50 protein-coding genes and 5 tRNA genes (2 of these 55 only partly in view) are annotated in these 57671 nt (G+C 61.8%); 38 read left to right on the forward strand and 17 right to left on the reverse strand.

Annotation, left to right across the window (positions count from 1 at the left end):
- Nucleotides 1-1180, reverse strand: the 5' portion of a protein-coding gene (locus tag CAG18_RS16205; RefSeq protein WP_085721189.1) for a M91 family zinc metallopeptidase. It extends 101 nt beyond the left edge of the window; the window shows 1180 of its 1281 coding nt (coding positions 1-1180); it begins with the start codon at nucleotides 1178-1180; its stop codon lies beyond the left edge, outside the window.
- A gap of 265 nt (nucleotides 1181-1445) precedes the next feature.
- Here CAG18_RS16205 and alaS point away from each other — a divergent pair, with 265 nt between their 5' ends.
- The 8 genes from alaS to mgtE all read left to right on the forward strand — a co-directional run bounded on the left by alaS (nucleotide 1446) and on the right by mgtE (nucleotide 8522).
- Nucleotides 1446-4070, forward strand: a complete 2625-nt coding sequence (gene alaS / locus CAG18_RS16210; RefSeq protein ID WP_085721190.1) for an alanine--tRNA ligase — start codon at nucleotides 1446-1448, stop codon at nucleotides 4068-4070.
- Between the two features lie 245 nt (nucleotides 4071-4315).
- Nucleotides 4316-5551, forward strand: a complete 1236-nt coding sequence (locus tag CAG18_RS16215) for an aspartate kinase (protein WP_013973645.1) — start codon at nucleotides 4316-4318, stop codon at nucleotides 5549-5551.
- Between the two features lie 165 nt (nucleotides 5552-5716).
- Entirely contained in the window at nucleotides 5717-5905 is a 189-nt protein-coding gene (gene csrA, locus CAG18_RS16220) for a carbon storage regulator CsrA (protein ID WP_003254503.1), read from the forward strand.
- A 72-nt stretch (nucleotides 5906-5977) separates the two neighbouring features.
- Nucleotides 5978-6068, forward strand: a tRNA-Ser gene (locus CAG18_RS16225).
- 106 nt (nucleotides 6069-6174) lie between these two features.
- Nucleotides 6175-6251, forward strand: a tRNA-Arg gene (locus CAG18_RS16230).
- Nucleotides 6252-6322: 71 nt separating this feature from the next.
- Nucleotides 6323-6399: transfer RNA gene (locus tag CAG18_RS16235), tRNA-Arg, on the forward strand.
- Between the two features lie 72 nt (nucleotides 6400-6471).
- Nucleotides 6472-6548: transfer RNA gene (locus tag CAG18_RS16240), tRNA-Arg, on the forward strand.
- A 531-nt stretch (nucleotides 6549-7079) separates the two neighbouring features.
- Entirely contained in the window at nucleotides 7080-8522 is a 1443-nt protein-coding gene (mgtE, locus tag CAG18_RS16245) for a magnesium transporter (RefSeq protein ID WP_015271262.1), read from the forward strand.
- A gap of 81 nt (nucleotides 8523-8603) precedes the next feature.
- On the opposite strand, the gene CAG18_RS16250 is transcribed toward mgtE, so the two are convergent.
- Nucleotides 8604-8930: an Arc family DNA-binding protein gene (locus tag CAG18_RS16250; protein ID WP_015271261.1), complete on the reverse strand. Its 327-nt coding sequence runs from the start codon at nucleotides 8928-8930 to the stop codon at nucleotides 8604-8606.
- A gap of 345 nt (nucleotides 8931-9275) precedes the next feature.
- On the opposite strand from CAG18_RS16250, the gene phnN reads away from it, so the two are divergent.
- Nucleotides 9276-9869 (forward strand): phosphonate metabolism protein/1,5-bisphosphokinase (PRPP-forming) PhnN, encoded by a 594-nt coding sequence (gene phnN / locus CAG18_RS16260; protein WP_085721191.1) that lies wholly within the window; start codon nucleotides 9276-9278, stop codon nucleotides 9867-9869.
- A gap of 111 nt (nucleotides 9870-9980) precedes the next feature.
- Nucleotides 9981-10057, forward strand: a tRNA-Arg gene (locus CAG18_RS16265).
- Nucleotides 10058-10131: 74 nt separating this feature from the next.
- Here CAG18_RS16265 and CAG18_RS16270 read toward each other — a convergent pair.
- Complete coding sequence (locus tag CAG18_RS16270) at nucleotides 10132-10458, reverse strand: AzlD domain-containing protein (protein WP_015271259.1); 327 nt, start codon at nucleotides 10456-10458, stop codon at nucleotides 10132-10134.
- Complete coding sequence (locus tag CAG18_RS16275; RefSeq protein ID WP_015271258.1) at nucleotides 10455-11189, reverse strand: AzlC family ABC transporter permease; 735 nt, start codon at nucleotides 11187-11189, stop codon at nucleotides 10455-10457. Before CAG18_RS16275 ends, CAG18_RS16270 begins: the two co-directional genes overlap by 4 nt.
- Before the next feature lie 121 nt (nucleotides 11190-11310).
- Here CAG18_RS16275 and CAG18_RS16280 point away from each other — a divergent pair, with 121 nt between their 5' ends.
- Nucleotides 11311-12189 (forward strand): LysR family transcriptional regulator, encoded by an 879-nt coding sequence (locus CAG18_RS16280; protein ID WP_085721192.1) that lies wholly within the window; start codon nucleotides 11311-11313, stop codon nucleotides 12187-12189.
- A 93-nt stretch (nucleotides 12190-12282) separates the two neighbouring features.
- Entirely contained in the window at nucleotides 12283-13281 is a 999-nt protein-coding gene (locus CAG18_RS16285; protein ID WP_085721193.1) for a diguanylate cyclase, read from the forward strand.
- Nucleotides 13282-13460: 179 nt separating this feature from the next.
- Here the strand turns inward: CAG18_RS16285 and lpdA are convergent, their stop codons facing one another.
- Genes lpdA through CAG18_RS16305 form a run of 4 tightly spaced genes read right to left on the reverse strand, consistent with a single transcriptional unit; the run spans nucleotide 13461 to nucleotide 18422 of the window.
- Nucleotides 13461-14840, reverse strand: coding sequence for a dihydrolipoyl dehydrogenase (lpdA, locus tag CAG18_RS16290; protein WP_085721194.1), 1380 nt, complete (start codon nucleotides 14838-14840; stop codon nucleotides 13461-13463).
- Nucleotides 14841-14842: 2 nt separating this feature from the next.
- On the reverse strand, nucleotides 14843-16129 hold the full coding sequence (locus CAG18_RS16295; protein ID WP_015271254.1) for a dihydrolipoamide acetyltransferase family protein: 1287 nt from the start codon (nucleotides 16127-16129) through the stop codon (nucleotides 14843-14845).
- Entirely contained in the window at nucleotides 16130-17188 is a 1059-nt protein-coding gene (locus CAG18_RS16300; protein WP_015271253.1) for an alpha-ketoacid dehydrogenase subunit beta, read from the reverse strand.
- A 1-nt stretch (nucleotide 17189) separates the two neighbouring features.
- Nucleotides 17190-18422 (reverse strand): 3-methyl-2-oxobutanoate dehydrogenase (2-methylpropanoyl-transferring) subunit alpha, encoded by a 1233-nt coding sequence (locus CAG18_RS16305; RefSeq protein ID WP_013973636.1) that lies wholly within the window; start codon nucleotides 18420-18422, stop codon nucleotides 17190-17192.
- 198 nt (nucleotides 18423-18620) lie between these two features.
- Here CAG18_RS16305 and bkdR point away from each other — a divergent pair, with 198 nt between their 5' ends.
- The gene (gene bkdR / locus CAG18_RS16310) at nucleotides 18621-19106 is read left to right on the forward strand and encodes a Bkd operon transcriptional regulator BkdR (protein WP_012273540.1); all 486 of its coding nucleotides are present in this window, start codon (nucleotides 18621-18623) and stop codon (nucleotides 19104-19106) included.
- Nucleotides 19107-19130: 24 nt separating this feature from the next.
- On the opposite strand, the gene CAG18_RS16315 is transcribed toward bkdR, so the two are convergent.
- On the reverse strand, nucleotides 19131-19715 hold the full coding sequence (locus CAG18_RS16315) for a hypothetical protein (RefSeq protein ID WP_102085138.1): 585 nt from the start codon (nucleotides 19713-19715) through the stop codon (nucleotides 19131-19133).
- A gap of 250 nt (nucleotides 19716-19965) precedes the next feature.
- Between CAG18_RS16315 and CAG18_RS16320 the strand changes: the two genes are divergently transcribed.
- A complete protein-coding gene (locus CAG18_RS16320) occupies nucleotides 19966-21306 on the forward strand; it encodes an MFS transporter (protein WP_015271251.1) in 1341 nt (446 codons plus the stop codon).
- 56 nt (nucleotides 21307-21362) lie between these two features.
- Here CAG18_RS16320 and CAG18_RS16325 read toward each other — a convergent pair whose 3' ends face one another.
- From CAG18_RS16325 to flgA, 5 genes are all read right to left on the reverse strand, one after another.
- On the reverse strand, nucleotides 21363-21941 hold the full coding sequence (locus CAG18_RS16325) for a hypothetical protein (RefSeq protein WP_015271250.1): 579 nt from the start codon (nucleotides 21939-21941) through the stop codon (nucleotides 21363-21365).
- Between the two features lie 119 nt (nucleotides 21942-22060).
- Nucleotides 22061-22804 (reverse strand): flagellar brake protein, encoded by a 744-nt coding sequence (locus CAG18_RS16330; RefSeq protein WP_003257255.1) that lies wholly within the window; start codon nucleotides 22802-22804, stop codon nucleotides 22061-22063.
- A gap of 80 nt (nucleotides 22805-22884) precedes the next feature.
- A complete protein-coding gene (locus tag CAG18_RS16335) occupies nucleotides 22885-23352 on the reverse strand; it encodes a flagella synthesis protein FlgN (protein WP_015271248.1) in 468 nt (155 codons plus the stop codon).
- A 49-nt stretch (nucleotides 23353-23401) separates the two neighbouring features.
- The gene (gene flgM / locus CAG18_RS16340; protein WP_015271247.1) at nucleotides 23402-23716 is read right to left on the reverse strand and encodes a flagellar biosynthesis anti-sigma factor FlgM; all 315 of its coding nucleotides are present in this window, start codon (nucleotides 23714-23716) and stop codon (nucleotides 23402-23404) included.
- 164 nt (nucleotides 23717-23880) lie between these two features.
- Nucleotides 23881-24633 carry a flagellar basal body P-ring formation chaperone FlgA gene (gene flgA, locus CAG18_RS16345; RefSeq protein WP_015271246.1) on the reverse strand — a complete coding sequence of 251 codons (753 nt, stop codon included), beginning with the start codon at nucleotides 24631-24633 and terminating at the stop codon, nucleotides 23881-23883.
- Between the two features lie 77 nt (nucleotides 24634-24710).
- On the opposite strand from flgA, the gene CAG18_RS16350 reads away from it, so the two are divergent.
- Both CAG18_RS16350 and cheR read left to right on the forward strand, forming a co-directional pair.
- The gene (locus CAG18_RS16350; RefSeq protein ID WP_039612677.1) at nucleotides 24711-25640 is read left to right on the forward strand and encodes a chemotaxis protein CheV; all 930 of its coding nucleotides are present in this window, start codon (nucleotides 24711-24713) and stop codon (nucleotides 25638-25640) included.
- A 52-nt stretch (nucleotides 25641-25692) separates the two neighbouring features.
- Nucleotides 25693-26520 (forward strand): protein-glutamate O-methyltransferase CheR, encoded by an 828-nt coding sequence (cheR, locus tag CAG18_RS16355; RefSeq protein WP_085721195.1) that lies wholly within the window; start codon nucleotides 25693-25695, stop codon nucleotides 26518-26520.
- Between the two features lie 116 nt (nucleotides 26521-26636).
- On the opposite strand, the gene CAG18_RS16360 is transcribed toward cheR, so the two are convergent.
- The 3 genes from CAG18_RS16360 to CAG18_RS26640 form a co-directional block, all read right to left on the reverse strand.
- Entirely contained in the window at nucleotides 26637-27254 is a 618-nt protein-coding gene (locus CAG18_RS16360; RefSeq protein WP_085721196.1) for a GAD-like domain-containing protein, read from the reverse strand.
- Between the two features lie 10 nt (nucleotides 27255-27264).
- Entirely contained in the window at nucleotides 27265-28611 is a 1347-nt protein-coding gene (locus CAG18_RS16365) for a DUF6861 domain-containing protein (RefSeq protein ID WP_085721197.1), read from the reverse strand.
- A 67-nt stretch (nucleotides 28612-28678) separates the two neighbouring features.
- The gene (locus CAG18_RS26640) at nucleotides 28679-28882 is read right to left on the reverse strand and encodes a hypothetical protein (RefSeq protein WP_143492664.1); all 204 of its coding nucleotides are present in this window, start codon (nucleotides 28880-28882) and stop codon (nucleotides 28679-28681) included.
- A gap of 114 nt (nucleotides 28883-28996) precedes the next feature.
- On the opposite strand from CAG18_RS26640, the gene flgB reads away from it, so the two are divergent.
- From flgB to CAG18_RS16475, 22 genes are all read left to right on the forward strand, one after another.
- On the forward strand, nucleotides 28997-29407 hold the full coding sequence (gene flgB / locus CAG18_RS16370) for a flagellar basal body rod protein FlgB (protein WP_085721198.1): 411 nt from the start codon (nucleotides 28997-28999) through the stop codon (nucleotides 29405-29407).
- Nucleotides 29408-29409: 2 nt separating this feature from the next.
- Nucleotides 29410-29853 carry a flagellar basal body rod protein FlgC gene (gene flgC / locus CAG18_RS16375; RefSeq protein WP_003257260.1) on the forward strand — a complete coding sequence of 148 codons (444 nt, stop codon included), beginning with the start codon at nucleotides 29410-29412 and terminating at the stop codon, nucleotides 29851-29853.
- A gap of 15 nt (nucleotides 29854-29868) precedes the next feature.
- Nucleotides 29869-30573, forward strand: a complete 705-nt coding sequence (flgD, locus tag CAG18_RS16380; RefSeq protein ID WP_003257261.1) for a flagellar hook assembly protein FlgD — start codon at nucleotides 29869-29871, stop codon at nucleotides 30571-30573.
- Between the two features lie 31 nt (nucleotides 30574-30604).
- Nucleotides 30605-31960, forward strand: a complete 1356-nt coding sequence (gene flgE, locus CAG18_RS16385) for a flagellar hook protein FlgE (protein ID WP_015271242.1) — start codon at nucleotides 30605-30607, stop codon at nucleotides 31958-31960.
- Between the two features lie 72 nt (nucleotides 31961-32032).
- Complete coding sequence (locus CAG18_RS16390) at nucleotides 32033-32218, forward strand: hypothetical protein (RefSeq protein ID WP_015271241.1); 186 nt, start codon at nucleotides 32033-32035, stop codon at nucleotides 32216-32218.
- A 273-nt stretch (nucleotides 32219-32491) separates the two neighbouring features.
- On the forward strand, nucleotides 32492-33232 hold the full coding sequence (locus CAG18_RS16395; RefSeq protein WP_015271240.1) for a flagellar basal body rod protein FlgF: 741 nt from the start codon (nucleotides 32492-32494) through the stop codon (nucleotides 33230-33232).
- Between the two features lie 47 nt (nucleotides 33233-33279).
- A complete protein-coding gene (gene flgG / locus CAG18_RS16400; RefSeq protein WP_015271239.1) occupies nucleotides 33280-34065 on the forward strand; it encodes a flagellar basal-body rod protein FlgG in 786 nt (261 codons plus the stop codon).
- Between the two features lie 50 nt (nucleotides 34066-34115).
- Nucleotides 34116-34811 carry a flagellar basal body L-ring protein FlgH gene (gene flgH / locus CAG18_RS16405; protein WP_015271238.1) on the forward strand — a complete coding sequence of 232 codons (696 nt, stop codon included), beginning with the start codon at nucleotides 34116-34118 and terminating at the stop codon, nucleotides 34809-34811.
- A 12-nt stretch (nucleotides 34812-34823) separates the two neighbouring features.
- Nucleotides 34824-35933, forward strand: a complete 1110-nt coding sequence (locus CAG18_RS16410; RefSeq protein WP_015271237.1) for a flagellar basal body P-ring protein FlgI — start codon at nucleotides 34824-34826, stop codon at nucleotides 35931-35933.
- Between the two features lie 11 nt (nucleotides 35934-35944).
- Nucleotides 35945-37099: a flagellar assembly peptidoglycan hydrolase FlgJ gene (gene flgJ / locus CAG18_RS16415; RefSeq protein WP_039612680.1), complete on the forward strand. Its 1155-nt coding sequence runs from the start codon at nucleotides 35945-35947 to the stop codon at nucleotides 37097-37099.
- Nucleotides 37100-37111: 12 nt separating this feature from the next.
- Complete coding sequence (gene flgK, locus CAG18_RS16420) at nucleotides 37112-39145, forward strand: flagellar hook-associated protein FlgK (RefSeq protein WP_015271235.1); 2034 nt, start codon at nucleotides 37112-37114, stop codon at nucleotides 39143-39145.
- 13 nt (nucleotides 39146-39158) lie between these two features.
- On the forward strand, nucleotides 39159-40742 hold the full coding sequence (locus tag CAG18_RS16425; RefSeq protein ID WP_015271234.1) for a flagellar hook-associated protein 3: 1584 nt from the start codon (nucleotides 39159-39161) through the stop codon (nucleotides 40740-40742).
- A gap of 76 nt (nucleotides 40743-40818) precedes the next feature.
- Nucleotides 40819-44394 carry a glycosyltransferase gene (locus CAG18_RS16430; protein WP_085721199.1) on the forward strand — a complete coding sequence of 1192 codons (3576 nt, stop codon included), beginning with the start codon at nucleotides 40819-40821 and terminating at the stop codon, nucleotides 44392-44394.
- 54 nt (nucleotides 44395-44448) lie between these two features.
- Nucleotides 44449-47193 (forward strand): glycosyltransferase, encoded by a 2745-nt coding sequence (locus tag CAG18_RS16435; RefSeq protein ID WP_043935795.1) that lies wholly within the window; start codon nucleotides 44449-44451, stop codon nucleotides 47191-47193.
- 127 nt (nucleotides 47194-47320) lie between these two features.
- The gene (locus tag CAG18_RS16440) at nucleotides 47321-48001 is read left to right on the forward strand and encodes a WbqC family protein (RefSeq protein WP_223997984.1); all 681 of its coding nucleotides are present in this window, start codon (nucleotides 47321-47323) and stop codon (nucleotides 47999-48001) included.
- Nucleotides 47998-48633, forward strand: coding sequence for a class I SAM-dependent methyltransferase (locus CAG18_RS16445; protein ID WP_015271230.1), 636 nt, complete (start codon nucleotides 47998-48000; stop codon nucleotides 48631-48633). The genes CAG18_RS16440 and CAG18_RS16445 overlap by 4 nt, the downstream gene beginning before the upstream one ends.
- A gap of 36 nt (nucleotides 48634-48669) precedes the next feature.
- Nucleotides 48670-49437 (forward strand): hypothetical protein, encoded by a 768-nt coding sequence (locus CAG18_RS16450; protein WP_003257274.1) that lies wholly within the window; start codon nucleotides 48670-48672, stop codon nucleotides 49435-49437.
- A gap of 11 nt (nucleotides 49438-49448) precedes the next feature.
- Entirely contained in the window at nucleotides 49449-50828 is a 1380-nt protein-coding gene (locus CAG18_RS16455) for an FAD-binding oxidoreductase (protein ID WP_015271229.1), read from the forward strand.
- Nucleotides 50829-50850: 22 nt separating this feature from the next.
- On the forward strand, nucleotides 50851-52005 hold the full coding sequence (gene rffA, locus CAG18_RS16460) for a dTDP-4-amino-4,6-dideoxygalactose transaminase (RefSeq protein ID WP_015271228.1): 1155 nt from the start codon (nucleotides 50851-50853) through the stop codon (nucleotides 52003-52005).
- A 43-nt stretch (nucleotides 52006-52048) separates the two neighbouring features.
- Nucleotides 52049-55591 carry a glycosyltransferase gene (locus CAG18_RS16465; protein WP_085721200.1) on the forward strand — a complete coding sequence of 1181 codons (3543 nt, stop codon included), beginning with the start codon at nucleotides 52049-52051 and terminating at the stop codon, nucleotides 55589-55591.
- A 249-nt stretch (nucleotides 55592-55840) separates the two neighbouring features.
- On the forward strand, nucleotides 55841-56776 hold the full coding sequence (locus CAG18_RS16470) for a ketoacyl-ACP synthase III (RefSeq protein WP_015271226.1): 936 nt from the start codon (nucleotides 55841-55843) through the stop codon (nucleotides 56774-56776).
- Nucleotides 56777-57031: 255 nt separating this feature from the next.
- Nucleotides 57032-57671, forward strand: partial view of a flagellin domain-containing protein gene (locus CAG18_RS16475; protein ID WP_015271225.1) — the 5' portion only. The gene runs 209 nt beyond the window's last position; 640 of the gene's 849 nt are visible here — the first part of the coding sequence; its start codon is at nucleotides 57032-57034; its stop codon lies beyond the right edge, outside the window.

Raw genomic sequence — 57671 nt, forward strand, 5'->3', positions numbered from 1 at the left:
ACCTGCAATCGGTGGGCAAGCCGATGCTCTGTAGCAGCAGGTTGTCCACCGGATAGGCGCCGTTTTTGCCTTGAACCTCGGTCTGGCCCGGAAAGACGGTGCCTGACATCGAGTTCCAGCCTTGGCACAGGCAGCGGTACAGGTCGAGCAGTGGCAGTTGCGCAGCGGTCGACCAGCCTGGGTTGTATGCCAGTGTGCCGCCGCTGTATCCCCAGCTACTCTGGTTTTCGTCGATGATGAAGTGGCCTTCGTCTTCATCTTCTTCGTGGTCGCTGGGTGTATAGGTCGTGAATTGGTGTCTGGCTGCTTCGATCACGCTGATCGGGGCTCCGGACTGCCCGGCCTTTTTATCCAGGGCCGCCAGTAGCGCCTGGCCACAGGGTAGTTTGCGCAGCAGTTCCAGCGCATCCTCTGCCGCTTGGCTGAATTGGTCGCTACCCGTCACTCGCACGCCGATATTGCCCAGGGCCTGATGTTCGGCCATCACGGGCCGGGCCAGTCGTGCATCGTTTTCGGCATTGCGGTAGAACTCGACCCTGGATGACTCGCGGCCAAGCAGGCGGTGCCCCGTGGCGTTGACAACCGCGTCGCCCTTGTCGATGAGTACCGGGCCGCTACCGACCACAATCTGGTGCGTGCCGGTATGGGCGTCGATGTGGACGATACCTGCGCCGGTCTCGATCCTGTTGCCGGTCCCTATCATGTCGATCAGCACCGTCTTCTTCACCTCCGGGGCTATGACCACGTGGTGATTGCCATCGGTGAGGCGAATGGCAATGGCTTGGGCGGTATGCGCGGGGACCATGAATACCGCATCGTTGATGGTCACTTCCAGCAGGCATTCGCGCGGGGCGATACGTACGCGCTTTTGCTGTTCATTCGCGCGCAGCGCACGCGGGGCCACGTTGAAGACCAGCAACTCGCTGTTCGGGGTGCTGCGGCGATAGCGCCGCCCCAATGGATAGGCGCGTTCGAGGGTGATTCGCACATTTTCGTCGGCCTGGATGTACTTGACCTCGGTCTGCTGCCGAGGGTTGTCTTCGTTATTGTCGAAGGCGGTTTGCGAGTGGCCGGGTTCCCGGGCGTCGATGTAGTAGATCGGTCTCGGGTTGGCCTGCATGATGCCGTGGGGTAGCGGATGCGGGTCCGAGTGGAGTTTGGATATGTTCAGCTCAGGCATGGAGTGCTCCGGCAGCGAGGGTGGGCCGGCAGGATCCCGTTCCACTGCCCGGGTCAGGTGTTGCTTATGTACCGCATGGGTGGGCCCGCAGGTCTGCTTTTCCGCTCTGGTCGTGCTAATGAACGGCTTTTCATCCGCCGATTGCTGTTCTGGTGTACAAACACACTGTATCTCCCGTTCAGGCTGGATATAATGGCGCCCTTTGCCGTCGTTTCGTCGATTCGACGTATTAGCCCAAACGGCCGCCGTTTCCGTGGAAGAACCTATGAAAAGCGCAGAAATCCGTGAAGCCTTCCTTCGCTTCTTCGAAGAGCAGGGACATACCCGAGTCGCCTCCAGTTCGCTGATCCCGAACAACGACCCGACCCTGCTGTTCACCAATGCCGGCATGAACCAGTTCAAGGACTGCTTCCTCGGTGCGGAGAAGCGTGCCTACACGCGTGCCGTCAGTAGCCAGAAGTGCGTGCGCGCAGGTGGCAAGCACAACGACCTGGAAAACGTCGGTTACACCGCGCGTCACCACACCTTCTTCGAAATGCTGGGCAACTTCAGCTTCGGTGACTACTTCAAGCGCGACGCGATCACTTTCGCCTGGACCTTCCTGACTTCGGAAAAATGGCTGAACCTGCCCAAGGAAAAGCTCTGGGTCACCGTCTACGCCACTGACGACGAAGCCTACGATATCTGGACCAAGGAAGTCGGCGTGCCGGCCGAGCGCATGGTGCGCATCGGCGACAACAAGGGCGCCCCGTACGCTTCCGACAACTTCTGGACCATGGGCGACACCGGCCCATGCGGCCCGTGCACCGAGATCTTCTACGACCACGGCCCGGACATCTGGGGCGGCCCGCCCGGCTCCCCGGAAGAAGACGGCGATCGCTACATCGAGATCTGGAACAACGTCTTCATGCAGTTCAACCGCACCGCCGACGGCGTGCTGCACCCGCTGCCAGCGCCGTCTGTGGACACCGGCATGGGCCTGGAGCGCGTCAGCGCCGTGCTGCAGCACGTGCACTCGAACTACGAGATCGACCTGTTCCAGAACCTGCTGTCGGCCGCGGCCAAGGCCATCGGTTGCAGCAATGAGGGCCAGGCCTCGCTGAAAGTGGTCGCCGACCACATCCGTTCGTGCGGCTTCCTGATCGCCGACGGCGTGCTGCCGTCCAACGAAGGCCGTGGCTACGTGCTGCGCCGCATCATTCGCCGCGCCTGCCGCCACGGTAACAAGCTGGGCGCCAAAGGCAGCTTCTTCTACCAGATCGTTGCCGCGCTGGTCGCTGAAATGGGCGAGGCCTTCCCGGAACTGAACAGCCAGCAGGCGCACATCGAGCGCGTGCTCAAGGCTGAAGAAGAACAGTTCGCCAAGACCCTGGAGCAGGGCCTGCGCATCCTTGAGCAGGACCTGGCCCAGCTCGAGGGTGATGTGGTGCCGGGCGACGTGGTGTTCAAGCTGTACGACACCTACGGCTTCCCGGTGGACCTGACCGCCGACATCGCCCGTGAGCGCGAGCTGACCATCGACGAAGCCGGTTTCGAGCGCGAGATGGACGCCCAGCGTGAACGTGCCCGTTCCGCCAGCGCCTTCGGCATGGACTACAACAGCCTGGTCAAGGTCGACAGCGCCACCGAGTTCCTCGGCTACGAGGCCACCGAAGGCCAGGGCAAGATCATCGCCCTGTACAAGGACGGCCAGGCCGTCGACCAGCTGGGTGAAGGCGAGCAGGGCGTGGTCGTGCTCGACCGCACGCCGTTCTACGCCGAATCCGGTGGCCAGGTGGGCGACACCGGCTACCTGCAGGCTGGCGCTGCGCGCTTCGACGTGCGCGACACCACCAAGACCGGTGGTGCCTTCCTGCACCACGGCGTGGTTGCCAGCGGTGCGCTGGTGATCGGCTCCCCGGTCGAGGCCAAGGTCGATGCCGACGTGCAGCACGCCACCTCGCTGAACCACTCCGCCACCCACCTGCTGCACGAAGCGCTGCGCCAGGTACTGGGCGAACACGTACAGCAGAAAGGCTCGCTGGTCGACAGCCAGCGCCTGCGTTTTGACTTCAGCCACTTCGAGGCGGTGAAACCGGAGCAGATCAAGGCCCTGGAAGACATCGTCAACCGTGAAGTGCGCAAGAACACTGCGGTGGAAACCGAACTGACCGACATCGAAACCGCCAAGGCCAAGGGTGCCATGGCGCTGTTCGGCGAGAAGTACGGCGACACCGTGCGTGTGCTGAGCATGGGCGGCGATTTCTCGGTGGAGCTGTGCGGCGGTATCCACGCCAAGCGCACCGGTGACATCAGCCTGTTCAAGATCATCAGCGAAGGCGGCGTGGCCTCTGGCGTGCGCCGTATCGAAGCGGTCACCGGCGCTGCTGCGCTGGCCTACCTGAACGCTGCCGAAGAGCAGGTCAAGGAAGCCGCGCAGCTGGTGAAGGGTAACCGCGACAACCTGATCGACAAGCTGTCGGCTGTGCTCGAGCGCAACCGCCAGCTGGAGAAGCAGCTGGAACAGCTGCAGGCCAAGGCCGCCAGCGCCGCCGGGGATGATCTCTCCAACGCGGCCGTTGAGGTCAAGGGCGCCAAGGTGCTCGCCGCCCGCCTGGATGGACAGGACGGCAAGGCACTGCTGGCGCTGGTCGATCAGCTGAAGAACAAGCTCGGCCACGCAGTGATCCTGCTGGGCAGCGAGCATGAGGGCAAGGTTGTGCTGGTGGCCGGCGTGACCAAGGACCTCTCCAGCCAACTCAAGGCTGGCGATCTGATGAAACAAGCCGCTGCGGCGGTGGGTGGCAAGGGCGGTGGTCGTCCGGACATGGCTCAGGGTGGCGGCGTCGACGTCGCCGCACTGGACCAGGCCCTGGCGCTGGCCGTGCCATTCGCAGAGCAGGGACTTTGAGATGAGGGGGCCGGCGGTCTAGTGGCCTGTACGGCTAATTCTTGCGCTCAAATTCGAGTGCCAGGGTTTGCCGCGCAAGGCGCCGCGACGAGTCGTAGCCGGGCTACGGCGAGGAGTGGCAACGCAGCGAGGCGAATCCTGGTGCCGAATTTGGGTGCAAGAATTAGCCACACAGGCCACTCCCATCCGGCCTCTTCATGTTGGATTGTTTTTTGGGGCCCTGTATGGGCTGAGGCACCATTGAAATGGCGTTGATCGTACAGAAATTTGGCGGCACCTCTGTCGGTTCCATCGAGCGGATCGAGCAGGTAGCCGATAAGGTCAAGAAACACCGTGAAGCGGGCGACGACCTGGTGGTTGTGCTGTCGGCAATGAGCGGTGAAACCAATCGCCTGATCGACCTGGCCAAGCAGATCACCGATCAGCCGGTTCCGCGTGAGCTGGACGTGATCGTGTCGACCGGTGAGCAGGTCACCATTGCCTTGCTGACCATGGCCTTGATCAAGCGCGGTGTGCCAGCGGTGTCCTACACCGGCAACCAGGTGCGCATTCTCACCGACAGCGCACACAACAAGGCGCGCATCCTGCAGATCGACGACCAGAAGATTCGTGCCGACCTCAAGGAAGGCCGCGTGGTCGTGGTAGCAGGCTTCCAGGGCGTCGACGAGCACGGCAGCATCACCACGCTTGGCCGTGGCGGCTCCGACACCACGGGTGTGGCCCTGGCGGCTGCGCTGAAGGCTGACGAGTGCCAGATCTACACCGACGTCGATGGCGTCTACACCACCGACCCGCGTGTTGTGCCGCAGGCCCAGCGCCTGGAGAAGATCACCTTCGAAGAGATGCTGGAAATGGCCAGCCTCGGTTCCAAGGTGCTGCAGATCCGTTCGGTGGAGTTCGCCGGCAAGTACAACGTTCCGCTGCGCGTGCTGCACAGCTTCAAGGAGGGTCCGGGTACCCTCATTACCATTGATGAAGAGGAATCCATGGAACAGCCGATCATTTCCGGTATCGCCTTCAACCGTGATGAAGCCAAGCTGACCATTCGCGGCGTGCCGGACACCCCGGGCGTGGCCTTCAAGATCCTCGGCCCGATCAGTGCCTCGAACATCGAGGTCGACATGATCGTGCAGAACGTTGCCCACGATAACACCACCGACTTCACCTTCACCGTGCACCGCAACGAGTACGAGAAGGCGCAGAGCGTGCTGGAAAACACTGCCCGCGAAATCGGTGCCCGTGAAGTGATCGGCGACACCAAGATCGCCAAGGTCTCGATCGTCGGCGTCGGCATGCGTTCGCACGCCGGTGTTGCCAGCCGCATGTTCGAAGCCCTGGCCAAGGAGAGCATCAACATCCAGATGATCTCCACCTCCGAGATCAAGGTTTCGGTCGTGATCGAAGAGAAGTACCTGGAGCTGGCCGTACGCGCGCTGCACACCGCGTTCGAGCTCGATGCCCCGGCACGACAGAGCGAGTAATACGCTGCCTGGAAGGGCGCGGCTTGCCGCGCCCTTCGCGTTTCTGCTCGCCACGCAGGCCCGTCCTGCCCTGTGTGGCGATCAACCAGGCCCAGGTCGTCGTCCACGACCAGGCCGCGACACCCAAGACTGTTACCCCTGAATGTTTTGCGTAAGGAGAAAGCTATGTTGATTCTGACTCGTCGGTGCGCCGAGAGCCTGATCATTGGAGACGGCGAGATCACCGTGACGGTGCTCGGCGTAAAAGGCAACCAGGTGCGTATTGGCGTCAGCGCCCCGAAAGAAGTGGCTGTGCACCGCGAGGAAATCTACCTGCGGATCAAGAAAGAGAAGGACGAGGAGCCAAGCCTTTAATTTTTTTGAAGTTTTTTTCAAAAAAAGGGTTGCAAACGAGGAAGAGCCTGTTTAATATTCGCCTCGTGTTGCGGTGAGGTGGCCGAGTGGCCGAAGGCGCTCCCCTGCTAAGGGAGTATACCTCATAAGGGTATCGGGGGTTCGAATCCCCCCTTCACCGCCATTATTCGCTTAGGGCGCTGTAAACGGTAAGAACGCTAAGTAGTTGATTTTAAACGAAAAAGTTCTTGCAAAAATGTTTCAGCGACCTATAATGCGCGGCAAGACACGGACTCATAGCTCAGCTGGATAGAGTACTCGGCTACGAACCGAGCGGTCGGAGGTTCGAATCCTCCTGAGTCCGCCACTTTTGAAGTGGCTTTGCTTGCAAGGCTGCTTCAATCAACCAGTGGTAATCTGGTCTAAAACTACCATCGCGGACTCATAGCTCAGCTGGATAGAGTACTCGGCTACGAACCGAGCGGTCGCAGGTTCGAATCCTGCTGAGTCCGCCACTTTTTGAAGTGGCTCTGCTTGCAAAGGCACTTCAACCAACCAGTGGTAATCTGGTCTAAAAATACCACCACGGACTCATAGCTCAGCTGGATAGAGTACTCGGCTACGAACCGAGCGGTCGGAGGTTCGAATCCTCCTGAGTCCGCCACACCAAATCAAGAAGCCCGCTCAGTTGAGCGGGCTTTTTGTTTTTCTACGCCAATGAATTGTTGCTGATGTCGATCTACGCTCTTCTGTAATGATTGTGGTGTAGCTTGGGGTCGCCATGCGGCCCATCGCCGGCAAGCCAGCTCCCACAGGTATCGCGCTGCTCTCTGGACTGTGTTGTCCCTGTGGGAGCTGGCTTGCCGGCGAAAGGGCTGCAAAGCAGCCCCGAATTCGATCAGGTATCGCATACACATCCAGGCACACAACAAATGTGCTTTAACCGCCAGACCCACCGTCGCACTGATAGCTTCGAGCGTTGTCCCAGCTTTATCACGCAAACGATTGTTCTGGCCAAAAATTTTAAGCGATCTGACAGCTTTAGCAGTGTATGATTGCGCCCGTCAGCCCCGCCGGGGCTTGTGGAAAACCACCATGGACTTACCCAGTAGTTACTCGCTAACAAGATTCATACAGAAAGATCTGACCGATTGATTCTCCCGGCGTGCTCCGCTGCTGGGAGTGGAGTTCGCCTATGACTGAAGTAGAAGTAAAAAAAGCGCAGGAAAGCCTGCAGGACCGCCTGGCCCAGGTGGTCGAACTGCTGCAGCGCCAGCGCGTGGTAGAAGACCTGACCCACCGTCAGGAAGGCGCCCACCACGACCTGGTGGAAAACCTGGTCCACCGCCAGAACCTCGTCGAGCTGCAGCGCAAACTCGACGACCTGCACCCCGCCGACATCGCCTACATACTCGAAGCATTGCCCCTGGAAGACCGCCTGACGGTCTGGCAGCTGGTGCGCTCGGATCGCGATGGCGACATCCTGCTGGAAGTGTCCGACGCCGTGCGGCAATCGCTGATCGCCGACATGGACGATCACGAGCTGCTCGCCGCCGCCAAGGAAATGGACGCCGACGAGCTGGCCGACCTGGCTCCAGAGCTGCCGCGTGACGTTGTTCACGAGCTGATGGAAACCCTCGATGCACAGCAACGCGAGCGCGTGCGTTCGGCGCTTAGCTACGACGAGGAGCAGGTTGGTGCGCTGATGGACTTCGAGATGGTCACCATCCGCGAAGACGTCAGCCTGGAAGTGGTGTTGCGCTACCTTCGCCGCCTGAAAGAGCTGCCGAACCACACCGACAAACTCTTCGTGGTCGACTATGACGGCATTCTCAAGGGTGTATTGCCGATCAAGCGCCTGCTGGTCAACGACCCGGAGAAGAAGGTGGCGGAGGTCATGGCGACCGATCCGGTCTCCTTCCACCCCGAGGAAGATGCCTATGATGCGGCGCAGGCCTTCGAGCGTTACGACCTGGTATCTGCGCCAGTTGTGGACAAGAACGAACGCCTGATCGGCCGCTTGACCATCGACGAAATGGTCGACCTGATTCGTGAGGAAAGCGAAAGCGAAGTGCTGAACATGGCCGGTTTGCGCGAGGAAGAAGACATCTTCGCCTCGGTCTGGCGTTCGCTGCGCAACCGCTGGGCCTGGTTGGCCATCAACCTGATTACCGCTTTCGTTGCCTCGCGAGTGATCGGCCTGTTCGAAGGTTCGATCGAGAAACTGGTGGCCCTGGCCGCACTGATGCCGATCGTGGCAGGCATTGGCGGCAACTCCGGTAACCAGACCATCACCATGATCGTGCGTGCCATGGCGCTGGACCAGGTGTCGCCGGGCAACACCAGCCGCCTGATGCGCAAGGAGCTGGCGGTATCGCTGCTCAACGGCCTGATCTGGGGCGGGGTGATCGGTGCGGTGGCGTTCTGGTTGTATGGCAGCTGGTCGTTGGGCCTGGTGATGACTGCGGCGATGACCTTGAACCTGCTGTTGGCGGCCTTGATGGGGGTGTTGATCCCGATGACCCTGACACGCCTGGGGCGCGACCCGGCGATGGGCTCCAGCGTGATGATTACCGCGGTGACCGACAGTGGTGGGTTCTTCATCTTCCTCGGGCTGGCCACAGTGTTTCTGCTGTAACCTGCGGATCGCGTCTCTTGCAGGGACGCCACCTACAAAAAAGCCAGCTTACGCTGGCTTTTTTGTGTTCGGCTGCAAACCTCAGGAGGCGTCGGCAGCCATTTCCACATCGTGAGCGATGAGGGCCACCAGCGCGTTCTGCTGGCGGTGCGACAGTTGGCGGAAGCGTTGCAGCAATTCGCGTTCATGCAGGGACAGTTCGGGGCTGTCCAGGCGCATGCTCAAATCGTCACCCAGCGCACCTTCCTGGATAAGGCTCTGTTCCAGGCGCGCGATGATTTCGGAGTTCATGCTGCGGTGATGGTTGCGCGCTACCTCGGCAATGCGCTCACGCATCCCGTCGGGCAGGCGGACGACGAACTTGTCAGCGGTGCGGCTCGAATAAATAGCCTGTTTCATTGGGCGCATATAAATTGACCAGATTTTGGTTCAGGGGAAGCGGTTCTCAAATTGGCCGCACGGGGTGGTAGTACGACCGTGGCGACGACGAAATGTTCAACCGTCTGTGAAAAATGGATGCTCATCTTGCCTCATGGTCGCCGTTTCCTTGGCGTCAATTCTGTGACAAATAGTGAGCCGGATAAAGGCTTTGTGCCAGTACCAATTATCAGAAATGAGTACTGGTTTGAAAAGTTTTACATGCACCGGCTTGCCCAATCGTCAGACTCTTGCCGTCAAAAACTGGTAAAACGCAGCAAAAGGCTGGGAATATCCCTAGAATGTGCGGGTTTTCCTCCATAGAGCATAGTGGCTATGCAACATGATGCAAGCGACCGCCAATCAGGCACAGGCCGGTTGATATATCTGGTAGGACCGTCGGGTTCCGGGAAAGATTCCCTGATTGACGCTTCCCGTCAGCGGCTTTCAGCCGCCGGGGTGGAAATCGCTCGTCGCGTCATTACCCGTTCGGCTGAAGCCAAGGGCGAAGCCGCCCATGGCGTAACGGCCGAACAGTTCGAAGCAATGCGAGCACAGGGCGCGTTCGCCATGCATTGGCGCGCCAATGGCCTGGATTACGGCATTCCACTGCAGGTGGATCAGTGGCTGGCGGCGGGCAGGTCGGTGCTGGTGAATGGTTCGCGGGCTTATCTCGCCGAGGCGCGCCGGCGCTACCCGAACCTGTTGGCAGTGCTGGTGGAGGTCAGGCACGGAGTGCTGCGCGAGCGCCTGTTGGCCCGTGGCCGGGAAAGCGCAGAGGAAATCGAGCAGCGCCTGGCACGTAACGCACGCTTGCAGGCGCTGGCTGATCCGTCGCTGCATGTGCTGGACAACTCCACCACTCTGGAAACCGCAGTCGCGGCATTGTTCACGCTGCTGCATGGTGAAGGTGTGCTGGCGCAGGTGTAGCATTGGCAGAAAAGGATTACGCGAAAAAGCCCGCTTTAGGCATGACAAACGCCAGCATGCTGGTTAACATGCTGGCCGTCCTGCTGTGCAGCGTTCGCTGCCGGCACTTGCGTCTCAGTAGCTCAATTGGATAGAGCATCCCCCTCCTAAGGGGAAGGTTGCAGGTTCAATTCCTGCCTGGGACGCCATTTCCTTTCGTTCCCTTACCGCGTTCACCCGGTGTTGGTGACGCGAAATCGGGAAGCCTTGAAGCTGCGTATTCCTACATCCCCAGATGCTTCAAGGCCCACAGCACTCCCATGCCTACAATCAGCGTCAGCATCGTGCTGCGCGTACGCCACGCCACCAGCGCGGCAAGTATCGCCGCTGGTATCTGTGGGTTCATCCAGTCGAACCCCGCCTGCCGGTCCGGGAATACCACGGCCGGCAGTACCAATGCGGCCAACACGCTGGCTGGCACATACGCCAGGGCGCGGCGAAACAGTGGGGGGATGCGCAACACCGTGTGCAACTCGATGAACGACAGGCGGATGGCGAAGGTGCCCAGGCCGATCAGAATGAAGGTCATCCACTGGGTCGTTTCGCTCATGATGCTTCCTGCTCGGTATTGGCTTCTGCCGCAGTTTGCTGTTTTTGCCAGTTCTCGATGGCCAGCCCGGCGATGATGCCGCCCAGCGCGCCAGCCAGCAGGCCGAGGTTGTAGGGCAGGTCGACGGCCAGTACGGCGAGCACACCGCCGGTCAGCGCTGCGCCAAGCGTGGCTGCATTGCGAATGCCGGGTATCAACAGGGCCAGGAACGACAAGGGAATGGCAAAGCCGAGCGACCAGTCTTCAGGAATGCTCGCGCCCAGGTACATGCCCGCCAGCACCGAGAGGTTCCAGCCAAAGAACATGGTGATTGCCGTACCGGCATAGTAGGGGTACGCATACTGTCCCAGCCCGCCCGTGCCCATCTTCAGCATGCACAGGGCGAAGGACTGGTCCGACAGCATGTACGCCATCGGCCACTTGCGGCGGCGGGGCAACTGGCCCAGGTGCGGGGCCAGGCTGGCGCTGTACATCAGGAAGCGCAGGTTGATCACCAGCGCGGTGACTACCATGGTCACCGGCAGGGCGGCGCTTTGCATCAACTGCATCACCACCATCTGCGCCGAACCGGAGTAGAACAGCAAGGTCATGCCGATGGCATCGGTTGGCGACAGGCCCATGCCGATCGCCGTGACCCCGGTGATCAGGCCGAAGGGCACTATGCCGGAGGTCAATGGCAGGGCGCTGTGGGCACCTTGCCTGAACGCTTGGGGCGCGCTTGGATACGGCATTTGAAATCCTTGAAAGTGTGCAGGCGGTACAAGGGCGGCACGTCCACGTTAATGCGCGCGACAGTTGGCCACAACGTCAGATTTCTGAAATAGTAGGCCTAAAAAAAATAGGCCTGAAACCGTGTACCTCGACACCCCTACCCGGCACTCGCTGCAGCTCAATGCCTTGCGTGCCTTCGAAGCGTCAGCCCGCCTGGGCGGTTTTGCCCGTGCCGCACTCGAACTGAAGGTGACACCGCGGGCCATCGCCGCCCTGGTCAAGACCCTGGAGAACGAATACGGCGCGGCCTTGTTCGATCGCCATGCCAAAGGCGTACGGCTGACGCCCTTGGGCGAAAGCGTGAAAGGCCAGTTCACCGAGGCATTCGACGCCGTGGAAGCCGCTGCGCGCGCACTGCGCCGCCTGGCGGCACCGCAGCGGGTGCATATCGTCACATCGCCTGCTCTGGCGCAGTTGTGGATCGGGCCACGCCTGCCGGAACTGACCCGCTTGCTGGCACCCATCGAGATCTCGGTGACTGCGGTGGATGAGCCGCCCAACCTGAAGCGCAGCCCGTTCGACCTGTGCCTGTTCTACACCGAAAAGCCCGAGCGCTGGCAACGCAGGATAGCCACGGAAGAAATCCTGCCCGTGTGCGTGCCGGCCCTGGCCACCAGCATCACCAAGCCCGAGGACCTTGCCGACGCCCGTTGCATCGCTGACGTGGGCTGGAACGACTGGGCGGTGTGGACGGGGGCGGTGATGCCCGGGCACAAGTTCGTTGCCCGTGGGCCGGGTTTTTCCCTGTACTCGATCGCCCTGCAGCAAGCCTTGCTGGCCGCCGGGGTGCTGATAGGGCGCAAAAGCCTGGTGCAGCGCTACCTGGACAGCGGTGAACTGGTCGCCCCCATCGACCGCGCTGTGCCACTGGGTGTGACCATCGCCGCATGGCGGCTGCCGGGTGCCAAGGGCAACCAGGTGGTTGCCGCGGTGGAGGAGGCGCTGTTGCATCTGGCTTGAGCGTCCTCGATCCATGCCTGCTTTCAAAGCGCCGCAAAAACAGGGCGTCGGGGCTATTCTGTTCGGGTGCGCCAGCCGTCAGGGAGAGCGTCAATGAGTCAGGAAACCCGGCCGGTACCTGCCGGCTTCAGTGAGCAGCAGTTGCGTACGTTGTTCGATCTTATCAGCGATGGTATCTGGGACTGGAATGCCAATACCGGCTACGTCTATCGCAACCCGGGCTGGTACGCCATGCTTGGCTACCCCAGCCACTCCATGGCCAACTCGGTGCTCACCTGGGAAAGCGTGATCCACCCGGAGGACTACCCACGGGTGATGGCGCATTTCGAGGCGTACATCAACCAGCGTAACGAGCACTATCTGGTCGAATACCGCTGCCGTTGCCAGGATGGCAGCTATCTGTGGATAGAAGACAGCGGTTACATCATCGCCCATAACGAGGACGGCTCGGTGGCGCGCATGCTTGGTGCCCACCGCAACATTGACGCCAACAAGCGCCTGGTGGCGCAATTGCAGCAGAGGAACCAGTCGCTGGAAAGCCAGGTGGCCGAACGCACTCGCGAGCTGTCCTGGGTGAACCAGCAGTTGCAGCGGCAGCTGGACGAAAACCGCGAGCTGGCCGAGCGTGATGCGTTGACCCGCATTGCCAATCGCTATCGGCTGGAGAAGGCGTTACAACTGGAGTGCGAGCGTGCCCAGCGCTTTCGCCAGCCGTTGTCGCTGATAGCCATGGATCTGGATGACTTCAAACCGATCAATGACCGCTATGGCCATGCCCATGGCGATGCGGCGCTGTTGCGGGTGGTCGACGTCCTGCGTGCCTGCCTGCGGGAGCAGGACCTGCTGGCGCGCTGGGGTGGGGACGAGTTCGTCATCGTATTGCCGCAGGAGTCGCTGGGCGAGGCACTGGAGGTGGCTGCACGCTTGCGCCAGGCGATGGCGCAGATAGAGCCGGTGGGCGATTGCCGGCTGACCATGAGCTACGGTGTGGTGCAACGGGAGGAAGGGGAGGACCAGCATGCACTGCTGGCGCGTGCCGACAAGGCGCTGTACCGGGCCAAGGGGAGCGGCAAGAACGCCATTGCCGAGTAGTCAGTGCCGGCCTCTTCGCGGGTAAACCCGCTCCCACAGGTGCGCCACTGCTCTCACGGGCAGTGATGTCCCTGTGGGAGCGGGTTTACCCGCGAAGAGGCCGGCACTGACTCGCCCCTGAAAAAAGACCCGCAACGCCAGGGGCGCTGCGGGCCAAATCGGCCTCGACCGCTTCAGTGTCAGATATGCAGGGCGTGGCCCAGCGCGCGCAGCGCCGCTTCCTGTACCGCCTCACCCAGTGTCGGGTGGGCATGAATGGTGCCGGCCACATCCTCCAGGCACGCGCCCATTTCCAGCGACTGGGCAAACGCCGTCGACAACTCGGAAACCGCCACGCCAACCGCCTGCCAACCCAGGATCAGGTGGTTGTCACGGCGCGCCACCACCCGCACGAAACCGCTTTTCGATTCCAGGCTCATGGCCCGGCCATTGGCGGCGAACGGGAACTGCGCGACGATGCAGTCCAGCCCTTGCTGGCTGGCTTGCTCCGGGGTCTTGCCGACCACCACCACTTCCGGGTCGGTGAAACACACCGCGGCGATCGCGCTGGGTTCGAAACGGCGCGCCTTGCCGGCGATGATCTCGGCGACCATCTCGCCCTGGGCCATGGCCCGGTGCGCCAGCATCGGTTCGCCGGCCACGTCGCCGATGGCCCAGACGTTGCGCATGCTGGTCTGGCAGCGCTCGTCGATGGCGACGGCGGCGCCGTTCATCTTCAGGTCCAGGCACTCCAGGTTGAAACCTTGCGTGCGTGGCCGGCGGCCCACGGCCACCAGCACCTGGTCGGCTTCCAGGCGCAGTTGGCCGCCCTGGCCATCACGGGCCAGCAGGCAGCCGCCTTCGTAACCTTCGACGCTATGCCCCAGGTGCAGGGTGATGCCCAGCTTCTTCAGCGATTCGGCCACCGGGGTGGTCAGCTCGCTGTCGTAGGTTGGCAGGATGCGCTCGCGCGCCTCCACCACGCTGACCCGGGCGCCCAGCTTGCGGTAGGCGATGCCGAGCTCGAGGCCGATGTAGCCGCCGCCCACCACTACCAGGTGCTGCGGCAGGGTTTTCGGCGCCAGGGCTTCGGTCGAGGAAATGATCGGCCCGCCCAGCGGCAGCATTGGCAGTTCGATGCTGCTGGAGCCAGTGGCCAGCAACAGGTGCTCGCACTGGATACGCTGGCCATCGACCTCGACCTGCTTGCCGTCGAGCACCTTCGCCCAGCCATGGATCACCTTGACTCCGTGCTTTTTCAGCAGGGCTGCGACGCCGGTGGTCAGGCGGTCGACGATGCCGTCCTTCCAGGCCACGCTCTGGCCGATGTCCAGGCGCGGCGAGGCGACACTGATGCCCAGCTCCGACGGGCCGGCAAAGCGCGAGGTCTGGTGGAACTGCTCGGCCACGTGGATCAGCGCCTTGGACGGGATGCAGCCGATGTTCAGGCAGGTACCGCCCAGTGCCTGGCCTTCCACCAGCACGGTGGGGATGCCCAGTTGCCCGGCGCGGATGGCAGCCACGTAGCCGCCAGGGCCACCGCCGATGATCAACAGGGTAGTCTGGATAGTCTGTTGCATGCTCACTCCACGAACAGGCAGGCGGGTTGTTCGAGCAGGCCGCGCACGGCCTGGATGAACAGCGCGGCGTCCATGCCATCGACCACGCGGTGGTCGAACGAGCTGGACAGGTTCATCATCTTGCGCACGACGATCTGGCCGTCGATCACCACAGGCCGCTCGACCATGCGGTTGACGCCGACGATCGCCACTTCCGGGGTGTTGACCACCGGCGTGCTGACGATGCCTCCCAGTGCGCCCAGGCTGGTCAGGGTGATGGTCGAACCGGACAGCTCATCGCGGCTTGCCTTGTTGTTGCGAGCAGCGTTGGCCAGGCGCGAGATCTCGCCGGCATTGCTCCACAGGCTGCCAGCTTCGGCATGGCGCAGTACCGGTACCATCAGGCCGTTGTCACCCTGGGTGGCGATGCCCACATGCACCGCGCCATGGCGGGTGATGACCTGGGCTTCGTCGTCATAGGTGGCGTTGATCTGCGGGAAGTCGCGCAGTGCCACGACCAGGGCGCGCACCAGGAACGGCAGCAGGGTCAGCTTGCCGCGGCTGTCGCCGTGCTTGCTGTTGAGCTGCTGGCGCAAGGCTTCCAGGGCGGTGACGTCGATTTCTTCCACATAGCTGAAGTGCGCGACGCGGCGCTTGGCGTCCTGCATGCGCTGGGCGATCTTGCGGCGCAGGCCTATCACCGGTACCTGCTCGCTGTCGGTGCGCTTGGCATAGCCGCTCGGCGCTTGCCCGCCAGCGCTGTGCGGCTTGCTCATGAAGGCGTCGAGGTCTTCGTGCAGGATGCGCCCGGCCGGGCCGCTGCCATGCACGTAACGCAGTTCGATACCGGCATCCAGGGCACGCTTGCGCACCGCCGGCGAGGCCAGCGGCTTGTCGCCTGGCTGGCGCGGCACGATCGGGGCTGCTTCGTGGTTGACAGGCGCCTGGCAAGCGGCCGGTCTTGCTTCCTTCTGCGGCTCTGGCTTGGCGGCTACCGGGGCCGCGGGGGCCTCGACCTGTTCGGGCTTTTGCACATCCTTGGTGGGCACATCCACATGGTTGCCGCTGCCTTCCACTTCGATGCGGATCAGCTCGCTGCCGACCGCCATCACTTCACCGGGCTGCCCACCCAGGGCAAGCACCTTGCCGCTGACCGGCGAAGGGATTTCCACGGTGGCCTTGTCGGTCATGACGTCGGCCACCACCTGGTCTTCGGCGATCATGTCGCCGACCTTGACGAACCACTCGACCAACTCGACCTGCGCGATGCCTTCGCCAATGTCAGGCATCTTGATGACGTGCGTGCCCATTCAGACCTCCATGACCTTTTTCAATGCCGCACCTACCCGCGAAGGCCCTGGGAAGTAAGCCCATTCCTGTGCGTGGGGGTAGGGGGTGTCCCAACCGGTGACGCGCTCGATCGGCGCCTCCAGGTGGTGGAAGCAGTGTTCCTGTACCAGCGACACCAGTTCGGCGCCGAAGCCGCAGGTGCGGGTAGCTTCGTGTACCACCACGCAGCGGCCGGTCTTTTTCACCGACTCGACGATGGTCTCCAGGTCCAGCGGCCACAGGCTGCGCAGGTCGATCACCTCGGCGTCGACGCCGGTTTCTTCGGCGGCCACCTGGGCCACGTACACCGTGGTGCCGTAGGTCAGCACGGTCACGTCATTGCCGGGGCGGGTAATGGCTGCCTTGTCCAGCGGCACGCTGTAGTAGCCATCGGGTACGGCGCTTTGCGGGTGCTTCGACCAGGGGGTGACAGGGCGGTCGTGGTGGCCGTCGAACGGGCCGTTGTACAGGCGCTTGGGTTCCAGGAAGATCACCGGGTCATCGCATTCGATCGAGGCGATCAGCAGGCCCTTGGCGTCATACGGGTTGGACGGCATGACAGTGCGCAGGCCGCACACCTGGGTGAACATCGCTTCCGGGCTCTGGCTGTGGGTCTGGCCACCATAGATCCCGCCACCGCAGGGCATGCGCAGGGTCAACGGGGCGATGAACTCGCCGGCCGAGCGGTAACGCAGGCGCGCCATCTCGGAAACGATCTGGTCGGAGGCCGGGTAGAAGTAGTCGGCGAACTGGATTTCCACCACCGGGCGCAGGCCATAGGCACCCATGCCCACGGCGGTGCCGACGATGCCGCTCTCGGAGATCGGCGCGTCGAACACACGGGACTTGCCGTACTTGTTCTGCAGGCCTTCGGTGCAGCGGAACACGCCGCCGAAGTAACCGACGTCCTGGCCGTAGATCACCACATTGTCGTCGCGCTCGAGCATGACATCCATGGCCGAGCGCAGGGCCTGGATCATGGTCATGGTAGTGGTGGCCATGGCGGTTTCCGGGTTGATGCTGTTGTTGTGGTCGTTCATCTCAAACCCCCAGTTCCTGGCGTTGACGGCGCAGGTGGTCGGGCATTTCCTTGTACACGTCCTCGAACATCGAGGCTGCACTCGGGATGTGACCGTTGGCCAGCGTGCCGTACTGCTCGGCTTCCTTCTGCGCGGCGATCACCGCGGCTTCCAGTTCGGCAGTGGTGGCCTGGTGTTCTTCCTCGGACCAGTGGCCGATCTTGATCAGGTGCTGCTTCAGGCGGGCGATCGGGTCGCCAAGCGGGAAGTGGCTCCAGTCATCGGCCGGGCGGTACTTGGACGGGTCGTCCGAGGTCGAGTGCGGGCCTGCACGGTAGGTGACCCACTCGATCAGGCTCGGGCCCAGGCCACGGCGGGCGCGTTCGGCGGCCCAGCGCGAGGCAGCGTACACGGCGACGAAGTCGTTGCCATCGACCCGCAGCGAGGCAATGCCGCAACCCACGCCACGGCCGGCGAAGGTGGTCGACTCGCCACCGGCGATGGCCTGGAAGGTGGAGATCGCCCACTGGTTGTTGACCACGTTGAGTATCACCGGGGCGCGGTACACGTGGGCAAAGGTGAGGGCGGTGTGGAAGTCCGACTCGGCGGTTGCGCCGTCGCCGATCCACGCCGAGGCGATCTTGGTATCGCCCTTGATCGCCGAGGCCATGGCCCAGCCGACCGCCTGCACGAACTGGGTCGCCAGGTTGCCGCTGATGGTGAAGAAACCGGCCTCGCGCACAGAATACATGATCGGCAACTGGCGGCCCTTGAGCGGGTCGCGCTCGTTGGACAGCAACTGGCAGATCATCTCGACCAGCGACACGTCGCGGGCCATCAGGATGCTTTGCTGGCGGTAGGTGGGGAAGCACATGTCGGTGCGGTTCAGCGCCAAGGCCTGGCCGCTGCCGATGGCTTCTTCACCCAGGCTCTGCATGTAGAAGGACATCTTCTTCTGGCGCTGGGCGACCACCATGCGGCTATCGAAAATCCGCGTCTTGAGCATGGCGCGCATGCCCTGGCGGAGAACTTGCGGGTCGATGTCTTCGGCCCACGGGCCTTGCGCGTCGCCTTGCTCGTCGAGCACGCGGATCAGGCTGTAGGACAAATCCGCGGTGTCGGCAGCGTCGACATCGACTGGGGGTTTACGGGCTTGACCTGCATCGTTCAGGCGCAGGTAGGAGAAATCGGTCTGGCAGCCTGGCCGGCCGGTAGGCTCGGGCACATGCAAACGCAGGGGGGCGTACTCGTTCATGCTTTTTACGCTCGCTCGGGTATTTGTTTTTGTGAGCTCTGAAGCGGCCGCCGCTGAGTACCGGCTTGTGACTGGTAGGTCAGCGTCCCCTACATCTTAGTGGTCCGGCAGGAGAATTTTTCTCTCAAGTTGGTTGCCTTTGCCGAGCAGGGCAGATAAACATTCCGCATAAACACAAAAAACCGGTGATTTTGTCTCATGCGCAAACTCGATCGTACCGATATCGGCATTCTCAACAGCCTGCAGGAAAATGCCCGCATCACCAACGCCGAACTGGCCCGCTCGGTGAACCTGTCTCCCACGCCCTGCTTCAACCGGGTTCGGGCCATGGAGGAGCTGGGGGTGATCCGCCAGCAGGTGACCTTGCTGTCGCCCGAGGCGTTGGGGCTGGACGTGAACGTGTTCATCCACGTGAGCCTGGAGAAGCAGGTGGAGCAGTCGTTGCACCGTTTCGAGGAAGAAATTGCCGAACGGCCCGAAGTGATGGAGTGTTACCTGATGACGGGCGATCCGGACTACCTGTTGCGGGTACTGCTGCCCAGCATCCAGGCGCTGGAACGGTTCCTGGATTACCTGACGCGGTTGCCAGGGGTGGCCAACATCCGTTCCAGTTTTGCCTTGAAGCAGGTGCGCTACAAGACGGCCTTGCCGCTGCCGGCCAATGGCATGACCTTGCGGGAGTAGCCGTCCGAGTACTGCGCTTGCTGGTCAGGTCAGCTGAATATCGCTCAGGAAGAATTCGAGCACGTCACCGGTACGCTCGCTGGCGTTGAGGTAGTACTGGCGGCCCAGGTCAAGTACCGGGACGTTGTCCGAGAGCGACTCCGCAACACGGTAGCCGTTCATGTCCCGCAGGTAGAAGGGAACCAAGTCGGCGCTCTCCACTGTGCCGTCCCATGGCTGGAGCGTTTCGATTTTCCAGTAGGGCCGGGTACGTAGCAGGTTGTACGGATGTGGGGCGTTGAGCACATCCCGGACCCGCCCGGCCACATGCGTACCATACAGGCCTAGCCAGCCATTGGAACTGCTTTCAAGCCTGGCGCCAATATAGGCCCAGTGTTCTGCGCAGGTAATGTAGTAGTGCGTGCGGTCTTCACGGTGCTCGATGAATTCGAAATGGAATGCAAGTCGTTGGAATTCATCTGCACTGCGTGGCACGCTCCTGCGCGCGGCAGTCGTGCACAGCCAGCCGTCTTCATCCAGGCCAAGCACTGGGTGTACGTTGTTGTCTGCAACAACGATCTGGCCACGGTGGACGTTATGAAGTGTAGCGGTGAAATTGGCCCTTATCATGTAAGTCTCCGATGATTGCTGAGGCGGTAGCCCAGGCTAAGGCACTGCCTGTCGACTTGGGACATGGATGCGTTTCAGCCAACGGAAGTGGGTGCCTGTCAGCCTGCTGTACAGGCCTGATCGCGACATGACCTGCACCGGACGCGCCCCGGCAACAGCATTTTACTCGCCACCGCACTCATTCCCTGGCATTTGCCCTTATGCTTGTCTGCAACCCATCGCCACCTGACCCGGGAGCCGCAAGGGACTTATGCGAAATATCTGGAAGCCGTTTCAGTCGTTGTATTTCGCCGCGCTGATGATGTTGATCGGCTCGGGCCTGCTCAGTACCTACCTGGCCCTGCGCCTGGCAGCCGATCATGTCGACAGCCTGTGGGTGGGTGCCTTGATGGCGGCCAACTACTTTGGCCTGGCGGTCGGCGGCAAGGTCGGCCACCGGTTGATTGGCCGGGTAGGGCACATTCGCGCCTACGCCACTTGCGCTGGCATCGTCGGTGCGGCGGTGCTCGGCCATGGTTTGACCAGCTGGTTGCCGGCCTGGGTCGGGCTGCGGATGATCGTCGGCCTGGGGATGATGTGCCAGTACATGGTCATCGAGAGCTGGCTGAACGAGCAGGCCGACGTCAAGCACCGCGGCGCGGTGTTCAGCGGCTACATGATCGCCTCTTACCTGGGCCTGGTGCTCGGCCAGCTGATCCTGGTGGTGCACCCACAGCTTGGCCTGGAGCTGCTGATGCTGGTGGCCATGTGTTTCACCCTGTGCCTGGTGCCGGTGGCCATGACCCGGCGCATTCACCCCGCACCGTTGCGCCCGGCACCGATGGAGCCGAAGTTCTTCATCAAGCGGGTGCCGCAGTCGCTCAGCACGGTGCTGGGTTCGGGGCTTATCGTCGGCTCGTTCTATGGTTTGGCGCCTTTGTATGCCTCCAGTCAGGGCATGACTACCGAGCAGGTCGGTCTGTTCATGGGTAGCTGCATTTTTGCCGGCCTGCTGGTGCAGTGGCCGCTGGGCTGGTTGTCTGATCGCTACGATCGGGCGGTGCTGATCCGCAGCGTGGCCGTGGGGCTTGCGCTGGCCTCGGCGCCACTGGCGATGCTGCCCAGCGTTCCGCTGGAGTTGCTGTTCGGCATAGGCTTCGTGATTTCGTTGCTGCAGTTCTGCCTGTACCCGCTGGCGGTGGCGTTTTCCAACGACCATGTGGAAAGCGAGCGGCGGGTGTCGCTGACCGCGATGCTGCTGGTGACCTACGGTGTGGGCGCGTGTATCGGGCCGCTGGCGGCAGGCGTGCTGATGAAGGTGCTGGGCCCGCAGATGCTGTATGCCTTCTTCGTGTTCTTTGCCCTGGTGCTGGTGTGGCGCATTCGGCCGAAGGCGGTCACCGGGCTGCACCAGGTGCAGGATGCGCCTTTGGGCCACGTTGCGATGCCGGCTGCCGGTTCGCCACTGTCGGCGGCGCTGGACCCACGGGTGGATGAGCAGACGGTACAGGAGGTGATGCAGGCACCGGTGGCGGCGGAGGATACCGAAGACGAGCCCCGCCAGAATGAGGAGCAGGGCAAGCCCCAGGCCGAGATCAACTCTGCGGTCTGACGGCCTGTTGGCCTGCCCCTCGAAGGGTGCCGGTCATGTCCGGTGCCCCTGGCGAGTCAGGCTGGCTTTATGTTCTTCAGGTTGAAGACCAGTATCTCGCCCTCTTTGGTACTGGCATTGAGGAACCAGTAATGGCGCTTGACCTTGTCCCGGGTATAGGTGGACCTGGCCAGCGCCACCCGGTAACCGTTCAGGTCACGCAGGTAGAAGGGCACTTCTTCGGCTGTTTCCAGGCGGCCGTCCCAGGGGCTGAGCGTTTCGATCTTCCATTGCCCTTTGCCCTCTATGGCCTCATAGAAAGCCTCTGCGAGATTGGCGTTGCCGATGATCCGGCCAACGATATGCGTCGCATAAAAGCCTACCCAGCCATTGCGGTTGCGCTCCAGGCTCGAACCAAAATATTCCCAGGTCTCGGCGCCGTTGATCGCATAGTGCGTTCGCTCGCCCTGGTGCTTCAGGAAACGGAACGCGAAAGTGATGGGCTTGAAGCTCGGGCTGTCCCCGCGCTGGTGCTCTGTGCATAGCCAGCCATCCTGATCGAGGGAGAATAGGGGGTGAACGTACAGCGGGGTGTCGACCACTCCCACCTGGCCATGCTGGCAGTGGAGTTCGGCGGTGAAATTGGCTTGGATCATTGTGGGCTCCTCGGCGGTCGCTTGGGTACAAGTACACTAAGCAGCCGCGGAGCCATAGGTAACCTGGAAGCGCACCACGCCCAGGTGCTGTGCGCTACACCCGCACAGTGGGCCTGCACTCAATAATCGTCTTTGTCGAAGCGCCGTGCCTCACGCTGCAGCTGGTAGACAAAGCTCTCGACCTTGCGCTGCGCCTGCCCGGTAAGGTTATGGAAGCGCACGCCGGCAAAGGTGGTGTTGATCCGCTCTTCGTAATGCAGGTGGCGCAGCTCGACCATGGTGTCGACCAGGCCCAGCGGGTTCCCCGCCTTGAAACGCTCGTACACCTGGCCCAGTTGCAGGCGATCCTCGACATTGCCTTCGAAGCGCAGTTTGCAGCCGGTGGCGGAGATGTCCAGCAGCTTGCCACGCAGGGCGCCGTTGCCCTTGAGGTGGGTGCCATCGAGGATGATATCGACCAGCTGCGACAGTTTCAGCGCGGCGCGGAAGGCATTGCGGCGCTGGTGGTAGGTCATTTCCAGGGGCATGGCGCCGCGGTAGCAGCGGTGACCGTCGACTTCGCTGATCTTCAACTCGTGGTTGCAGTCCCAGGCGATGCGCACACCATCGTGGAAGCCTTCGACGCGGAAGTGTTCGCCGTTCTCGATGAACTTCTCACCGTCGCGCGGGATCATTTCGTCCAGCGCCAGGGTATTGCTTTCACGGTCCACGTGCACCACGTAGCTCTGGAAGCGCTGGCTGCGGTCGTGGAAGGTGATGATCAGGGGGTCGTGGCTTTCCTGCAGCTGCCGCAAGTTGGCCGCAATCTCCAAAGGGGTGTTCAGCACCTTTGGCGGCTGCGGGGCATCGGATTCATTGAACACGGCTTATCGTTCTCCAGGCAAAAGCGACACACGCAATTAACGGCATTTTGCCAGTATGTTCCGTGCCTTGATAGAAAAAATCACACTTGGCTGAGCGCCCGTGGCTTGGCCAGCGGCGAGGTGCTGCCGCGGCTGTCGTAGAGCGACGGAGAATCGCCGCCCATGAGGATCCGGATCTGGTTGTTGGTGACGTGCTGCTGCACCTGGATGATCCGGCCATTGGTCTCGTTGAGCTGCTGGCAGGCTTGCATCAGCTGGCTGATCACATCGAGTTGCTGCAGCAGCAGTTCACCGTTCGGCGATTGTGCCGCCACGGCCTCCACTCCGGCGCGATCAGGGCTCAGGCCAAGGCTGGCAAGCAGGTTGTTGCGCCGCAGGCCTTGCTGCTCCAGCAGCACGATCAAAGACTGCTTGCGGGCCAGGATATTCTCCAGTGGCGCCATGTCGCGGCCATGCAGGGCGACCGCTTCCTTTTGCAGAAGGTCCAGCAGTTCCTGCATAGGGGCAATGTCATCTTCGATCAGTTGCAGCAAGGTGGTGTCGTGCATGGCTAACTCTTGGCTTTTCTAGCGTCCGTGAAGTCAGCGCGCCGAACGGTCAGCGCTGGGCTTCGAAATCGAGCAGTTTGCTGGCGACCCGGCCGGCATCGACCTGGTAGCTGCCGTCGGCGATCGCCTGTTTCAACTGGGCCACACGGGCACTGTTGACCACCGGCTCGTCGCGCAGCTTGTCGCTGATCTTCTGCAACTGCTGGGCCTCTTGGCTGAGGTGTACCGCTTCTCCGCTGGCGCTGGTGGCGGTTGCCGCTTCCTGGCTGGCTGCCGGTTTTTCGGCGCTGCCGGACGCGGTGTTGCCGCGCACGCCGCCCGTGACGGACGGAGAGTTATTCAAACGACTGAAGTCGATGACCATGATCAGAAACCTCTGGGTATTTGGACGCTTGCCTTGTTTTCGGCCAACCCGAAAGAAACTTTAGGCACAAATGCATAGCCGCCTGTCAGCAAGCTCGCGAACCCGTTTTCTGACACAGTTTAGGAAAAGCGGTTCCTCACCGCCAGCGCAAATCAGTGGGCTGGCTACATACTTACCTCGACCTGCCCAGGGCCGGTCACCCTGGCCTTGATCACCCGTTTGGAATTGAGGTTGCGCACCCGGATCTGTTCGCTCAGGCCACCCTTGCTCAGGGCTTCTCCGGGCATGCGCACACTCAGGCTGCCACTGCGGGCGATGATCACCACGTGGTCACCCTTGCGCACCACCTCGGCCTGTTCCAGGTGTTGCGGGGTGAGTACCTGGTCGATCACCGTGGGGCGCAGCATCTTCATGCCCACCGCCTGTTCCAGTTCGGTCAGGAAGCCTTGGCCCAGGGTGCCGACATCCCGCTCGCGCAGGGCCACATCGCCTTCGCCCACCACGTTGTCGCGCTTGAGCGGCCGGGTCACCACCACCACGTCGCGGAACAGCCGCACGGTGGCCGGCACGAACACGGTCCAGGGCGCTGAGCCTTCGCAGCGTACCTTCACCGTGACGCGGCCCAGCGGCTGAGCCGGGCTTTCCAGCGAGGCGTCCAGCTGCTGGCTGCACAGCGGCATACGCAGGCGCGGGTCCAGCGGATTGACCTGGATCTCGTAACGGCCGGCGGTCTGGGTGGTGGCCAGATAATCTTCGACGCTGAATTCAAGAAACCCTTGAGTGACACCGATAAGCTGTTCAGGCAAGGTAAACGCGTCCGCTACCGTGCGAACGCCGGGCACCAGAAGGCACAGCATGGCCAGCGAGCCAGTCAGCAGGCGCGTCAATCGTCGGAAAAATGTCGTTTTCGTGTACATGGCGCTCAAAAAAGCAAAGCCCGTGCCGACTCGCTAACTGAGTTGCAACGAAAGGCTGAAACATAAAGGAGTCTGGCATGGCAGGTGTTATGGATTCGGTCAACCAGCGCACGCAGCTGGTGGGGCAGAATCGCCTGGAATTGCTGCTGTTCCGCCTCAATGGCGAGCAGCTTTACGGCATCAACGTATTCAAGGTCAGGGAAGTGCTGCAATGCCCTGCGCTGACCCTGCTGCCCAAGGCGCACCCGGTGGTGCGCGGTGTTGCCAATATTCGCGGGGCGACCATCCCGATCCTCGACCTGTCGATGGCCACCGGGTTGCGGCCGCTGCAGGAAGACACGCGCAACAGTTTCGTGATCATCACCGAGTACAACACCAAGACCCAAGGCTTCCTGGTGCATTCGGTGGAGCGCATCGTCAACATGAACTGGGAAGAGATCCATCCGCCACCCAAGGGCACCGGCCGCGACCACTACCTGACCGCGGTCACTCGGGTGGACAACCGCATGGTCGAGATCATCGATGTGGAGAAGGTGCTGGCCGAAGTGGCGCCGTCGTCCGAGTCGGTGTCGGCCGGGGTGATCGATGCCGAGGTGCAGGACAAGGCCGTGCTGCTGCGGGTGCTCACCGTCGACGATTCGTCGGTGGCGCGCAAGCAGGTCAGCCGCTGCCTGCAGACGGTGGGGGTCGAGGTGGTGGCGCTCAATGACGGCCGTCAGGCCCTGAACTACCTGCGCCAGCTGGTGGATGAGGGCAAGAAGCCGGAAGAAGAGTTCCTGATGATGATCTCGGACATTGAAATGCCGGAAATGGACGGCTATACGCTAACGGCGGAGATCCGCAGCGATCCGCGCATGCAAAAATTGCACATCTGCCTGCATACTTCGCTTTCCGGGGTGTTCAACCAGGCGATGGTCAAGAAGGTCGGTGCCGATGACTTCCTGGCCAAGTTCAAGCCGGACGACCTGGCCCAGCGGGTGGTCGACCGGATCAAGGCAACGCATTGAAGCAGCCGGGGGCAGGCCCCCCGGCACCAGTGATTTAAAAGAGGCGGCAGTAGTGTCTACGGGTAATTTGGATTTCGAACAGTTCCGGGTCTTCCTGGAGAAAGCCTGTGGCATCCTGCTGGGCGAGAATAAGCAGTACCTGGTCTCCAGCCGTCTCAACAAGCTGATGGAGCAACAGGGCATCAAGAGCCTGGGCGAGCTGGTGCAGCGCATCCAGGCCCAGCCGCGCGGCGGTTTGCGCGAGCAGGTGGTCGATGCCATGACCACCAACGAGACCCTGTGGTTTCGCGATACCTACCCGTTCGAGGTGCTGAAGAACAAGGTCATCCCCGAGTTCATCCGCAACAACCCCGGCCAGCGCCTGCGCATGTGGTCGGCGGCCTGTTCGTCGGGGCAGGAACCGTATTCCATCTCGATGGCCATCGACGAGTTCGAGCGTAGCAACCTCGGCCAGTTGAAGATGGGCGCGCAGATCGTTGCCACCGACCTGTCCGGCACCATGCTGACCAACTGCAAGACCGGCGAGTACGACAGCCTGGCGATTGCCCGAGGCTTGTCCCAGGAGCGCCTGCAGCGCTACTTCGACACCAAGGGGCCGGGGCGCTGGGCGGTCAAGCCGGCGATTCGCAGCCGCGTCGAGTTCCGCTCGTTCAACCTGCTCGACAGCTATGCCAGCCTGGGCAAGTTCGATGTGGTGTTCTGCCGTAACGTGCTGATCTATTTTTCGGCGCAGGTGAAGAAGGACATTCTGTTGCGTATCCACAGTACCTTGAAGCCGGGTGGGTATCTGTTCCTCGGGGCTTCCGAGGCGCTGAACGGGCTGCCGGAGCATTACCAGATGGTGCAGTGCAGTCCGGGGATCATCTACCAGGCGAAGTGAGTCGGCTATCTCGGTGAGATGAAATTTTGCGGTAATCAGGAGTGGGTCCCAAGCGCCTGGCGGCGCTTGGTCCAATGTTGGTCGATGCGGGAAGGCTGTGCTTGTAGATAAATTGCCTAAAAGTCGGAAAGGGCAAATGGCTTGAGTTCGGATATTTGCGATAGAAGCATCAAGTGCTCCACAATTTTTACTTTCGCCAAATGTTCAAGATTATCAGGGCCGCCAAGCATGATGGCGGGGGTGAAACCATACATCTCGTCAGGGCCTAGCTGGCCAAGTTTTTGTCGAGCCGGCTTGAATAGGTCGCCGTAGTCGTTGGTATCTACCCGCTTGGATGCCATGAAGGCCTTAACCCCCTTGTTCATTTTGTCTCCAACGTAAATGGAGTTATGAACTCTGTAGCGCGAAAGCACGCTCGTGATTTTGAGTGATGCGCCTGTCTTCTCTCCCCAGAGGTACAAGTCTCCAAAGGCGCTTCTGGCAATCACGTGATAGTTGTCGAGGGTTTCGAGCGCGGTGCCTTCAAGCCAGGATGCTACAACGCCATTATACTCCTGTGGGTTGACCATCCAGAAAATCCCATCGCCATAACCGCACCATCCATGCTCGCTCCAATACTCCAGTAGCTGATCAGGCAGTGTCCCGCGATAGCGCTGAATGCTCGATACTGGGACTTCTCGGCGCTCTATGGTATTGCCAAACTCTTCTAGAAAAACAGAAAAAGCCTCATCCATTTATTGTCTCCTAGCATTTGTGAAGATTTACATTTATCAACGTTCTGCCACGAGAGGATTCTGGTACTGCCGCTGCGGCATTTCTTAGGTTCTCGACCTTGGTCTTCCATTGTGGTCCGATACTTGAGTTGACCTGCCGATCTCCAAAATCAGCAATGACATCTTTCCCGCCGACTACAAGGTCAGGGTTATGCAGGGCTGCAAGGCTTGCCATGGTTTTCTTTGCCCTCTTAGCTGCTTCTGCTTTTGCAGCTCTATATCCCATTGATTCCTGTAACTCTTCTTCCAGTCGCTGGGTCAGTGCTTCTTCCAGCTCTTTGCGCGCTCTTTTTGCCGCGCTAGGGCTCCGCTTTACGGGGTTGGCAATATTCTCGAGAAACTCCTCAACCGTCAGCCGGTTCAACCCTTCCTGCTGCCCTTTCAACTGCCGTTCAAACTCGCCATGCTTGGCGGGTGGCAATTTGTCGGCCTTGAAGCACGCCACGGTATGCAACGGCATGCTACCGGGCTTCCCTGTCGAGGGCTCCTTGTCTTTTCCTGCCGGCCGATCAGGCTGCATCGGTTGCGGCTCACTCACCGCCCCCTTGCGCCGCTCCGGCGCCTGCAGGTCCGGCCGTTTCTTCAAGCCCTCTTCATGCTTGAGCATCCATTGCCCCAGCCGCGCACCTTTGCGGCTGGCCGCCATCTCCTGGGCCAGCACCCGGGCATCGCCGCGGCCGCGGGTGAGGTACGACACGATCGCCCCCAACAACAGCAGCACGACCTCCACATGACCTTGGGCAATCTGATGCGTGGCCCGGGATATCGCATAGGGGTCGTCCCGGCAGAACGGGCCCGTGCCTTCATTGCCGCAGGTGCCTTTCCAGGCGAAGCGAATGCCGTCGACGTAGTACTCGCCGATACGCGGCAAGCCCTCGATGAAGAACTCGGCGATGGAGGCCAGCCCCAGCGCGCCGAGGATCCAGCCACTGACCTTGAGGCCCATGGCCGCGCCCGCGCCGGCGAACGGAATGGTTCCGGCGCCGCCGGCGAATGCGCCAACCCCCGCGCCAAGCAGGCCACCGGTAATGGTGCTGCCGGCGACGATCATCGCCATCTGCCGCACGACCATCAGCAGTTCGTCGACGATGCTGTTGATGTCGAGGTCGGCGAAGCGCTGGCGCAGCATGTGCGCCGCCTGCCACTCGGCGTGGTAGAAGGCGGTGCGGACGGCTTCGATCCGGCGCAGGTTGAGGCCTAGCGAGGCGACCTCTTCATTGAGGCTGGTGCGGAACTGGCCACCGCTTTGGTAGCCCACCATGGCGATGACACGTGACTCGATCTCGTGCCAGGAGGGCACAAGGTAATCCAGGTACATGAGGTGTCTCCCTGACAGCGTGTGCAGGGGGAAATCCCATCATGGATTCGGATCGGAGGTTTCTGAGTCAGCTGTAGGAAAAGGCGACTTCATTCCCGGCATATTCGGCGAAGTTCAGGTGTATGTGCTGTGGGAGGGCGGGGCAGGTGTCCGTGGTTGGTGGTGATGGCTGCTCATTGACGTCAATTTTTTGTTTTGCCGCTTTTGCCGCCCAGCAATTGCCGCTTTCGCGCCCGAAGGCGGAAGGCCTTTGCCGCTTTTCTGGCATCACTCTGACAGCACCTTGCCCTGCAAGCCCGTATTTCCGGGCTTTCTGTTGGTTGGCACAGCCCTTGCTATACCTTGCCCAACGATATTCCGGTCAACCTCCGAAGGTTTCCCCGACATGAGCATCAGCTTCGACAAGGCGCTTGGTATTCACGAAAAGGCCCTGGGCTTCCGCGCCCAGCGCGCCGAAGTGCTGGCCAACAACATCGCCAACGCCGACACGCCCAACTACAAGGCGCGCGACATGGATTTCGCATCGGTGCTCGCTGCCGAGAGCGACAAGCAGCAGAGCGCCGGCCGTTTCAGCCTCGATCGTACCAACAGCCGCCATATCGAGGCCGAGGGCCTGGCCATGGTCGACGATACCCTCAAGTACCGTACGCCAACGCAGCCGTCGATCGACCAGAACACCGTGGACGCGCAGATCGAGCAATCGAACTACACCGAAAACGCCGTCGGCTTCCAGGCCAGCTTCACCTTGCTCAACAGTAAATTCAAAGGGCTGGTTTCGGCCCTGCGGGGAGAATGACCATGTCCCTTTCCAGTGTCTTCAACATTGCCGGTAGCGGCATGAGTGCGCAGAACACGCGCCTGAACACCGTTGCTTCCAACATCGCCAACGCCGAGACCGTCTCTTCGAGCATCGATCAGACCTACCGCGCCCGCCACCCGGTGTTCGCCACCACCTTCCAGGACGCACAGGCCGGCGGCAGCCAGTCGCTGTTCGAAGACCAGGGCGAAGCAGGGCAGGGCGTGCAGGTAAAAGGCATCGTCGAGGATCAGAGCAATCTGGAGGCCCGTTACGAGCCCAACCACCCGGCGGCGAACAAGGACGGCTACGTCTACTACCCGAACGTCAACGTGGTTGAAGAGATGGCTGACATGATCTCCGCCAGCCGCGCGTTCCAGACCAACGCCGAGCTGATGAATACGGCCAAGGCCATGATGCAGAAGGTCCTGACCCTCGGTCAGTGATAAGGAAACCAGAGCATGGCAATCGATACCAACGGTGTGAACCTCAACGACGTGCTCGCGGCGTCGGGTGTAGGCACCAGCACCAAGAAGACCACGGACACCGCATCCAAGACCGGCAACGACTCGCTCGGCAAGGACGCGTTCCTGCAATTGCTGGTCACCCAGATGCAGCACCAGAACCCGCTGGACCCACAGGACAACGGTGAGTTCGTTGCCCAGTTGGCGCAGTTCAGCAGCCTGGAAGGCATTACTTCGCTGAACGAATCGGTCAACTCCATCACCAGCGCCATGGCCTCGTCCCAGGCCCTGCAGGCGTCGTCGCTGGTCGGGCGTTCGGTGGTAGTGCAGAACGACAAGGCCGTGGTCGACACCGCAGAAAGCTTCAATGCGCAGTTCGTCGTGCCGCAAGCCATCGGCGAAGCGAAGATCACCATCAAGGACAAGGACGGCAATACCGTCAAGACCATCGAGCTGGGCGAGCAGAAAGCCGGTTACGCCGATTTCATCTGGGACGGTACCAACAGCAGTGGTGAGAAAGTCGACCCTGGTACTTACACCTTCACTGCCACCACCACGGTGGATGGCAAGTCGGTGCAGATGAACACGCTGTTGCCAGCCAAGGTGACCAGCGTCAGTTTCAGTGCCGCTGGCGAAATGGTGCTCAACCTCGCCGGTGTTGGCAAAGTGTCCCTCTCCGACGTGCAAACCATCGGTATCTAAGGCCCGCTAGAGCGGCAAAAGGAGCGAATTCATGTCTTTCAATATCGGCCTTAGCGGTCTGTACGCAGCAAACAAGCAACTGGATGTCACCGGCAACAACATCGCCAACGTCAACACCAATGGCTTCAAGTCGTCGCGTGCCGAGTTCGCCGATGTCTATGCAGGTTCCAACCGCCTGGGTGTTGGCAAGAACCAGGTGGGTAACGGCGTGCGCCTTGCAGCGGTTTCCCAGCAGTTCACCCAGGGTGACGTCAACACCACCGGCAACGTGCTGGATATGGGGATCCAGGGGCAGGGCTTCTTCGTGCTGTCCGATAACGGCTCGCGCGTGTACACCCGTGCGGGTGCTTTCCAGGCCAGCAAGGACAACTTCGTGGTTACCTCGGACGGCCTGCGCCTGCAGGGCTATGCCGCCGACTCGACTGGCAAGATCCAGAAGGGCGTGCTGACCGATTTGCAGATCGATACGTCGGCGCTGCAGCCAAAGGCAACATCGCTGATCGACCAGGGCATCAACCTGAATTCTTCGGCCGCCGACATCCCGTTGGAAGTGGACGATGGCACTGGCGTGATGGTGCCGAACCTGCCGTTCGATCCTTCCGATCAGACGACTTACACCAAGTCTTTCCCGACCAAGGTGTACGACAGCCAAGGTAACGAGCACACCATGGAGCAGTTCTATCGCAAGACTGGCACCAATGAGTGGACCATGTACACCCTGGTCGATGGGCGCAACCCGTTTTCCCCATCCTCCACCGTGCCGCTGACTGGCACCATCAGCTTCAATAGCGATGGCTCGGTCAAGAGCATGACTGCGGACAATACCGGGCACCCGGCGGGCTCGTCGTTCACCGTGACCAACAATACCTTCACCATGACTGGCTGGGTGCCGGCGGTGGAGGATTCTGCGGGTAACTGGATCTCCAATGGCGCGGTAGGCAATGCCGATGGCATGCGCCTGGCGATGAACAGCACCACTTCCTACAACACCGAGACCGCGCGCATGTCGCAGTCTCAGGACGGCTACGCGACCGGTATCCTGTCGAGCCTGAGCATCGACTCGACGGGTGTGCTGTTCGCCAGCTTCAGCAACCAGCAATCCCGCGCCATTGGCCAGGTGGCCCTGGCCAGCTTCGCCAACGAGCAGGGCCTGCAGCAGATTGGTGGTACCCGCTGGACCGAAACCTACACCTCCGGCATCCCAGGCATCGATGCACCGAAGACAGGTACCCTGGGTAGCGTCGAGTCCAACGCGCTGGAAGGCTCGAACGTGAACCTGACTCAGGAATTGGTCGAGCTGATCAAGGCGCAGAGCAACTACCAGGCGAACGCCAAGACTATCTCCACTGAAAGCACCATCATGCAGACCGTCATCCAGATGGCCTGATGGTTGCTGGCTGAGTGTATGTGGGCGAACCCCTTTGTCATGAAGGGGTTCGTCGTCTTTGCCGGAGGAGTCATGAAAAGGCTGGTTGTCACATTGGTCGCTGCTTTCTGCCTGTACCAGGCCCAGGCCGGTACCGCGCCCTGGTGGCGCTGGGAAAGCCAGGTGGACGGGCGCCTGGTCTGCTCGCAATGGCCGCCGGGGGATGGCTGGAAGAAGTTCGCCGGCCCCTACAGCAACGGCGCTTGCCGCGAGCCTTGAATAAACCTGTACTGGCCTCTTCGCGGGTAAACCCGCTCCACAGGTGTCGCGCTGTGCCTGTGGGAGCGGGTTCACCCGCGAAGAGGCCGGTACAGGTTTGCCGTCATCGGCAACCAAGCGCCGGATAACCGGCGTCCAACACGTCGACTGCCCCCTCGAAAGCCCGTATCCACGGGCTTTTTCATGATTTCGCAAAGTTGGTTCGGAACTTGCTTTCTAGCTCGCATAGCAACGGCGAGCGGCAAACGACCGCCAGTGCAATGGAGGATGACTGTGGACAAGATGCTTTACGTGGCCATGACCGGCGCGAGCCAGAATGCGCTGGCCCAGAAGGCGCACGCCAACAACCTGGCGAACATTTCCACCAACGGTTTCCAGCGAGACCTGGAGCAGGCCCGCTCGATGCCGGTGTTCGGCGACAGCTTTCCGTCGCGCGCCTTTGCCATGACCGAGCGCCCGGCCACCGACTTCAGCGAAGGTCCGATGGTGGAAACCGGCCGCGATCTGGATGTGACGGTGACCGGCAAGGGCTTCATCGCCGTGCAGGCGCCCGATGGCAGTGAAGCCTACGTACGCACCGGCAGCCTGAACATCGATGCCCTTGGTGTGCTGCGTGCCGGCAACGGCATGCCGGTGATCGGCAACGGCGGCCCGATTGCGATTCCGCCAGAGCAGAAGGTCGAAGTCGGCGCCGATGGCACCATCAGCATCCGCTCCATGGGGGAAGACCCGCGCGTGATGGCCGAAGTCGACCGCATCAAGCTGGTCAACCCCGATACCAAAGGCCTGACCAAGGGCCTGGATGGCCTGATCCATACCCGCGACGGCCAGCCGGCAGACGCCGACGTCAACGTGCGGGTGGTGTCGGGCTTCCTGGAAGGCAGCAATGTCAACGCCGTGGAAGAAATGACCTCGGTGCTGGCGCTGTCCCGTCAATTCGAACTGCACGTGAAGATGATGAACGCGGCCAAGGAAGGCGACGAAGCCATGGCGCGTGTTTTGCAAATCGGCTAATCACTTTTGAACGAGTGCCGTAAAACAGGCGCACGAGGAGAACTTACATGCTTCCGGCTCTTTGGGTCGCTAAAACCGGCCTGTCCGCCCAGGACACCAACCTGACGGTCATCTCCAACAACCTGGCCAACGTCTCGACCACCGGCTTCAAGCGTGATCGCGCCGAGTTCCAGGACCTGCTGTACCAGATCAAACGCCAGCCGGGCGCGCAGTCCACCCAGGACAGCGAGCTGCCTTCCGGCCTGCAGGTCGGTACTGGTGTGCGCATCGTCGGCACCCAGAAGAACTTCCAGACCGGCAGCCTGCAAACCACGGAAAACCCGCTGGACATGGCGGTCAACGGCCGTGGTTTCTTCCAGGTATTGCAGCCGGACGGCACCGTTTCGTATACCCGTGACGGTACCTTCCACCTGAACTCCGACGGCCAGATCGTCACCGCCAACGGTTTCGCCCTGGAACCTGCCATCGTCGTGCCGAACGACGCGCAGACCTTCACCGTCGGCCAGGACGGCACCGTGTCGATCACCACCGCCGGCAACCCGGCTGCGCAGGTGATCGGCAACATCCAGACCGCCGACTTCATCAACCCGGCCGGCCTGCAGGCGATTGGCGACAACCTGTTCCTCGAAACCGCCGCCAGTGGCGCGCCGCAAGTCGGCACCCCGGGCCTGAACGGTTTCGGCACCACCCTGCAGCAGACCCTGGAAAACTCCAACGTCAGCACCGTGGAAGAGCTGGTGAACATGATCACCACCCAGCGTGCCTACGAGATGAACTCCAAGGTCATTTCCACGGCTGACCAGATGCTGTCGTTCGTTACTCAACAGCTCTGAAGCAGGCAGCTCTAACCCCGTCACTCCGTTGCACCCGTGAGGTAAGCGTCATGAATCGTCTGTTGTCCGTTTTCGCCCTGGGGGGGGCGGTGTTGCTGGCAGGTTGCGTCGCGCCGACGCCCAAGCCCAACGACCCGTACTACGCGCCGGTACTGCCGCGCACCCCGTTGCCGGCAGCGGCCAACAACGGTTCGATCTACCAGGCCGGCTTCGAGCAGAACCTGTACAGCGACCGCAAGGCGTTCCGGGTGGGTGACATCATCACCATCACCCTCAACGAGCGCACATCGGCCAGCAAGAACGCCGGCTCGCAGATCCAGAAAAACAGCAACGCCAACATCGGCCTGACATCGTTGTTCGGCACTACGCCGAACACCAACAACCCGTTCGGCAGTGGTGACCTGTCGCTGGAGGCCGGCTACAGCGGCGAGCGCGCCACCAAGGGCGACAGCAAGGCCACTCAGGGCAACACCCTGACCGGTTCCATCACCGTGACCGTGGCCGAAGTGCTGCCCAACGGCATCATCGCCGTGCGCGGCGAGAAATGGCTGACCCTGAACACCGGCGAAGAGCTGGTGCGCATCGCCGGCATGATCCGCGCCGACGACATCGCCACCGACAACACCGTGCCGTCCACTCGCGTGGCCGACGCGCGCATCACCTATTCCGGTACCGGCTCGTTCGCCGATGCCAGCCAGCCCGGGTGGCTGGACCGCTTCTTCATCAGCCCGCTTTGGCCTTTCTGAGTACGGATGACCATGTTCAACGTGAGGCAGCTGATTGCCGCAACCCTGCTCCTGTCCTGTGCCTTCGGCGCCCAGGCCGAGCGCCTGAAGGACATCGCCAGCATTTCTGGCGTGCGCTCCAACCAGTTGATCGGTTACGGCCTGGTGGTGGGGCTCAATGGCACGGGTGACCAGACCACCCAGACGCCGTTCACCCTGCAGACCTTCAACAACATGCTGTCGCAGTTCGGCATCAAGGTGCCGGCCGGCTCCGGCAACGTGCAGTTGAAAAACGTTGCGGCAGTGTCGGTGCATGCCGACCTGCCGGCGTTCGCCAAGCCAGGCCAGGTGGTGGACATTACCGTGTCCTCGATCGGTAACTCCAAGAGCCTGCGCGGCGGCAGCCTGCTGATGACCCCGCTCAAGGGTATCGACGGCAACGTCTATGCCGTGGCCCAGGGTAACCTGGTGGTGGGCGGCTTCGATGCCGAGGGCCGTGACGGTTCGAAGATCACCGTCAACGTTCCGTCGGCCGGTCGTATCCCTGGCGGTGCTACCGTCGAGCGTGCAGTGCCGAGCGGCTTCAACCAGGGCAACAGCCTGACCCTGAACCTCAACCGCCCCGACTTCACCACTGCCAAGCGCATCGTCGACAAGGTCAACGACCTGCTCGGCCCGGGCGTGGCCCAGGCCGTGGACGGCGGTTCGGTACGGGTCACTGCGCCGATGGACCCGAGCCAGCGCGTGGACTACCTGTCGATCCTCGAGAACCTCGAGATCGACCCGGGCCAGGCGGTCGCCAAGGTCATCATCAACTCGCGCACCGGCACCATCGTCATTGGCCAGAACGTCAAGGTGTCGCCGGCCGCGGTGACCCACGGCAGCCTGACCGTGACCATTACCGAAGACCCGATCGTCAGCCAGCCGGGGCCGTTCTCCAATGGGCAGACCGCCGTGGTGCCGCGCTCGCGGGTCAACGCCGAGCAGGAAGCCAAGCCGATGTTCAAGTTCGGCCCGGGCACCACGCTGGATGAAATCGTCCGTGCGGTGAACCAGGTGGGCGCAGCGCCCAGCGACCTGATGGCCATCCTCGAAGCCCTGAAACAGGCCGGCGCCCTGCAGGCCGACCTGATCGTGATCTGAGGACGGCGCGGATGAACAGCAAAAGCCTGGTTTCCGGCAGCGCCGACAGCGGCGCCTACACCGACCTCAACCGCCTGAGCTCGCTCAAGCATGGCGATCGCGACAGCGACGCCAACGTGCGCAAGGTGGCCCAGGAGTTCGAGTCGCTGTTCATCAGCGAAATGCTCAAGGCCTCGCGCAAGGCCAGCGACGTGCTGGCCGACGACAACCCGATGAACACCGAAACGGTGAAGCAGTACCGCGACATGTACGACCAGCAGCTGGCCGTGAGCATGTCCCGCGAAGGCGGCGGTATCGGGCTGCAGGACGTACTGGTGCGCCAGCTGTCGAAGAACAAGGGCACGCCGGCCAACACCAGCCCGTTTCCGCGCATCGAGGGCAATGCCCCGACGCTGTGGGGCAACAAGGTGGCCGAGCCCGTGCATGCCGCCCAGTCGACCGCCACCCGCAACGACGTCGCCGCGCTCAATTCGCGACGCCTGGCGCTGCCGAGCAAGCTCACCGACCGCCTGATGGCCGGCATCGTGCCGTCGGCGGCCAGCACCAATACCGCAGCCGTGCCGGCCCGTGACGGCCAGCAGGTGGCCAAGGCCTTTGCCGTGCCGGACAACGGCCTACGCATCCTCGGACGCGCCGTGGCTCAGCCGCCGCTGGCACCGAAAAAGGCCTTTGCCGACAGTGACGAGTTCGTCGCCACCATGCTGCCGATGGCCGAGCAGGCGGCCAAGCGCATCGGTATCGACCCACGCTACCTGGTGGCACAGGCCGCCCTGGAAACCGGCTGGGGCAAGTCGGTCATGCGCAACACCGATGGCAGCAGCAGCCACAACCTGTTCGGCATCAAGGCAACCGGCAACTGGGAAGGTGGCGAGGCGCGGGCGATCACCAGCGAGTTCCGCGATGGCCAGTTCGTCAAGGAGACGGCGGCGTTCCGCTCCTACGATTCCTATCAGGACAGCTTCCACGACCTGGTCAGCCTGCTGCAGAACAATTCGCGCTATCAAGATGCAGTGAAGGCCGCCGATAAACCAGAACAGTTCGTGCAAGAGTTGCAAAAGGCCGGGTACGCCACCGACCCGAATTACGCCAGCAAGATCTCGCAGATCGCAAGACAGATGAAGTCGTACGAGCACTACGCAATGCTCGGTACCGCAACGAAACTTTAAGGGCATGGAACCATGGCGAGTCTGATCAACATTGGTATGTCGGGGCTTGGCGCCGCGCAATCGGGGATGTACACCCTCGGTAACAACATCGCCAACGCCGATGTCGAAAGCTACTCGCGCCAGCAGAACGTGCAGAAGACCAAGGGCGGGCAGCAAGTCGGCCAGGTGTTCATCGGCAGCGGTACTACCCTGGCGGATGTGCGCCGGGTCTATAACGCGTTCCTCGAGAACCAGCTGCGCAGCACCACCTCGCTGAGCAGCGATGCCACCTCGTACCTGAACCAGATCACGCCGCTGGATACCGCCCTGTCGAGTAGCGACACCGGTATCACTGCTGCACTGAAAAGCTTCTTCAGCGCCATGCAGGACGCTGCGGCCAAGCCGAGCGAGGACGCCTCGCGCCAACTGCTGCTGACCAGCGCGCAGTCCCTGGCCAAGCGCTTCAATACCCTGTCGGCGCAGCTCAACCAGCAGAACAGCGACATCAATGCCAACATGGCGTCGATCGCTGACAAGGTCAACGCCCTGACCCAGTCGATTGCCGACCTCAATGGCCAGATCTCCAAGATGACGGCCGTCAATGGCCAGCCCAACGACCTGCTCGACCAGCGCGACGGTGCGGTGCGCGAGTTGTCGGCGCTGATCGGTGCCGACGTTGTAGAACAGAAGAACGGCAACTACGACATCTACCTGAAGAACGGCCAGGCCCTGGTGCTGGGCAACACCACCCAGACCATTGGCGTGCAGCCGAGCGCCACCGACCCGACCCGCATGAGCCTGATCCTCAATCGCGGCTCGACCAAGATGGACATCACCAGCACCACTACCGGTGGTGAACTTGGCGGCCTGATCCGCTACCGCAAGGATACCCTCGACCCGGCGCTCAACGAGCTCGGTCGCGTGGCCCTGGTAGTAGCCGATGCGATCAACAGCCAGCTGGCCCAGGGCATCGACAAGAACGGTGACTTCGGTGCCACCCTGTTCGGCGATATCAACAGCGCCGCTGCCATCAGCCAGCGCAGTGTCGCCAAGACCGGCAACAGCGCCGGCTCCGGCAACCTCGATGTGACCATCAAGGACACTGGCAAGCTGAGTACCAGCGATTACCAGGTGACCTTCACCAGCGCCACTGGCTACAGCGTGCGCAAGTTGCCGGAAGGCACCGACATGGGCAGTTTCGACCTTACCGACACGCCGCCTCCGGTGATCGACGGGTTCACCCTGTCGCTCAATGGTGGCGGCCTGAGTGCTGGCGACAGCTTCAAGATCACCCCGACCCGCAATGCCGCCGCAGGCATCGACACTGTCCTGACCGACCCGAAGCGCCTGGCCTTGGCTTCGCCGCTGACCGCCACCAGTGGATCGGGCAACAAAGGTACCGGCGTCATCACCCAGCCGACGCTGACCTCGGAAATGGACATCTACGATGCCGCCCAGCGTTCGCAATTGCAGACTGGCCTGAAGTATTCGACCCCGGTCAAGCTGGTGTTCGGCGATGACACCAGTTCGCCCCAGGCCTACAAGATGTACGACGCCAAGGGCACCGAAATCGGCAGTGGCACCATCGTGCCGGGGCAGGAGAACAAGTTGCAGCTGTCGGTGCCGATGGTCGATGGCAGCGGCAATTCGCTGGGTGGCAATTTCACCTTCGAGATGAGCGTTTCCGGCGCGCCGAAGAACGGCGACAGCTATACCGTGGCGCTGAGCGGCGCAGGTTCGGCGGACAACCGCAACGCCTTGTCGGTGATCGACCTGCAGACCAAGTCCACGGTCGAGGTTGGCGCCAACGGCAAGGGCATCAGCTTCACCGATGCCTACGCCAAGCTGGTCTCCAATGTTGGCGGCAAGGCCGGCCAGGCGCAGATGGACAGCGATGCCACCACTGCCCTGCATGCCTCGGCAGTGGAAAGCCGCAACGGCCTGTCGGGTGTGTCGATCGATGAAGAGACCGGCAACCTGGTCAAGTTCCAGCAGTACTACACCGCGTCGTCGCAGATCATCAAGGCGGCCCAGGAAACCTTCGCCACCCTGATCAACAGTCTTTAAGGAGCCGTAGATCGTGAGCGTACGCATCTCTACTTCGCAGTTCTACAACACCAACCAGGCCAACTACCAGAGCAACTTCGCCAAGACGGTGAAGAGCCAGCAGGAGGCAAGCGATGGCATTCGCGTGCGTTCGGCCAAGGATGACCCGGTGGGTGCGGCGCGTCTGCTGCAACTGGAACAACAGCAGAACATGCTGAAGCAGTACAGCGGCAACATCGTCAACGTACGTAACGCCCTGGGCACTGCCGAAAGCACCCTGAACTCCATCGGCACCATCCTGCAGCGGGTCAACGAGCTAGCGGTGAGCTCTGGCAACGGTACGTTCACCGATGCCGACCGCAAGGCCAACGCCGACGAACTGGCGTCGCTGGAAGACCAGCTGTTCTCGTTGATGAACAGCAAGGACGAGAACGGCAAGTACATCTTCTCTGGCTCCAAGGGCGATACCCCGCCTTACGCGCGCAATGCCGATGGCACCTACAGCTACCAGGGCGACCAGGGCAAGCTCAACCTGCAGGTGGGTGACATGCTCAGCCTGGCGGCCAATGAAACCGGCTACGACGCCTTCGAGCAGGCGCTCAACACCAGCCGTAGCCAGACCAGCCTGACCGCGCCGGCCACCGACGATGGCCGCGTCAGCCTGTCCAACGGCCAGGTCTCCGGCAACAGCCTGTACAACGATCGCTTCCGCAGTGGCGAGCCATACACCATCGAATTCCTCAGCAGCACCGAATACAAGATCACCGATGTCGACGGCAATGACGTCACGCTCGAGGCCAGCCAGGGCGGCAAGTTCGACCCCAATGGCGACAACACCAGCATCAGCTTCCGCGGTGTCGATCTGCGCCTGGACATCACCTTCAAGGACGGCGACAAGGGTAATGAAGATGCCGCTATCGCAGGGCATACGTTCAACCTGAGTTCCAAGGCCGATGAGGTTTCCGGCACCCGCAGCCCTGGCAATACCTCCTCCGAGCAGGTGACGGGCGCGACCATCACCGATCAGGCTGCCTACAAGGCCGCTTTCCCGGGCGGTGGCGCGGTGCTCAAGTTCACCGGCAGCAGCACCTTCGAGCTGTACGCCGCACCGGTCACTGCTGACAGCCGTCCGGTGGCATCGGGTGCGCTGGGCGGGCCGAACGGCACCACCGCTACCGCGGCAGGGGTCAGCTTCGAGCTGTCCGGCGCACCGAATGCCGGGGACTCGTTCGCGGTCAAGGTCGATACCCACCAGACCCAGAACATCCTCGACACCATCGGCAAGCTGCGTACCGCGCTGACCAGCCCGGTCGACAACGACCCAGTGGCACGGCAGAACTTCCTCGCCGCGCTGGATTCGGCCGTTGGCAACATCGCCAGCGCCACCAACCAGGTGTCGTCGTCGGTCAGTGCGATCGGTGGCCGTGGCCAGGCGCTGGATGTGCAGTCCGAAACCAACGAGGCGCTGAGCACCGAGAACACCAAGACCCAGAGCTCGATCCGCGAAAGCGACCCGGCTGAAGTGATGCTGCGCCTGCAGATGCAGACCAACATGCTGCAGGCTTCGCTGCAGGCCTATGCCAAGGTCGCCAGCTTGTCGTTGGTCAACTACATCTGATTCCACCCCTCTCGCGTCATCCGGTGTGTGCCAGCCCGTTCGGTGCTGGCCACGCCACCTCTTCAAGGTCTTCGCCGTGAATCAACAGACCCTCGTCAGCATCGCCATCCCAGCCTTCAACCCCGAGTTCTTCCGCGCCACTTTGCTCAGCGCGCTCAACCAGGATTACTCGACGCTGGAGGTGCTGGTCTGCGATGACAGCCGGGGCCTGGAGATCCAGCGTATCGTCGACGAGGTGGTGCGCGAGACCGGCAAGCCGGTGCGCTATGTGCGCAACCCACAGACCCTTGGGTTCGCCCGCAACGTGCTGGCGTGCCTGGAGCATGCTGAAGGGCCGCTGATCAAGTTCCTCTGTGACGACGACCGACTGTTCCCCGAATGTGTCGGCCTGCAGGCCGCGGTCATGGAACAGCATGCCGATGTCAGCATGACCATCTGCCAGCGCATGCTGTGCGCGGCCGACGATGCCTTGCTACCGCCGCGCATGCTCAATGCGGTGATGTGCCCGGAGGATGCGGTAGTCAAGGGCAGCGACTTGCTGGAAGCGTTGGAGACGAACGCCCCCAACCTGTTCGGCGGCCTCAGCCATGCACTGATGCGCCGTGACCTGGTGGCCGAGTTCCTGCCGGCGTTGGTGCAGGAGGGCAGCGGGTTCGCCGCGCGCCTGGACATGGCGCTGTACATTTGCCTCATGCGCCGAGGCAATCTGGGGCACCTGTCACGCTTTCTCAGCATGGAGCGCCTGCACCCTGCGCGCCTGAGTCACCAGGCAGGCATGACCTTGGCCTTCCCCATCGAGACCGACTGGATAAAGGCAATGCTGGCCGCGCGGGCAAGCGAGGCCGCTCCGGCCAGTGGCTGGGTGCGCTATCTGTCGCTGGAGCGATACCAGGGCGAGCAGGGCGCGCCGTGGGACGAGTACGAACTCAACCGCCTGTACGGGGCTCAGCAGGCCCGCCAGGCGCAGCAGGTTGGCACTGACTGCCTGTCGTTTGAAGAGGTATATGCCCAGTGGCTGGAGTGCCGTGACCTGTCGGCTGCACAGCTCAAGGCGTTGCCCAAGCGCTTCGAGCAGTGGCCCCGGCAGCCGCGTATCGTGCCGGTGATCTGGGCCGAGGCGGGTGAGGAACTGGCCCTGCGCGCGACCCTCGACAGCCTTGCTGCGCAGTCCTGGTCCGCGGCCGGCTGCTGGCTGCTGGCGCCGGCGGCGCTGGAATTGGTGGGCCACCCGGTCGCGGTTGAACGCATGCTCGTGCAGGGCAATGGCCTGGCCCAGCTGCAGGCGCGCCTGGCGCGTGCCGACGATGCCGACTGGATCCTGCTGCTGCGCGCTGGCGACCGCCTGGTGCCCCATGCTCTGGCGATCATGGGCGAGCGCATGGCACTTCGCGAGCGGGCCTGCATCTATGTCGACGAAGGTAGCCATGACGGGCTGCGCCCGACAACACCCATCTTCAAGCCGGACTTCAACCTCGACCTGATGCGCAGCCTGCCGTATGTAGGGCGCGTACTGGCATTCAACTGTGCCGCTCTGCGCGAGGTCGGCGGCTTCGACCCGGACTTCGATACCCTTGCACCCCACGACCTGCTGTGGCGCCTGGCGGAACGCCAGGGCCTGCAGGTCATCGAGCACATCGACGAACTTCTGGTGCATTGCCAGCACGACTTTGGCCAGTGGCTGCACGACCCGCGCTGCACACAGCAGGCGCCACGCGTGGTGCGGGCCCATCTGCAGCGGCTGGGCGTCGATGCCGAGGTTGTCGGTGCCGAAGGCATGTCATTGTGCCAGGTGGCGTACCGGCACCCGGAGCAAGCCCTGGTCTCGATCCTGGTTACGCTCGGGGAAGATCTGAGCGCGGCGATGCGTTGTGTCGAGTCTCTGTTCGAACACACCCGGTATGGCCATTTCGAGGTGCTGCTGATCGCCTCGCCGGATACGCCTGCCGACCTGCGTCAATGGCTGCAGGCCATGCAGGGGCTGGGCAGCAGCCAATTGCGGGTGATCGAAGTGGACAGCGGCAGCCAGCTGGCGCAGTTGAACCAGGCCAGCGAGGCTGCCCGTGGCGACTACCTTCTGATGCTCGACAGCGCCTGCGCCGCCTTCGACCGGTCCTGGCTGGAGCAGTTGATGGCCCAGGCCCAGCGCCCGGAGGTCGGCGTGGCGGCGCCCAAACTATGTACCCAAAGCGGCGAGATCTTTGGCGCCGGGCTGGTCCTGGGGCTGCATGGCGGCGTCAGCAGCCCGTTCGTTGGCATGCCGGCCGACAGCGGCGGCTACATGCTCCGGCTCAATGCCGTGCAGAACTGGAGCGCGCTGAGCCTGGACTGCCTGCTGGTGCGCCGCGAGCTGTTCGCCACGCTGGGCGGTTTCGATGTGCAGGGCCTCAAGGGCGGCCTGCAGGACGCCGACCTCTGCCTGCGCATCCGCGAACAAGGCTATCTGGCGGTGTGGACGCCCCATGCGGTGCTCGTTCGCTTCGCTTCGACCCGCGACGTGCGGACCAACAGCCAGCGCAAGGTAATGGACAAGGACATCTTCCATGAACGCTGGTTGGCCAAGGTTGCCCGCGACCCCGCCTACAACCGCAACCTGAGCCTGAAGATGGCCAGTTTCAACCTTGATGCCGGACAGCGTAGTGGCTGGGACCCGTTCATCAGCCGTGTGCTGCCGTCGGTGTTGGCGTTGCCGATCAACACCTCGGCGGTTGGTCACTACCGGGTGGCACAGCCGTTCACCGAGCTGGAACGCGCTGGCTGGATCCAGGGGCGGCTTGATTACAGTACCCCGGAGATGATCGAGATCGAGCGCGAGAAGCCCGATGTGATGATCTTGCAGTGTCGCTACACGGTCAATTCGATCGATGAAATGACGCGCTTCAAGCGCCTGTCGAACGCCCGGCGCATCTACGAGATCGACGACTACATCATCGAGGTGCCGGAAAAGAACGCCCATGCGCGGAACATACCGGCCAAGATGCGCGAGCTGGTCACCCAGGGTATTGCCTTGTGCGACCGCGTGGTGGTGTCGACCCAGCCGTTGGCCGATGCACTGTCGAGCATGCACCACGATATCCGGGTAGTCCCCAACATGCTCGCCGCCCCGCTGTGGGCCGGGCTGGCCAGCGAGCGCCAGACTAGCGCGCGGCCGCGTGTGGGTTGGGCGGGGGGCACCAGCCACCGGGGCGATCTTGAGCTGTTGCTGGACGTCATCAAGACCCTGGCCGACGAGGTCGACTGGGTATTCTTCGGCATGTGCCCGGATGCCCTGAGGCCTTATGTGAAGGAATTCCACAAAGGCGTGCCCTTGGCGTTGTACCCGCAGAAGCTGGCCAGTCTCAACCTCGACCTGGCACTGGCACCGCTCGAACAGAACCTGTTCAACGACTGCAAGAGCAACTTGCGCCTGCTTGAGTATGGTGCGTGCGGCTTCCCGGTTATCTGCACCGACACCAAGGCCTATGACGGCTACCTGCCTTGCACACGGGTGCGCAACAACACCTCGGAACAGTGGCTGGATGCGATCCGCATGCACCTGGCCGACCCCCAGGCCAGCTACCGCCAGGGTGATGCCCTGCGTGAGGCGGTGCTGCGGGACTACGTATTGATGCCGCAACATTTGCAGCAATGGGCGAATGCCTGGCTGGCGGATTGATTTTTTTCGCGTTCGTTGCGAGCGGGCGCCCAACTCTCCCTTCGAAGGTGCTTTATGGTCGATATCGCAAGCGGATCGCGCAGTGACGTTACGGTAGTGTTGCTGGGGCATAATCAGGCCGCTCATCGTGAGCGAGCGTTGCACTACTACCGTCAGGCGGGCATTGCCTGCCTGGCTCTGGAGGCCCTTGAGACCCATAGTCCGGGCGCTCTGTGCAGCGCACGCCTGAGTCAGGCGCTGCAGCAGGTTGCCACGCCGCTGGTCAATATGGCCCTGGATGCTGACTTCGTGCAGGCACCGGCACTGGACAGCGCTGCTGAATGCCTGAGCGCCAATCCGCTGGCGCTCGGTGCCCAAGGCTATGCCTTGGGGTACGTTCCGGGTAATGGTCAGGTGGCCTACTACAAGTTGGGCCACCCTTTTCCGGCGCTGGAGGGAGAGGGGGCCTCGGCGCGCATTCGGTCGCATGCGTTGGCGAACCAGCCGGCCTGGCGCGCCGTGGTCAGGGTCGAGAGGCTGCGTTCGGTGCTGGCCGACTTGCCGGAGGATCTGGATTTCGCCAGTTGGCGGGTTGCGCTGTCGTTGGCGTTGCTGGCCGACGGGGCCATCATCCAGCTCGACCAGACCGACGTCCTCTGTGAATTGGCGCCGCGCACTTTGTCGCTGACAGCCCGGGAAGAGCAACTGGTGCGGACTGTGCGTCTGTTGCGCGCGTGGGACGCCGAACGCCATGGTGTATGCGCCGGCGACGCGGGCTTTGTCGTGCTCAACCGCTTGGTGCGTGGCAGCTACGATGCAGGCGAGCCGACGTTGCTGTTCACCTCGCGCTGGACCAGTGTGATCGGCGACCCGGACCGCCAGTTCGAACCCCGGCAGTACATGGAAATGCCTTACTACCAAAAGGGCCTGTTCCAGCGCCTGGCGCAGTTTGAATTTCTTTGCCACGGCTGGCCAACCGGACGGGAGCATCGTCATGCACTGGAAGGCACCTGGGTGCGTCAGCGTGAACTGCTCGAAGTGCACCCCAACGACACCAAAGAGAGCCTGCAGCAGCGTTATTGGCAGGCCTTGGCATTGGGCTTGTTCAGCCGCGAGGTCTGCGAGCGTCTGCTGGCAACCCTGGAGGTCGAAGTGCACGCGGAAAAAGTCCGCGAATTGAGTGCCTGGCTTGAGCGCCTCGACAGCATTCCGGGTCAGGATGTGCCCGGGTGGCTGGCAACTACCGGCTCGGGCCGGCTGTTGCAGGTGTTGGCGGATGCAACGCCAGGGTCTGAGGTGCGTCAACGCGTGCTTGCGCAACTGGCCAAGCGGCCCGGCCCGCAAATCGGTTTCGTGGTCGCGGACTTGAAGGACGATGACCTTGCCCTGCAGGCGACCTTCGACAGCCTGCTGGCTACCGGGCTGCGCAATTTCAAGCTGGTAGTCCTCAAGGCCGGGAAACCACCGGCTATCACGACGGCGCGGGACACCTTGCATTTTGTCCAGGTGGAACCGGGTAACTGGGTTTCACACCTGAATCAGGCGCTGCGCCAGTTGCCGAGTGAATGGATGATGTTGCTGCAGGCAGGAGACATCCTTGCCGGTGGTGGCCTGCTGCGTCTGCAGTTGGAGCTGGGTGAGTCTCCGGCCTGCGATGCCATTTGTGCCGACGAGATACAACGCGATGAAGAGGGGCGTTTGCTGGGGATCATGCGCCCCGGTAGCGATCTCGACCTGTTGCGTAGCCAGCCGGCCCTGATGTCGCGTCACTGGTTGCTTCGCCGCCAGGCTGTGCTTGACCTGGGTGGCTTCGATAGCCGTTTTGGCCACGCGCTCGAATACGATCTGTTGCTGCGTCTTGTGGAAGAGCGCGGGGTCGGCGGCATGGCGCACATGGATGAGTATCTGGTGATCGGAGGACAGGCGCCGGAGCCGATGCGTTCCGAAGCGCTGGACATTCTCGACCGCCACCTGAAGCGACTGGGCTATCGGGGGCAGGTCAGCGATCAGGGTGCTGCCGGGTTGACCATCGATTTCCGGCACAACTCGACGCCGCTGGTCAGCATCCTGATGGTTCATGAGGGCGACCGCTCTGCGCTTGAGCGCAGCCTGAGCAGTCTGTTCCAGCGTACTCGCTACCCTCGCTACGAGATCGTGCTGGCCTGTACCCAGGATCAACATGGCCTGCTGTCCGACGCGCTTCGATCGTTCGCCGGCCGTCTGCGTCTGATCGTGACCGAGGTGGGAGAGAACCTGTTCAATCAGGCTGCACGACATGCGCGCGGTGAATACCTGGTGTTGCTGAGCGAACGTTGCCAGGTGATCTCCCCGGCCTGGATCGAGGCGATGCTCAACCAGGCACAACGGCCGGAGGTTGGGGTGGTCGGCGCGCGCCTGGTTGGCGCCGATGGCAGTCTCGCGCATGCCGGTTACGATTTGCTTGCAGGGCCGCGGTTGCATGCGCCCTGGACCGGCCTGCCCGGGGAGCACGCCAGCCAGGATCACTGGTCTTGCGTTGTGCGCGGTTGCCCAGCTGTGTCGGGGGATTGCTTGATGGTACGTACCGGCGTGTTCGAGCACTGCGACGGGTTGCAGGGCGGAATGGCGGCCGATGTCGATCTTTGCCTTGCCGCCACCGCTGCTGGCAGCCTGGTGGTATGGACTCCACAGGCGCAACTGATGATTGATGGTGCAGTTGCTCCAGCCCCCGAGGCGGTACAGGGGTTGCTGGCGAAGTGGCCGAGCGCGTTTACCCGTGAAGTGGCAGTCGATGGCCGGTGGGCTGGTGCCGAGGCGGGCTGGTTGACCCCGTTCAAGTAGCTGGCGCGGGAATTGCAAAAGCCGGGCAGGAGCCCGGCTTTTTTGCGCCTGGCGGCAAATAATTGACAGGCGTGGCGCCTGGTTTCACGTGGTGTGGACGAGGTTGTGAATGCAAAAGAAAGTGGCTGTGCTGCAGTCCAACTACATTCCCTGGAAAGGGTACTTCGACCTCATCGGCAGCGTCGATGCGTTCATCCTCTTCGATGATGTCCAGTACACGCGCCGCGACTGGCGTAACCGCAACAAGATCAAGACTGCCCACGGAGAGCATTGGCTGAGCATCCCGGTGAAAAACAAGGGGCGCTACGACCAATTGATCAACGAAGTTGAGATCAGTGAGCCTGGCTGGGCGGCTGCCCACTGGAAGACCATCGAAATGAGCTACCGTCGCGCGGCCTGCTTCCAGCAGATGGAAGGGCCTGTCAGGGCGCTCTTCGAGCAGGCCGCCGAGCTCACTCATCTTTCGCGTATCAATCACCTGTTCATCGCCGGCCTGTGCCCCCTGCTGGGTATACGAACGCCGCTTTATCGTTCCGAAAACCTGGGCCATGCAACCGGCAAGAATGAGCGTCTGATCCAGTTATGCCAAGCAGTAGGTGGTACGCATTACCTGTCGGGACCGGCAGCCAGCTGTTACCTGGACGAGGCCGCGTTCGCTACTGCCGGGCTTGGCCTTTCGTACATGAGTTATGACGGCTATCTCGAATACCCGCAACTGTACGGCGAATTTCAGCACGCGCTGAGTGTCATCGACCTGCTGTTCAACACCGGCGCCGACGCGCCTGCCTTCCTGGAGCGGCGACCATGAGCACGACCATTTTGCGAGAAGTGGAACAGTACTATTCCTCGCGTATTCGCGAGCATGGCGCCACTCCGGAAGGGGTTGACTGGAACGGTACTGCTTCCCAGCATCTGCGCTTCGAACAGCTGCTCAAACTGGTGTCGCAGGAAGAATGGCAGCGGGGTTTCAGCCTGGTCGACGTGGGTTGTGGTTATGGGGCATTGCTCGACTGGCTGCGCGAACGCGGCGGCGTAGTGGACTATCACGGCTATGACCTGTCACCCGAAATGATTGCGTCGGCCCGCGCCACGCATGGTGAGGACCAGTTCACCTGTTTCGAGGTCGCCGACCGGCCCACCCGGACGGCCGATTACGCGGTAGCCAGCGGCATTTTCAACGTGTCCCAGCAGACGCCACGGGAAGCCTGGGAAGAATATATTGCCGAGGTGCTTCGCACCATGGATGCGTGCTCGACCAAAGGCTTTGCCTTCAACTGCCTTACCAGCTACTCCGACGCGCCATTCATGCGCGACTACCTGTATTACGGTGACCCGTGCTTCTACTTTGATCTGTGCAAAAGAACCTACTCCAGGCAGGTGGCACTCTTGCACGACTATGGCTTGTACGAATTCACCCTCCTCGTGCGCAAGGCCCCGTGACCTGCCATTCGACTTCCCTGTTTCCTGGAGATATCCATGCTCAAGAAAGGCTCTACTTCCGTTACCCAGTCCAGCGACAGTCAGCTAGAGGCACGGGAACGACTCTGGCAGTCCTTTGCCAATGCACCGCTCGATGACGCCGAAAAGGAGCGCAACCTCGGCCTGTTCATCCGCTCGGCCTCCCTTGCGCGGATGCTGGCGATTTCCGACCTGTACCGCGAGATCGTCTCGCTGCCCGGCTCGGTGCTCGACTTCGGCACCTGGCGCGGCCAGAACGCCGTGCTCTGCGAGAATCTGAGGGCCATATTCGAGCCGTTCAACAAACAGCGACGCATTGCGGCATTCGATACCTTCGCTGGCTACAAATCGCACGCCAGCGACAGCAAAGTGACCAACGAAAATTTCCAGGACGGTTGCTACGATACCGGCAGCGGTTATGCCGATTACCTGCGCCATCTGCTTGCATTGCACGAGAGCATCAATGCCTTGCCACAGGTTTCCAGCGGCCATCAGGTGGTCGAGGGCGATATCAAGGATACCTTGCCACGTTTCATCGAGGAGAATCGCAATCTGCTGGTGGCGTTGGCCTTTTTCGACATGAACCTGGAAGGGCCGACCCGGTTTGCCTTGGAACAGATCCTGCCGCGCTGTGTGCCGGGTTCGCAGCTGGTGTTCTTCCAGTTGCAGCGTGATTTCCTGCCAGGCGAGGGTTACGCCTACGTAGCTGAAGTGCTGGGCAAGGTTCGTCACGAGATCAAGCGCTCACAGACCTACCCGTCCCTGTGCATCGTCAAAGTGCTGTAAGAGGGCATGCCATGTTCCTGATCATTGGTAACGGCATGGTTGGCCTGGCGATCGCCGCCGGCCTTTCCCGTTCGGTACCCGCCGAGCGCATTACAGTGGTAGGCCCGATGTCGCGGCCCTACAGCGCCTCGATGGCTGCTGCAGCCATGCTCAACTCGTTCGCGGAGCTGGAGCCGGGTGCGTTGGACAAACCGCGAGACCGCCTCAAGTTCGAGTTGAGTCAGGCTTCCGCGCGGTTGTGGGGGGCGTTTGTCGAAGAGTTCGAGATACCCGCCGAGCATTACCGTTTGGGTACCGTGCTGGTCAACAACAATGCCTCCAACAGGTTCGAGGACCAGGCGTTCGACGCCATCGCCGATTATCTCGAAGAGTTTGCCGAGCCGTATGAGCGGATCGAGCCGACCCTGGAACCGGCCTATTCACCGGCTTCGGCCTATCGCAGTCGCAATGCCCTCTTCCTGCCCCGCGAAGGCGTGGTCAACCCAGATGGTGTCATCCAGGCCCTGCAACAGACGCTGGCAAGGCGCGGTGTACGCTTTGTCGAGGGTGTGGTGGAGTCTCTCGACAAGATCGGTGGCCGAACCTGCGGGGCTCGCCTGGCCGATGGTCGGGTGCTGGCTGCGGAGCGTGTGGTCCTCGCCAATGGCAGCAAGGCGACCCGGCTGTGGGCCGAAGACGACTGCATTCGGGTCATCAACGGCGTCGGCGCTACTGTTGTTCTGAAGAACCCGGGGATCCAGGGTCGTTACGTGCTTCGCACGCCAAATCGTGGCGGCGCCTGTGGTATCTACCATGCGCCCTATCAGGACGATCTGTTCGTGGTAGGGGCGACAAACCTGATCACCACTGTCGATGAACAGGTCCCACGTGCCGAGTCCGTGGCGGCCCTGATAAATGGTGCGATCAATCAGGTCAACCAGATGCACCGTGCCAGCGGCTTCGTGCGATACAACTTCGGCTATCGACCGGTGAGCCTGGATGGCTATCCGGTAATCGGCCAGCTCAATGACAACACATTCATTGCGACCGGTACGCGGCGGGATGGCTATCACTTTGCGCCTTGGCTGGCTGACAACCTGGCGGCGCTGTTGCAGGGGGTGCAGCTCTCGCCCCAGGCGCGTGCGTACTTCGAATACACCCGGCCACATCGGCGCGCAATGCTTGATGATTCGGTCGAAGCGTGCTGCCGCAAATACGCGGCAGTCAAATGTTCGGCGCTTTCCCAGCATGGCTATGACGCGGGGCATACCGATGCCGACCAGGCGCTCGAGGGCCACTACTACCAGCGCGCGAGGGATTTCTTTGCCCGTAACGGCCTTGAGAAGGCAGTACAGGTCGAGTTTCTCGATGCGCTCATTGGCGGCTACCTGCCGCTGAGCGATTTCACCTGACCACGTGCTGGAGAATACGAACGTGAGCAAACAGGTCATACCTTTCAACAAGCCTTTCGTCGTTGGCAAGGAATTGTTCTATATCGCCCAGGCAGTGATGAACGGCGGCATCGCTGGCGACGGACAGTTCACTCAATCGTGTCAGCAATGGTTGGAAGACAACCTGGGATGCCCCAAGGCGCTGCTGACCCATTCCTGTACCGCGGCGCTGGAGATGGCGGCGATCCTGGCTGATGTCGGGCCGGGGGATGAGGTCATCATGCCGTCGTTCACGTTCGTATCTACCGCCAATGCTTTCGTGCTGCGCGGTGCGGTTCCGGTATTCGTGGACATACGCCCGGACAGCCTCAACCTTGACGAGCGTCTGGTCGAAGCCGCGATCACCGAGAAAACCAAGGCGATCGTGGCGGTGCATTATGCAGGGCAGCCTTGTGACATGGACGCGCTGCTGCGTATCTGCAACAACCATGGCCTGATGCTTATCGAAGACGCTGCTCAGGCGATTCTCGCCAGGGAAAAGACCCGTGCACTTGGTACCATCGGGCACCTCGGTTGCCTGAGTTTCCATGAAACCAAGAACGTCATCAGTGGTGAGGGAGGGGCGTTGCTGATCAACGACCCGAAACTGATCGAGCGTGCAGAAATCATCTGGCAGAAGGGGACCAACCGCAAGGCGTTCGCCCGGGGTGAAGTCAGCAAATATACCTGGGTCGATGTCGGCTCTTCGTTCCTTCCCAGCGAATTGACGGCCGCCTTCCTCTATGCACAGCTGGAGCAGGGCGAAAGCATCAACTCTCATCGGCGTGGTTTGTACGAGGCTTATTACAATCAGTTGCAGGCGCTGGAAGCCGATGGCTTTTTCCAGCTTCCCCGTACGCCAGGGGGGCGGCCAGCCAATGCGCACATTTTCTACCTGTTGATGCGCAACAACCAGGAACGCAGCGAGCTGATCCAGTTCTTGCGTGAACGGGATATCCATGCAGTGTTCCACTACGTACCGCTGCACGATTCACCTGCCGGCCTGCGGTATTCCCGCAGCATCGGAGAGCTGCCGGTAACCTGTGATGTTGCCCAGCGTCTGGTGCGCTTGCCACTTTACTCGGACATGACTGCTCGCCAGGTTGCCCGAGTGTGCGCAGCAATCGCCCAGTTCTTTGCCGAGCCTCGCGCTGTCTGAGGCCGGCTTGCCTGTATTTTCCTGATTCTGGAGTTTCCAAGCGATGCCCAATTCTGCCGGGGTTGACGCCCATTCGCTCGACCAGGCACTGACGCGCCTGAGGTTGATGTATGCCAAGCCGGAGCATCCGTACTACATCCTGGCACCCGACTACCGGGAAACCTCCTCGGGCGTCGCGTCGCTGCACTATCTTTGCCACGTGCTCAACCTGAACGGGCGCGAGGCTTATATCTGTGGCGGTCAGGTGGTCAATCCGGACCTAAAAACGCCATTGCTGGACCCGCTGACGCAGAAGCGGCATCAGGCCGAAGGCAAGGTGCCGATAGCTGTCTATCCGGAAGTGGTGGTGGGCAACCCGCTTGGCTGCGATGTGGTGGCGCGTTTCCTGCTGAACTTCGAGGGTTTTCTTACCGGCCAGAGCATGCAGGCCGCTGGCAGAGACCTGTTGTTCTATTCCGGCGCCCTGATCGCCGCACGGCATGGCTATCCGGATGGCGACTTGCTGTGCCTGCCGACGATCGATGTCGAGCTGTTCAGCGCGCCGGCACCGGGCACGCTGCGGGAAGGTAAGTACCTTTACCAGAATCGCCACCCGCTGGAGCAGATCGACTATTCGCAGTTGCCTGACGATATCCAGCTGCTGAGCATGGCCAATGCCCTGACATTACCCGAGCTGGCAGTGCTGCTGCGTAAGGCCGAAGTGCTTTATACCCACGAATGGTCGATGACCTGCGTGATCGCGGTCCTTTGTGGCTGCCCGGTGATCTTCATTCCAGGGCACGGCATCGACGAGCAGTTTCTTGAGGCCAGCTTCATCGGCAGCCAGGGTTTCGCCATGCTCGATCGGCCCGGCGCATTCGAGCGTGCCAGCGCAGGGCTGGAAGGTGCCCTGCAGCGTTATGTGGAAAGAACGGCACCCTTCTGGCAACACCTCGAGGTGTTCATCGCCAAGACCCAGTTTGCAGCCCGTCGCGAGGCGGCCGGCAATCACAGCGGTATGCTGGCATGGCTGCGTCAGCGTTACCCGCTGCCGCAGCAGTTACAGTTGATGCAGGACCGGCTGGTGGCGCCCGATGCGCCCTCGATCGCCGTCTTGGTGCGGGATCACGGCGACCCGGGAGCCCTGGCGCGTACCCTGGGCAGCCTGGACGACTTACTGTACCAACGCATCCAGGTCTGTGTGCTGGGTGCGGTGGAGCCGCGTCGCCCGAACGTGCAGTGGTTGCCAGCTGATGCTCGAGCGCCGCTGGCCGCCATCAATGGCCTGCTGGAGAGCAGCCCCTGTGATTGGTGCATGCTGGTAGACGCGGGCGTGGAATTTACCGCCAGTGGCCTGCTGGTGGCGGCTCTCGACCTGGCACAGGCTCCGGTGACGTTTGGTGCGGTGTTTGCCGACGAGGCCGTGCGAGGCGCCGATGACAGCGTTGAAGCCCGTCTGCGACCCGACCTCAATCTGGACATGTTGCTGGCGCACCCGGCCGCATTGTCGCGGCACTGGTTGTACCACATGCGCACGCTCGTGCAGCAGGGTGGGTTCGACCCGGCTGCAGGGGGGGGCTTCGAATTGGCCTACCAGCTGCGATTGATTGTCGACCATGGCCTGGGGGTTGTGGGTCATATCAGCGAGCCGCTGTTGATCTCCAGTCTGCCGGACCTCACTGTATGCGACGATGAGCGCACGGTCATCCAGAAGCATCTGTTGGAGCGTGGTTATCCTGATGCGCAGGTTCGTTCGATCGAGCAAGGGGCGAATTGCTACCAGATCGACTATGGGCATTCGCGGCCAGCCTCGGTGAGTGTGATCCTCTACATCGAAGGCGACCTGTCACGGTTGCAGCGCTGCCTTGAACAGTTGTTGCAGAACACGGCAGTTGTCCCGCATGAAGTGCTGTTGGTAGAACCAGGCAATGACGATCCGGTGCTGCTGCAGTGGCTGGACATGCTGAGCCAGGTTGAGCCAGGACGAGTCCAGGTATTGCGTTTCATGCCGGGGCAGCCTCGTGAGGCCATGCGCAACGCCGCGGCGCAGGAGGCGCAGGGCGAGTTTTTGCTATGGCTGGATGCTACCGCCATGGTCAGTGATGGTGATTGGCTGCCAGCCTTGCTAAACCATGCACAGCGCCCTGAGGTCGGGGCTGTGGGGTGCATGCTGGCGAGCGCCGATGGGGTGATTCAGCAGGCAGGTCTGGTACTTGGGCTGGGTGGCAGCGTCGGTCCTGCATTCGCCGGGCATGTACTCGGCGATGAGGGTGCTCTGTCGGCGCTGGTGACCGAGCGTAACGGTGTAGCCGTGGGGGATCGTTGTCTGATGGTGCGGCGTGAAACCTTCCTTCAATCGGGTGGTTTCTCCGTCGACCCGTTATTGGCGCCCTGGGCTGAAGCCGACCTGTGCCTGCGCCTGCAGCAGGCCGGCTATCTGAATGTCTGGACGCCACGCGCCAGGCTGCTGCTGGAAGCAGCTCCCGCTGCTGCGATCAGTGCTGAACAGGAGGATGCGCTTTACGCTCGCTGGTTGCCGCAACTGGTCAGCGATCCCTCCTACAACGCCAACCAGTCATTGCTCGCCGGCCACAGCCATGCGCGGCAGGACAACGGTCTGTGCTGGCGGCCATTGCAAGGCATTGCTCCGACGGTGCTGGCCTTCGCTGCCGACCAGCAGGCGGCCGGGCAGGCCCGCGTAATACAGCCCCTCATGGCGATGCGCAACGCCGGCTTGATCGATGGTTCGGTAACCATGGGGGTTCTGACCCTGGTGGATATCCAGCGCTATGCGCCCTCGAGTATTGTCTTGCAGCGCCCGCTGGCGGATGCGGGGTTGCAGACCTTGCGTCGTCTGCGCGCATTCTCCCAGGCATTCAAGGTGTATGAGCTGGACGGTTATATCCCGGAATTGGGGTTCGACGCCGGCCTGAGTGCGGATGAATTACTGCAGCGCATGAGCCATGGGCTGATGCAGGCAGACAGAGTGGTCGTTGCTGCCCCGGCGTTGGCGGAGCTGTTGCAAGGACAGCACGATGACGTGCGCTTGCTTGAAAGCGCGCTACCTGCTGCCTGGGGCCAGTTGCAAGGTTTGCGGCGCATGGCGCAAAGGCCGCGTCTGGGCTGGATCGGCAACAAGGATGCTGCCTTGCTGGCCGAGGTGGTTCCGGCGATGGCGCATGAGGTCGATTGGATCGTCCTGGGCGACTGCCCGCAAGCGCTGCGGCCGTTCGTCCGAGAGCACCACCCGCAGGTCACTGGCGAAATGCTGGGCAATAGCCTCGCTGCCCTGAATCTCGACCTGGCGCTGGTGCCGATGGCCGAGACCTTGGGCAGCGCCTGCTCAGCCGATCTGCGGGTGCTCCAGCACGCTGCTTGCGCACATCCTGTGATCTGTAGCCGAGTCGCCGGTTTCGCTGGCGCAGATACCTTGCCGTTGTCGAGGGTGGAAAACCAGACGGCTGACTGGCTACGGGTCATTCGTCTGCATCTGGACGACCGCGACGCGTCGGCAGCGTTGGGTGATGCCTTGCAGAATGCCGTCCGGGCGAACTGGCTGCTTCAGGGGGAGCGCCTGGAGGCGTGGCGCCGGGCCTGGCTGGCCTGAGTCACGGTCGTATGCCGGGTGCCCGCGCGATGCGGGTGCCTGGCAGCGCACGCCGGGTCATGGTTGCGCACGAGGGGCATTGATCTTGTCGGGCGATTGGCCGATCGTATGAACAACCGTGACTTGGCAGTCGAAACGTGCATCTCTAAGCTATCGAGTCTGCGGGCAGTCTCGTCGTCTTTTCACCCGAGGTATCTGAACCCGGCGCGAAAGCCCGCGAATTTTCGCCATATCTATCGGGAAGCCACAATGATTGGCATCAAAAGCATCGCCAGTTACGTACCTGTCGAGGGCGTCGACAATTACGCGCAGGGCGCGAAATTCGGCAAGGACCAGGATTTCATCTTCGGCAAGATCGGTTCGACCTTCCTGCCGCGCAAGGAAGCCTCCCAGGAAACCTCTGATCTTTGCGTGGAGGCAGCAAAAAACCTGTTTGCTGCCAATCCTGGTCTTGATCCTGCGTCCATCGATGTCGTGATCGTCGTGACCCAGAACGGCGACGCCGAAGGCTTGCCGCATACCGCTGCCATCGTGCAGCACAAGCTGGGGCTGACCACCCAGGTCGCAGCTTTCGATATCTCCCTGGGCTGCTCGGGCTATGTCTACGGCCTGTATGCCATGAAGGGCTTCATGGAAGCGGCAGGGCTGAAAAACGGCCTGTTGATCACCGCAGACCCGTACTCGAAGATTGTCGACCCCGAAGACCGTAATACCACCATGCTGTTTGGTGACGCCGCCACTGCAACCTGGATGGGAGAGGGCGCGGTATGGCAGCTTGGCAAGTCGCTGTTTGGCAGCGACGGAGCAGGGGCCGAGCACTTGCGTACTACCGACGGCAAGTTCTTCATGAATGGTCGTCAGGTCTATAACTTTGCCCTGGTCAAGGTGCCTGCTCACCTTCAGCAGTTGCTCGATGCCAGCGGCCTCAAGGCCGGCGACATCGACCTTTATTGCCTCCACCAAGGTAGCGCGGCAATCGTCGACGCGGTGTCGGCGCGCTTTGTAGAGGGCGAGTACAGGCAGCGGTTCGTCAAGGACATGGTCGAGACCGGCAATACCGTCTCTTCGAGCATTCCGTTGTTGCTGGAAAAGCATGTGCTGGGTTCGCAGCACCAGCGGGTTGCCCTGAGCGGTTTCGGCGTAGGCCTTTCCTGGGGTTCGGCAATCATCGAGCGCTGTGATTGACCGGCCCTCATCGATTACAAGACGCCGCCGCTTCAGGGCGGCGTTTTCTTTTCTCTGCTGCGCAGCGAGTGCGCCTGTAATCTGGCGTCAAACCCTTGATTTCATTGGGATGGCCGGATGCCAGCAAAAAAAGTGAGAAAACGCCCTAAAGCAAACTGCCCTGACGACGATAAACATTACGAAGGTTCTCTGTGCCACACCCGGCGAATTGCCAAGGCCGGAAGCCGTAGTACCCAATCCAACGAGGAATTCGTCATGGCTTTGACTGTTAACACCAACACCACCTCTCTGGGCGTTCAGAAAAACCTGAACCGTGCTTCCGATGCGCTGAGCACCTCGATGACCCGTCTGTCCTCCGGCCTGAAAATCAACAGCGCCAAAGACGACGCCGCCGGCCTGCAGATCGCTACCCGCATGACCTCGCAGATCCGTGGTCAGACCATGGCTATCAAAAACGCCAACGACGGTATCTCCATCGCCCAGACCGCTGAAGGCGCGATGCAAGAGCAGACCAACATCCTGCAGCGTATGCGTGAACTGGCCGTTCAGTCCCGAAACGACTCGAACAGCACCAACGACCGTGTCGCTCTGGACAAAGAATTCCAGTCGATGGCTTCGGAACTGACCCGTATCGCCAACAGCACCCAGCTGAACGGTAAGAACCTGCTGGACGGTTCGGCTTCGGTCATGACCTTCCAGGTTGGTTCCAACACCGGTTCCGCCAACCAGATCACCATCGACCTGAGCGCCAAGTTCACCGCTTCGGACCTGGGCGTTACCTCCTCGATCAACATTCAGGGTTCCGACACCACCACCGCCGAAGCCAACTTCAGCGCTGCTGTTTCGGCCATCGACGCCGCTCTGCAAACCATCAACAGCAACCGTGCTGACCTGG

The sequence above is a fragment of the Pseudomonas sp. B22(2017) genome (genome assembly GCF_002113105.1).
GTDB lineage: Bacteria > Pseudomonadota > Gammaproteobacteria > Pseudomonadales > Pseudomonadaceae > Aquipseudomonas > Aquipseudomonas asiatica.

Excerpts from the sequence above, each read along its gene's own strand:
- CAG18_RS16470 (WP_015271226.1), top strand. The coding sequence starts at position 55,841 with ATGATTGGCATCAAAAGCATCGCCAGTTACGTACCTGTCGAGGGCGTC.
- flgD (WP_003257261.1), top strand. The coding sequence starts at position 29,869 with ATGGCAATCGATACCAACGGTGTGAACCTCAACGACGTGCTCGCGGCG.
- flgJ (WP_039612680.1), top strand. The coding sequence starts at position 35,945 with ATGAACAGCAAAAGCCTGGTTTCCGGCAGCGCCGACAGCGGCGCCTAC.
- flgM (WP_015271247.1), bottom strand. The coding sequence starts at position 23,716 with ATGGTCATCGACTTCAGTCGTTTGAATAACTCTCCGTCCGTCACGGGC.
- CAG18_RS16285 (WP_085721193.1), top strand. The coding sequence starts at position 12,283 with ATGAGTCAGGAAACCCGGCCGGTACCTGCCGGCTTCAGTGAGCAGCAG.
- CAG18_RS16295 (WP_015271254.1), bottom strand. The coding sequence starts at position 16,129 with ATGGGCACGCACGTCATCAAGATGCCTGACATTGGCGAAGGCATCGCG.
- lpdA (WP_085721194.1), bottom strand. The coding sequence starts at position 14,840 with ATGCAACAGACTATCCAGACTACCCTGTTGATCATCGGCGGTGGCCCT.
- CAG18_RS16445 (WP_015271230.1), top strand. The coding sequence starts at position 47,998 with ATGAGCACGACCATTTTGCGAGAAGTGGAACAGTACTATTCCTCGCGT.
- CAG18_RS16215 (WP_013973645.1), top strand. The coding sequence starts at position 4,316 with ATGGCGTTGATCGTACAGAAATTTGGCGGCACCTCTGTCGGTTCCATC.
- flgB (WP_085721198.1), top strand. The coding sequence starts at position 28,997 with ATGAGCATCAGCTTCGACAAGGCGCTTGGTATTCACGAAAAGGCCCTG.
- CAG18_RS16450 (WP_003257274.1), top strand. The coding sequence starts at position 48,670 with ATGCTCAAGAAAGGCTCTACTTCCGTTACCCAGTCCAGCGACAGTCAG.
- flgA (WP_015271246.1), bottom strand. The coding sequence starts at position 24,633 with ATGTACACGAAAACGACATTTTTCCGACGATTGACGCGCCTGCTGACT.
- flgE (WP_015271242.1), top strand. The coding sequence starts at position 30,605 with ATGTCTTTCAATATCGGCCTTAGCGGTCTGTACGCAGCAAACAAGCAA.
- CAG18_RS16275 (WP_015271258.1), bottom strand. The coding sequence starts at position 11,189 with ATGCCGTATCCAAGCGCGCCCCAAGCGTTCAGGCAAGGTGCCCACAGC.
- CAG18_RS16360 (WP_085721196.1), bottom strand. The coding sequence starts at position 27,254 with ATGGATGAGGCTTTTTCTGTTTTTCTAGAAGAGTTTGGCAATACCATA.
- CAG18_RS16365 (WP_085721197.1), bottom strand. The coding sequence starts at position 28,611 with ATGTACCTGGATTACCTTGTGCCCTCCTGGCACGAGATCGAGTCACGT.
- CAG18_RS16300 (WP_015271253.1), bottom strand. The coding sequence starts at position 17,188 with ATGAACGACCACAACAACAGCATCAACCCGGAAACCGCCATGGCCACC.
- bkdR (WP_012273540.1), top strand. The coding sequence starts at position 18,621 with ATGCGCAAACTCGATCGTACCGATATCGGCATTCTCAACAGCCTGCAG.
- phnN (WP_085721191.1), top strand. The coding sequence starts at position 9,276 with ATGCAACATGATGCAAGCGACCGCCAATCAGGCACAGGCCGGTTGATA.
- flgK (WP_015271235.1), top strand. The coding sequence starts at position 37,112 with ATGGCGAGTCTGATCAACATTGGTATGTCGGGGCTTGGCGCCGCGCAA.
- CAG18_RS16270 (WP_015271259.1), bottom strand. The coding sequence starts at position 10,458 with ATGAGCGAAACGACCCAGTGGATGACCTTCATTCTGATCGGCCTGGGC.
- flgG (WP_015271239.1), top strand. The coding sequence starts at position 33,280 with ATGCTTCCGGCTCTTTGGGTCGCTAAAACCGGCCTGTCCGCCCAGGAC.
- flgC (WP_003257260.1), top strand. The coding sequence starts at position 29,410 with ATGTCCCTTTCCAGTGTCTTCAACATTGCCGGTAGCGGCATGAGTGCG.
- CAG18_RS16455 (WP_015271229.1), top strand. The coding sequence starts at position 49,449 with ATGTTCCTGATCATTGGTAACGGCATGGTTGGCCTGGCGATCGCCGCC.
- CAG18_RS16390 (WP_015271241.1), top strand. The coding sequence starts at position 32,033 with ATGAAAAGGCTGGTTGTCACATTGGTCGCTGCTTTCTGCCTGTACCAG.
- flgH (WP_015271238.1), top strand. The coding sequence starts at position 34,116 with ATGAATCGTCTGTTGTCCGTTTTCGCCCTGGGGGGGGCGGTGTTGCTG.
- CAG18_RS16315 (WP_102085138.1), bottom strand. The coding sequence starts at position 19,715 with ATGATAAGGGCCAATTTCACCGCTACACTTCATAACGTCCACCGTGGC.
- CAG18_RS16410 (WP_015271237.1), top strand. The coding sequence starts at position 34,824 with ATGTTCAACGTGAGGCAGCTGATTGCCGCAACCCTGCTCCTGTCCTGT.
- CAG18_RS16250 (WP_015271261.1), bottom strand. The coding sequence starts at position 8,930 with ATGCGCCCAATGAAACAGGCTATTTATTCGAGCCGCACCGCTGACAAG.
- CAG18_RS16325 (WP_015271250.1), bottom strand. The coding sequence starts at position 21,941 with ATGATCCAAGCCAATTTCACCGCCGAACTCCACTGCCAGCATGGCCAG.
- CAG18_RS16465 (WP_085721200.1), top strand. The coding sequence starts at position 52,049 with ATGCCCAATTCTGCCGGGGTTGACGCCCATTCGCTCGACCAGGCACTG.
- alaS (WP_085721190.1), top strand. The coding sequence starts at position 1,446 with ATGAAAAGCGCAGAAATCCGTGAAGCCTTCCTTCGCTTCTTCGAAGAG.
- mgtE (WP_015271262.1), top strand. The coding sequence starts at position 7,080 with ATGACTGAAGTAGAAGTAAAAAAAGCGCAGGAAAGCCTGCAGGACCGC.
- CAG18_RS16350 (WP_039612677.1), top strand. The coding sequence starts at position 24,711 with ATGGCAGGTGTTATGGATTCGGTCAACCAGCGCACGCAGCTGGTGGGG.
- CAG18_RS16320 (WP_015271251.1), top strand. The coding sequence starts at position 19,966 with ATGCGAAATATCTGGAAGCCGTTTCAGTCGTTGTATTTCGCCGCGCTG.
- CAG18_RS16435 (WP_043935795.1), top strand. The coding sequence starts at position 44,449 with ATGGTCGATATCGCAAGCGGATCGCGCAGTGACGTTACGGTAGTGTTG.
- CAG18_RS16305 (WP_013973636.1), bottom strand. The coding sequence starts at position 18,422 with ATGAACGAGTACGCCCCCCTGCGTTTGCATGTGCCCGAGCCTACCGGC.
- CAG18_RS16335 (WP_015271248.1), bottom strand. The coding sequence starts at position 23,352 with ATGCACGACACCACCTTGCTGCAACTGATCGAAGATGACATTGCCCCT.
- csrA (WP_003254503.1), top strand. The coding sequence starts at position 5,717 with ATGTTGATTCTGACTCGTCGGTGCGCCGAGAGCCTGATCATTGGAGAC.